The following is a 57525-nucleotide window of genomic DNA, read 5'->3' on the forward strand; positions in this document are numbered from 1 at the left end:
AGCAGCACCACAAAATACCTGAATGCCCCTTTGAAGGCTTTTGGGTTACGCTTTCTGAAATAGGCTATTTTCCTTGCGGACGGCCTTAGTCCCTTCAGGAGCCATATGACCTCGAGGTTTACCTTGCAGGCATGTTCCAATTGGCGGGAGGAGCGCAGTTTGTTCTTGTAGCCGTAGAGATAGAGTTTGAGCATGTCCGAGGAACGATATGGTGGCCTGCCCTCGTTGTTCAGCACGTCCCTGAACCCCAGGTCGCCCATTGGGAGGATATCCACGAACATATCGACGATCCTTGCCCACGAATCGGGACCCAGGCAGGATTCGAAATCCATCATTACGAGTTGGTCCCTGTCAAAACCTGTTATAAAATCCATACCATTAAGATAATCAATATCAATACGTTATGGTATTGGCCGTGCTAAAGGAAATCAACAAAGTTATTAAGAAAGGGTAGGTTTTTGCGCAGTCTGACGGTTCGGCTATGATTAGTGCGGTGCAGAAATCCGACGGATTTCCAGCTACGCGCTAAGCAAAAGCTTTTGGTTTTGTTTTTTCTTTTTTTGTCGAAAGCAAAATCCCAAAGATTTTGCGACCTCATAAATATACACAGACCTTGGCGTAAAGACCGAAGTCCGTATTAATTATAGGCATTGTTGTCATTAGTAGCGATCCACAAGAGTAATCACGCTCGATAACGCATCGATTGAGTTCCGCCGCAAACTTTTTACGTCCTAAATTTCACCGGAGTAAAGTCCATTTACACAAACTTATTAGAAAGTTTACCTGTATAATAGTTGAGATAGAGTAAAGTCTATTCGTATAAAAATACGGTTTTAAATAAGTAGCGAATCCATTTGATGAGCTATTTTTACTAAAAACTAGATAGCTTAATTTATTATATCCCTATATAAGTTTCTAAATTAATTATCGCTTGAATTGCCTTTAGTTTTTATATTTTGCAGGGGCGTATTCATCCAATAATCGTTAAAATTATCAGGATTAATCATGGGTTGGTCTTTAAAAATAGGCTTTCGCTTTTCCATTAATAGACTATCCACTGGCCTTTTTACATTCGTTTTTACTTCTTGCACAAAAAATTCCCGAAATTGATCGTAGTCTCTAGAAGTCCATTCGTTAATTAAATTGCCGTCCATATCCCTTATATTGGATACTTTCACGCTTAACAATAAAGAATCGACAGGTCCTTTCCTGGCAGCCACAGATATTGACCTAAACATTTCCTCCGCCTTATAGGGGTACATCTTGGGGTATAAGAACACAGTTTTTCTGTTTTCATCACTATTATCAAGTACAATTTTTGTAAGATCTATTTGTTTTTCCTTGTATTTAAAGATATAGTTATCCTTGTCCAAAGCAGCTTCCAAATCGGGCGTTAGATTAAAAGAAATTATAAAACGCTGTTGATTAATGTCTACAGTTGTGTATTCCAAAACGAACTTTGGTGGATCCCAAAGTTGAAAAGTATTATGAAAAGAAATATAATTGAGGAACAACTTGTCATTTTCAGGGCGATATTCAGTGATAATCTCAAAAATCAGTTGGTTATTTGTTTTATGCTTGTTGATAATACCATTTGGCAGCTTTTTCGTGCGGTCATATACAATATACTCCATCTTATGGATGGCGAAATTTCTTTTTGAAATGTACATTGTGCCGTACGCACTATAGTCCAAAAGTAGTTTCTCGAACTTAACAGTATAAAGGGGTTCGTCAGCTAGATAAGTATCGGACTCTTTTTTGAACTTGTGTTCAGAAAGCAGGTCGGATTTAAGGCGATGTACGAAAGAGTAAGAATCGATTTTATAATTACGCAAAGCATCATGAACCCTTAAAATTGTAAATTCATTACCGCCATAGGACGCTAAAAAAGCCTTATCGATAACCTTTCGACCTTCTTTGAATTGATATTCGTACGACCGCAATGCCAGAGTATCCCGTTTAAAATCGGTATTTTCTAGATAGTCGAAAATCTTAACTTTGGTCGTAACGGAATCTATGGCATCAAAGCCTTCATCAAATACTTCCAATATGGCCTCATTGAGATTTACATATCGTAAACTGTCCAATTGGTAATCACGATAATAACCGATGGTAGAAAAAGATTCGACCGGGTAATTTTCAGGTATCGAACTTATGGCCCTACGTACTATTTGTCTTGCCGTAAGTTTCTTTTTCTTTTTCTTTCGGGCGGTTACTACGGCTTCTTCCAATTCTAATGTTGCCGGTTTCAGTCTCACATCGTTTAACTCGTAGACAGAAAAAGATTGAATCGAGATTTCTTTCGTCTGATATCCCATAGAGGATATCTCAATAATATCACCGTACTCCTTATACTTTAAAGGAATTTTGAAACTTCCATCCGTGTTTGAAATAATACCTAAAGCTCGATCCTTTATTCGAATACTGGCAAAGGCGATAGGCTCTTGTGTTTTGGAATCCATTAGCTTACCAATAATATATTCAGGCTGTTGGGATAAAACTGAATTTGATACTAGAAGTAGCAAAAGAAAAAACAAAAGAGTTGGCAATCTTTTTCGCATGGTTAGAAAGATGTAGGTTGTGGTGTTCTTCTCTTATTTAAATCAACCCTGTAACATCGGGGCCAAAAATTGTTTGGTATCATAAAAATACGCAGACCTTGGGATCTAAAATTTTATTTCGCTTCGAGTAAAGTCCATTTGCGCAAACCTGCCCAGAAATCTCAATATTTTTTAAGTACAATTTTCAATTCCTGCGGAAACTTTAAATTGAACACCAAAAAAATTACCGCTTTTAGCCCGTTCTACTCGATTTATATTTTTTTTCGAGCTATTAATGACAACGCCTGAGCTAAGCGTAGTGCGGAGGCAAGGAAATTTTTCGTTTCCGTCTGCGCACGAAGCTAAAGCTTATTGTTTAGTTTTATTTTTTCTTGTCCAAAGCTAAATCCATAAGATTTAGCGACTTCATAAATATACACAGACCTTTCGTTTATGCCCTAAAGTCCGCATTACGTTTAGGTTGTGTTGGCAACAGTTATTCTCCGTTCGAGTAAGACGTTTCCAATACGTTTCTTTATTCCGACCGAGTTGGAAGTCCATCTGCACTCAGATTGCGTTTGAGTAAGAAGTCCATTCGCATTTTCTATTCCGATACAGGTTTCAAAGAATCTAATATTGGTAATTCCGTAACTTCCGATTCTCCATTTACTGTATAAAATTCAAGTTCCGTCGGCATTTTTTCGTTTCCGAATAAAGAAACTCCGATTAAGTCTCCATTCTTACCTTTCCCAAAATAATCAATTATTAATTTACCTTTTTCAGTTTTAGATTCAAGAGTTTTTCCGAACATAATCGTCGGACATTTTCCGCAACCGCATCTAGCAATTACTTTTAAATCCGCAATCAAATTATTCCAGTTCGCTTTTTCCTTTGCGAACAAATATTCGAGCAATTCCTTTTCGGGTTTTGTCAATTCTCTCTTGTCTGGAATACTGTATTTCATAATTGTTGCCAACGGGAGTTTGCGCAGCAACTCCATTTCGAATAAAAATAAATGATTTGTTTTGATTTATAGGACCCTAAGCGAAGGTTTTATAGCCGGTTCTTTTGTGGTAAACTAAATTTCCAAGAAAAGGAAAGTCGCCCAAAATGGCTGAAATGGCTCCGAATAGGGCAAAAAATATGTCGACAAGCCTTTTGAGCCTGTCCTTCAACACTTTTGGGTCAAGAATGGACACAAGTCTGCTAAGGTTGTAGCATATCATGATCAGGTTTACCTCGGAGAGCACGTTCTGTTTTCCTTTCATCAATGTATGGGTGAAGCCCCATTGTCTTTTGATGGTCCCGAACTGGTGCTCGGTGATCTGTTGCCTGAGCCTATAATATTCCGGATTTTCCTCCACTCTTTTCTGGTTTTCCTCCAAGGCCTCCTGATAAATGGAGCGCTCTATGAAGCGTCCGTTCTTGTTCGTGGTACAAAGGTGCCTTACGGGGCAGACCTTGCAGGCCTGTCGGTTCTTGTAATGCTTGACCTTGTGGCCCGCCTTATTGTAAACGGTTCCATTGGTCACCAATATCTGTCCGTCGGGACAGGTATAGGTATCCATTTCCCTGTCGTATTTAAAATCGACCATGGGATAAAGGCCGTTGTGTTGGGAAGAATGCTCCTTTGGGGATGAGTAAGTTGTTATCCCGTTCTTGGTGCAGATGTCCAGGTGTTTGCCCGTGGTGTACCCTTTATCGGTAAGTGTCCTCATTTTTTCCACGCCCAAAAGTTGCTTTGCATCGAGTGCCATGGGCGAAAGTGCGTGTGTATCGTTTACGGTGCCCGTGTCGTTGTTGACGAAGAGTTTGTATTTTGCATCACACCCTGCCTGCACGTTATAGCCCACATTGATTATGTTGCGGTGCAGTACTACCGATCTGGCATCGGGATCGGTAAGGCTGATCTGTCGTTCCCCACTGGTGCGCAGCTCTTCCCCGATGTTGCGGTATCTTTCCTTCTTCGATTCCTGGTAGGCAATTTTGTCCTGTATTTTTTCGGTATCCGAATCTCCGTCCTCGGCATCAAGTTGTTGTTGGTATTCCAGTATCTTGTTGTCTATGTACTCGATATGGCGGTCGATCTTGTTCTGGTTGAAGTTGTTCTTCAGGGCGTTCTGGGCCCTTATCTTGAAGGAGTCGATGGCAATGGTCTCGCCTTCGATTAGTTCCCAATCCTTGAGCAGCACCACAAAATACCTGAATGCCCCTTTGAAGGCTTTTGGGTTACGCTTTCTGAAATAGGCTATTTTCCTTGCGGACGGCCTTAGTCCCTTCAGGAGCCATATGACCTCGAGGTTTACCTTGCAGGCATGTTCCAATTGGCGGGAGGAGCGCAGTTTGTTCTTGTAGCCGTAGAGATAGAGTTTGAGCATGTCCGAGGAACGATATGGTGGCCTGCCCTCGTTGTTCAGCACGTCCCTGAACCCCAGGTCGCCCATTGGGAGGATATCCACGAACATATCGACGATCCTTGCCCACGAATCGGGACCCAGGCAGGATTCGAAATCCATCATTACGAGTTGGTCCCTGTCAAAACCTGTTATAAAATCCATACCATTAAGATAATCAATATCAATACGTTATGGTATTGGCCGTGCTAAAGGAAATCAACAAAGTTATTAAGAAAGGGTAGGTTTTTGCGCAGTCTGACGGCTCGTATATGAAAAGTAGGGCGGTTTATAAACGCCTAACTTTCAGACTAACACGAAGCCATATTTTTAATTTTCTTTTTAACTTTTCTATTGTCAAAAATACAAATTAAAAATATGGCGACCTCGCAAATAAGCCCAAGCCATTGGTCAAGAAATATTTGCCCTATTTTTTATATACATTGTTATGCCTTGTTATTTTTCGCACGCAATCTTTAAAAGTTCCATTCCTCTAGCATTCATTTTTTCCATATCTTTTTTTGCTCCAAAAAGCCACATAAAAAAGGAATCAACCAATCCAGATTTTAAATTGAAATCTTGTGTTACTTTAATCAAGTTGCCTGTTTTTTGAAAAGAGTATTCAAAAGTAGGGTTTGCTTTAAATGGTTTTTGAATATCACAATCCATTTTTATATACTCTAAAGGTCGAATTTCCGTAATTTCTTGATAGCCCAAATCCTTTCCGTTGTTACCGTCCCAATGAAACTGTGCGCCAACTTGTCCATCCGCTCCTTTAATACTTGTTTTTTGGTTAGGGTCGGCTTCATAGAATGGTGACCATTTTGTAAAGTTTTTCAAATAAAGAACGTTATCAAACGTGGTCTGTATTTCTGATTGGATATTCACGGTTTTTTGAATGTGAATATGTTGTAATTTATTTGCATTATAAAACCCAATTCCTAAAAACAGGATTAATGCTACTGCGATTATTATTAAAATCATTTTTTTCATTTTTAAGAGTATATATTAATTTTCCATTGGTATAATATTCCGAACTTCAACAGAGCCTCCCATTTTTAAAATAGGGCTGTCTTTAGCCATTTCAACAGCTTCATCTAATGAATTTGCTTTTACTATCATATTCCCACTAACTGTTTTGTTCTCAGAAATTAGAATTCCGTCCGCAATTGATAAATCGGCAGCTATTTGTTTTCCGTCAAAACCCAGTTGATGCGTGCTATCTAGTTTTTCTTTAATAGCAATGTTGCCAATGAAACTGCCCCATTCTTGTTTCATTAGTTCCATTTCTTTTTTTGTAGGTTGGTATTCAGTATTAGGACTAAAACTGAAAATCATCATAAATTTTTGTTCTGCTTTCATTTCTATTAGTTTTTAATGTTAAACAATACACCAAAAGTAAAAGAGGGAAAAAACAAAAAACTTTGCCTATGACAAGAAATGACAATTAGGTTTTTTTGAGCCAAGATAATTTGCGGAAAACCAATAGATGAAGAAAAATAATTGTTGGTGGTGCAAAAGCTGGAATAAAGCAAAACGGAAATTCTGCCAAAAACTCTACACCTTGAATACTATTGTCGATACTGATTTTAGTGAAAATAATAGCCATAGCGGAAGTAATTAAAATATCGACAAGTCCAAAAGTGTTCCAAATGTAAGTCAGTTTTCTAGTATAGTTTTTTTTGTTACGGATAGCTTTTGCCACAAAAATACTTGATATGGCAGTAAGTAAATCTCCTATACCAGCGAAAAGAGCAAAAATTGGTGGCAATAAATCATAAAGGAATAGAATGATAAAAGTGCTACCAATAAGTCGAAATAGATGAATCTTAACTAAATCTTCAAGTTTTAAAATAGCATTTGCCTTTTTACAGATTTTAGTACTATATATTATGGTTACAAATATTGCCAAAGGAAGCGTTGTTGTCAAAACAATTTTGGGCGGTAACATTACGTCATCAAAAAAGTCATTAAAACTTGCTATTGCAACTATAATTAGGTAGGGAATGTAAAAACCAAGAACCAACCAAAATCCGTTTTTTATTTTTCCTTTTTTTGCCAAACGGGCTACCATTACTACAGGAAACATAAACGCTAATAGAAAAAGGATAGAAAATATTTCAGGTATTTGATTTGAAAACATAGGTTGATATTATAAAGTGATTTCTTTTCTAATCCTGCTTAAAGATGTGTCTGTAATTCCCAAATATGTAGCAATATGTTTTAGAGGAACATTTTGAATTATTGAAGGTTTTTCTTTTAATAAATTTAAATATCGGTCTTTCGCTTGGTCGGCAATCATAGATATTGAATGATTCTTTAATTCAAAGTAGTTATTTACAAGCCTTGTTCTGCCTACTTCTCTAAAAGCTTCAATGTTAAATAATTTCATAAAGTTGGCAAAACTAATTTTCCAACATTTTCCTTTTGTTAATGCTTGAATAGATTCTTTACAAGGTTTTTTTAAAAAATAGGAATGCCAATCTATCACAATATCATTTTCTGCAAAGAATTTAGTCGTAATATCATTTCCTTCCGTGTCAATACTGTACGAACGTAAAAAACCTGTCTCCAAAAAGTAATAGTAACCCGCTACTTTTCCTTTTTCGATTAGATATTCGTTCTTGTTAAATTCAATTTCTTCAAATTGCATTAAAATCAATTCTAATTCCTCCGAATTAAAGTTTTCTTGTTTAAAAATGCTATTTAAAAAATGAGTCTGTTTCATTGTTGTTCCAAGGTTTTTTATAATAAGGCATAACGGATGGCGGTATGAAACGTTGCGCATTTTGAAACACAAACTTATCAGCCCGCTAAGCCGTTGATTAAATGTTATTTCGTTCAAATATAGCACTATCCGCGCAATGTTTTATGACCGCGTGTTAGCGGTTCGGGCTTTTTTCTGTCCACCGATGTCATTTTGTTTCTAATGATTTCTCGGTTAAATATTTCATCAAGTAAGTCGCTGATGTTAATGCTGGACTTGCCATTGGGTCGTTAAACAAAACATCAATTGGTCCTTCGCCAAAATACAATCCGTCCGAAACAAGGAATGTAATTCTAACATTTCCCTTTGTCGGTGCTGGTCGTCTTGGTTTATCCCAAGCACCAATTTGATTAACAATATTTTGGCTTTTTAAAAATAAATCTTGGGTCAGCTCATTAGATTTTTCATCTGTCGTTTCCCAAACTAAAATTTTCCCAGTCTGGTTTATGTAACGAGCCGTTCCGTCATTGAATGAAGCTAAAGCGTCAAGTCCTGTGTCAAGTCCAACTTCAACAATTACAGCAAGAAGTTCTTTTTTAATCGGTTTATGTCCACTTGCAATTTGTCTGTTATATGAAAGAACTTTCAGTCTTGCGTCAGTAGAACTATCGTCAATAATTTTTTGCAAGTCAGAAATTGCGCTTGTCTCTGAAAACAAGATGTCAAATGGATATGTGTAAGGCGGTTTTGTATTGTTTTTATACAAGTCAAGGTTGTCGCAAAACAATAGGTTGTATATAAGATTCGTCGAACTGTCCTTGTAAGGGTCAGTCGAACTTGTAATCTGCTCTGGTGTTTTTTTGAAAAAGCTAAATAGCCCCATAATCAATATTGTTGTTAATGAAATTATCAGTCCAAATAATATTATCTTTTTACTCTTTGTCATTTTGTGCAGTGTCGTTTTTTAGCCTGACCGCTAACGGGAGTTTGCGCAGCAACTCCATTTCGAATAAAAATAAATGATTTGTTTTGATTTATAGGACCCTAAGCGAAGGTTTTATAGCCGGTTCTTTTGTGGTAAACTAAATTTCCAAGAAAAGCAAAGTCGCCCAAAATGGCTGAAATGGCTCCGAATAGGGCAAAAAATATGTCGACAAGCCTTTTGAGCCTGTCCTTCAACACTTTTGGGTCAAGAATGGACACAAGTCTGCTAAGGTTGTAGCATATCATGATCAGGTTTACCTCGGAGAGCACGTTCTGTTTTCCTTTCATCAATGTATGGGTGAAGCCCCATTGTCTTTTGATGGTCCCGAACTGGTGCTCGGTGATCTGTTGCCTGAGCCTATAATATTCCGGATTTTCCTCCACTCTTTTCTGGTTTTCCTCCAAGGCCTCCTGATAAATGGAGCGCTCTATGAAGCGTCCGTTCTTGTTCGTGGTACAAAGGTGCCTTACGGGGCAGACCTTGCAGGCCTGTCGGTTCTTGTAATGCTTGACCTTGTGGCCCGCCTTATTGTAAACGGTTCCATTGGTCACCAATATCTGTCCGTCGGGACAGGTATAGGTATCCATTTCCCTGTCGTATTTAAAATCGACCATGGGATAAAGGCCGTTGTGTTGGGAAGAATGCTCCTTTGGGGATGAGTAAGTTGTTATCCCGTTCTTGGTGCAGATGTCCAGGTGTTTGCCCGTGGTGTACCCTTTATCGGTAAGTGTCCTCATTTTTTCCACGCCCAAAAGTTGCTTTGCATCGAGTGCCATGGGCGAAAGTGCGTGTGTATCGTTTACGGTGCCCGTGTCGTTGTTGACGAAGAGTTTGTATTTTGCATCACACCCTGCCTGCACGTTATAGCCCACATTGATTATGTTGCGGTGCAGTACTACCGATCTGGCATCGGGATCGGTAAGGCTGATCTGTCGTTCCCCACTGGTGCGCAGCTCTTCCCCGATGTTGCGGTATCTTTCCTTCTTCGATTCCTGGTAGGCAATTTTGTCCTGTATTTTTTCGGTATCCGAATCTCCGTCCTCGGCATCAAGTTGTTGTTGGTATTCCAGTATCTTGTTGTCTATGTACTCGATATGGCGGTCGATCTTGTTCTGGTTGAAGTTGTTCTTCAGGGCGTTCTGGGCCCTTATCTTGAAGGAGTCGATGGCAATGGTCTCGCCTTCGATTAGTTCCCAATCCTTGAGCAGCACCACAAAATACCTGAATGCCCCTTTGAAGGCTTTTGGGTTACGCTTTCTGAAATAGGCTATTTTCCTTGCGGACGGCCTTAGTCCCTTCAGGAGCCATATGACCTCGAGGTTTACCTTGCAGGCATGTTCCAATTGGCGGGAGGAGCGCAGTTTGTTCTTGTAGCCGTAGAGATAGAGTTTGAGCATGTCCGAGGAACGATATGGTGGCCTGCCCTCGTTGTTCAGCACGTCCCTGAACCCCAGGTCGCCCATTGGGAGGATATCCACGAACATATCGACGATCCTTGCCCACGAATCGGGACCCAGGCAGGATTCGAAATCCATCATTACGAGTTGGTCCCTGTCAAAACCTGTTATAAAATCCATACCATTAAGATAATCAATATCAATACGTTATGGTATTGGCCGTGCTAAAGGAAATCAACAAAGTTATTAAGAAAGGGTAGGTTTTTGCGCAGTCTGACGGTTGGTATAAGAAACGTAGGGCAATTAAAAAGCATTTTCGTTTCAGTTTATTACTGAGCTAAATATAAATATTTTGCTTTTATCTTTTCTATTATAAACGCCAAATTTTATATTTAGCGGACTTAGTTAATATTCACAGAACTTTCGGTTTAGCACAAACGCCCTATGTTTTTTATACATTGTTGTGCGTAGGCTTTTTTTCGTCCATTATTTTATTCGCTTGTACAATATGTCGGTCATTATGATATATGACAACTCTGAATGTATCTCCAAGCTTTAATTTAATCCATTTCGATATGCTAATCGCTGTTTTTGTTTTGTTCAAATCTATTTTTTTTGACTTGTCCAAAAGATTTAATAATTGCTCTTGTTGATTAATAAAACGCACAATAGTCCTTTTATCCAACCCACTACCAATAGGGTTTTTATCCTTAAACGTTTTCATTTTGTTCAGTTTTTCCTTCGGCAACATACTTTTTGCAAAATAATTACCTAAAAATCCAGATTTGAAGCTTTCTATCGGAAGTGTTTTTGAACTTTCTATTCTGTTCTTGATTTCTGGAATATAAAAATCTCCGTACAAATTCAAATGCTCGAAACATTCTAAAATACTCCAGCTTTCTTGTTTAATTCTCCAATTGAGCTTTTCGGTTGAAAGGGAATTGAATTTTTCGGCTTGGTTTATATTTATTCGAGTTCTTTCTATCAAGTCCTGTATTAATTGTTCTGATTTTATTGTCATTGTTTTTTTTACAAAAATCGGTAATGTTCTTTCCAAAAAGATTGATTTGGATTAAGACTTTTTTATTCTCGATAATGTTTCTGGTGTCATTCTTAAGTAAGATGCAATATACTTATTTGGGATTTCTTGAAATAACTGTGGACTTCTTGCCAAAACTCTTTTGTACCTTTCTATTGGCGAAGAAGTTAGAATATCTCGTTCTCTTTCCATTTGTTGGAATATCAAATCTCCGAGCATTATATGCCAGATTTTGGTGTTTTCTTCTGAACTTTCTATCAAGTTCATAAATGTCGTTTTTTTGATAACTTTTAATTCCGTTTTTTTTATTGCTTGAATGTATAAATCTGACGGTTTTTCAGTTATAAAAGAATCCAAAGACGCTATGAAATTATTTTTATAGCCAAACCTTATTATATTCTCTTCAAATTCGTCCAACACATAGATTCTCAAACTTCCCCTAATCACGAAGTAAAGATTTGTGTCAATGCTCCCTTTAACCTTTAAATGTTCTTTTCGGCTTAATTCTAGCTTATTGTCCCATAAATTCTGCTGGTCAATTTTCTCTATAAAGTTTGTTATCGGGTTCATTTTTTTAGCTTACGCACAACGCTTGAGCTAAGCGTAGTGCGGAAGTAAGGAAACTTTTCGTTTCCGTATACGCACGAAGCTAAAGCTTATTGTTTAGTTTTATTTTTTTTTTGTTCAAAGCTAAATCCATAAGATTTAGCGACATTATAAATATACACAGACCTTTAGATTTAGCCCAAAAGTCCGCATTACGTTTAGGTATTGTTACCACACGTTTTTTATTCTCCAATCTCCTTTTTGGCTATTTCTCTATTTAATTGAAGAGACTTAATTACGTTTATTTTTGTTTCTATTTGCTCAATTCGCACATCTTCTTCATCCAAACTAGTTTTAATTGATTCGTAAAAATGTAAACTTCTAGAATAGTTTTTTTCGTGCTTGTAATTCTCCGCTAATATAAATTTATCATCAATCGAAATTCCACTTTTAGATGAAAATATATTATGAAAATTAAAAATCACAGAAGCTACAATAAAACCTCCAATTGTAGATAACCAGCCAGTTAGTGTGCTGACTTTATCTTTATCCTCAAGTTGAATCATAAAGATTAAGATTGTTAAGAAAATCACACCTAATAAGCCATAATAGAAATACGGAAAAAAATCGCGTAATGAAAATTCTTTTAATTCAACTTCGTCTTTTGTAAAGCGTGAAATCACGATTCCAATAACAACTCCAAAAAAGATTAAACTAACAATTTTGAGTATTTCTTTGTACTCGGGAAAGACGTCAACTAATTTCAGGACGAACGAACTTACACTTATGATTAAAGATATTACACCTATTTTTTTCACGGTTATTTCTGGTTATTAGTTAATTTTTGGTCAAATGTGTGGTAACGGTCTTGTATAAGAATAGTGGCGGTTTTACGACCACCACTTTTTCAGTTTAGACCAAAAATTATTGTTATTAATATCTTTTATTTTGGCAGAATTTCCGCCATTATTTTTATACGTTGTTGTAAGCAGTTTTTCTTTAATCCGCTTATGAATAGAATCAAATTTCTCAGCTATTTTTAAGTATTCATCACTCCAACCATTTGACATTGCTAATTCTTGATAAGTACTGGTCGGTAAAAATTCCACCATTATTTTCTCAAGAGTATCAAAGTCCAAAAGTTCTATTTGTTTTTGGTCAGTGTCAAGTTCTTTTGTCAAAATTTCGACATTATCAAATCCTGCCCATACAGTATCAGTTTCATCATTAATTCTTGATTTGATATTAGCCACTATTTCCGAAACTTCTTTAAAATCCGAATAAAATGGAATTTTGGATTTGAAGTAGTCTTTGGTTTCCAAATCGCAATTTTCATTCATTTTAATTAAAGCGTTTTCTCTATATTCTTTTGATACAAGTCTATCGGAAATCAATTTTACATCCTGTTCAAATTCGTCAATCTGCGACCAATCATTGTCAGAAATCAATTCTTTTTCAGTCGATTTTCCAACACGAGCCAAATGGTCAATGTCTCCGCCAAATTTGTTATATATTTTTATTTTTTCAATGGTCAACATTGGTTTGTCTTAATTGCTTACAACGGTTTTGTATATGGTTTGTTGCGTGTTTTAAGCACCTAATTTAGCAAATACAAACCGAATAGAAAATCCGCGAGGATTTTCGTAAGTAGGCTAAAACTAGCAATAAATTATATACGGTGTTACCCAACGTTTTTTATTTTCAGATTAATTCAATTCCAGCTTTCTCAAAAATATTCTGCAATTCTTTTTCAATCGGAAATGGTTTTAATGGTGGAACATTTGACCCTCCAGGATTTCCAACTGGAATTTTTCCAACAAAGGATTTCACACCTCCAAAAATCAGACGTGGAATTTGTCCAATAATTTCTTTTCCGTTTTTGATTTTAATTCCGAATTGTAACATTTTCCAATGTACAAAAGTATGAGCATAAGGATATTTCTGTCCAATTATATGAGCTCTTTCCAAATGATTCCACGCACTTTCTAAATTTCCGTTTGCATATTCAGTTCGGTATTTATTCAATTCCGCTTTATAATATGGTTTCAGACTTTCAGGTATTGAAGTGTAAAATTTCATGTCTGTTTTTTTTTAGTTTTCTATTCGGTTTAAATTCTAACGTTCTGTTTTTGTTAATGTTGGGTAACAATTGTATATAGTAACAAGTTACTATATTTCTATTTTAGAAACACTAATCTAATGGATTTTTAATTTTCTTAAAAGTATTGGTCGCCACATGGGTGTATATTTCGGTCGTCTTGCTGGAGCCATGACCTAAAAGCACTTGAATCTGTCTAAGATCTGTACCTGATTCCAAAAGATGTGTTGCAAAACTGTGCCGTAATACATGTGGGGTAACGGTATCTCTTATACCTGCTTTTGCTGCTGATTTTTTAACGATGTTCAATACACTTTCTGCGGTATATTTTGATGCCTTTCTTCCCTCGAATAAATAATCTTGCGGCTTCCACTCTCTGTAATAAAGACGGAGATCATCCAAAGCGGATTTTGATAATAAGGTATACCTGTCCTTATTGCCCTTGCCGTCCTTTACCCTTACAAGCATTCGCTTACTATCAACATCCGAAATTTTAAGGTTCAAAAGTTCACTCCTTCTTAGACCTGAACTGTACAAAAGCTTTACAATGCACCTATGCTTGATATTATTGGTGTTCTCGATAATTGAAATGATCTCCTCCTTTGATATTACCTTGGGTAGCTTGGACTCCTTTCTTGGACGTTCTATTTCATAAAATCGGTTCGGCATGCCCAATACCACCTCATAATAGAATTTAATTGAATTAATTGCCTGGTTTAGATAAGAATTGGATACGTTACGATGAATAAGCTTTTGAAGAAACGCTCTAATATCACTTTCGTCAATAGCGTTCAGTTCCTTATGCTTATAATGATTTATAAACATTTCAAAGAACGAAACATAGGTGCGCACGGTGCTATTGGCATATTTTTTTAGTTCAAGTTTTAGAAGGTACTCTTCGGGACAACATCTAAATTGGGGTATGGGTTTTCTCTTGCGGTACCATTCCACATCTATTGACTCATTAGTCGTCTTTAATGGTTTGTTGGTCAAGAATCGGTTATAGTTTATCCAAACTTCACCTTTAAATGTGTTAAAGATAATGCCAAGGTTAGCTTTAGTATTCTCAATATAGGCCATATTGTACCGTTTACTCCACCTGGGGTTAGGTAGCCCTTTGATTAAATTTTGTATTAACCTATCCGGAGAAAATTTGATGCCTATCATCTGTTGCTCCTTGATCATCAGATGATATAAGGTTATGGATTTTATATGCGGTGTATAAGAGGAAGCCATACTATTGAATTAATGGATAAAAGGGCAATTTATAGGATAGAATTGATTTAATCGTACCTTAAGCGAATAATGTTCGCATAGACATTCACTTAAATTTAATAGGGATGAGATTACAGCATGAATGTATACATTGCAAAAAGCAACTTACAGGTAGAACGGATAAAAAGTATTGCAACTTACACTGTAAGAGCGCCTACCAATACCAAAAGGAAAAACAGAACCCGGAACGGTTCTATAATAAAGTGGACAATCAACTAAAACTCAATAGGAAGATTTTAAAGGAATACAACAAGGGAGGAAAGGTAACGATACGATCTGCAGTGTTGTTGGAATTAGGATTTAACCCCAAATTTTTTACCCACTATTGGAAAAATCAAAAAGGGGAGGTTTATCTATTTGTGTACGAATATGGGTTTTTAAAAAAGCAAGAAAAAGAGAAGGAAAAATACGTTTTGGTCACCTGGAAGGACTATATGAATTAGAACGATAATTTGATAAATGGGCAACACGCTTAGCACATTACCCCTACATTTCGCGATAAGCTTCATTTAAGGTAAAGAGCTTCACTAAAAAAGGTCTTGGACACAATGTCAAAGATTACGATTTCCACTACACTAAACCCGCAAAAAGTGCGGGAAACGCTTCATTCCCAATCTACATCTTTGAAATTAAGTCCGCTTACCATACTACTAAACGAGAATAATCCGTTTTCATAAACCGGGCAGCACATTCCCCTGCATTCCGCTGAAAAAGCTCCATTCCGAGAGAAAGCGCTACCCTACTAAGGTCTTGGACACAATCCCCAATTTTAGCTTTCCATTCCGTTAACTCTTTCCGTCCCGATAGCTATCGAGACCGGAAAGGAACACTTCATTCCAGACCCAAAATTGTGAATCAAGTCCGCCAAACCGGAATTCCATTATTCATTTGGTGTCGCTTCCTATGGTTTTGTACTTCACAAAGGCCTTTAAATTCTCCTTCTGTACCATCACTGTTATTCCCTTTTTATGCCAGCAAAATACCAACATTGGGAAGTTGAACGGACTGCATAAACCGTTCTCGCTGCGCTCCACTTTTTATAAGTCCTTATCAATTCCAAATATTGAAAACGTATCAGCAACAAAAAAAGGGAACAGCGACGGCACTATGGGAAGTAAATCTAAAATAAAGGATATGAAATCTTACAAAAACATCAAAAAGGAAGCGACACCAAAAAAAACAAAAAAGGAAAACGCTCTAGATATAATAAGTAAATCACTTTAAAAAAAATAAAGACAAACTATCTGAATGGTTCGGATAGCATTTTAATTAATTCTTAAATATTTTATTATGGGTACTTTAAAAAATCATGTACAGTTAATCGGAAACGTTGGACAAGAGCCAACCATTACAAACCTTGAAAGCGGTAAAAAAGTTGCCCGTTTTTCATTGGCAACAAATGAGTATTACAAAGACGCTAAAGGTGAAAAACAAACTGAAACGAATTGGCATACCGTTGTTGCTTGGGGCAAGACCGCTGAAATTATTGAGAAATTTGTTGCTAAAGGTAAAGAGGTTGGGGTAACCGGAAAACTAAAGACTAGAGCCTATACAACCGATGATGGTAACCAACGCTACGTAACGGAAGTTGTAGCAAACGAAATTTTGCTTTTAGGCAGTAAATAAATCAAAAAAATAAAGAGGGCATCTCTCGGAAAAGTTCTGCCCTCTTTTTCATTATTAATCTCTTAAGAAAAAAACAATGAAAGACAAAGTTAACGAAATACAGATAAGTTACAAAGAGCGGGTACCGGCTACTTTTTGGAAAAAGATAAATTCATCACAAGATGCTAGTGAACTTTTATATGAGCACTGGAACAAAAATACTATTGAATTACAAGAATCATTTAAAGTTGTGTTATTGAACAATAGCAATAAAGTAAAAGGCATATACCAATTATCTCAAGGTGGTATTACTGGAACTATGATTGACCTACGAATTTTATTTGCGGTCGTATTAAAAACCTTATCGGTTGCAATAATTCTTACCCATAATCACCCATCAGGAAAATTAATTCCTAGTGAAGCTGATAAAAAAATCACAGAGAAAATTAAAAAAGCAGCAGCTTTATTTGATGTAAAAGTACTTGATCATTTGATTATTATTCCGAATGGAGAGTACTATAGTTTCGCTGACAATTCAATACTATAACCATAAAAATTTTGGCTATGATATATCTGAATTTTACAGACCTAAGCGAAGAGGCTCAAAACCGACTTTTAGAGAATTCTAAAAAAGACGTTGAAAGAAAATTTGGCGATAGTATTCGGAAATATGTAAAAGAAAATTACACCTGTTTTGAAACTATGGTTGAGGAAGAAGCGATACGAAATTTGTATTCTTATACCTTTGTTTTTAATCCTTAAATTTTGAAATAATCAAATTAACACCTCTGAAAATTCAGGGGTGTTTTTATATATAATTAATACTAAGTCAACAAAAAAACGTATCTTTAGTTTGCTGATATATAGCATTCAATTTTAAGTAAGGTTATCCATTTTTCGACTTTCGCCGATAACCGTACACATCGAAATAATAACATATCGGAAATTCATTTCCTTGAAATGGCAATTGGCTTTTAGCCAGATTGTATGAAATTTTTGTCACGCTTCGGCGTGACGAAAAGGAATAGCAAGAGGGTAACACGCTATGCGATGTTAATCATTCCTTTTCGTTTTCAAAACGCTGATATTCAGCTACTTGAAAATTATTTAATTTCTTGACCTTCAGCAATTTGCGACAAATGCCTTGGAAATACCTGTTTTTAGGGAAGATTTTGCGACAAATTGGCGAAATATGGACTCATTTATTGGAATTAGATTTAAGAAGGAGACGGCTAAACGTTTCCAAACATTCTCCCGGACTTACTTTAAATCGCACACCGAAGCAATGGCGACGATGCTCGATTTTTTCTTCTATAACGAAATTTCGCCAAAGGAAAAATTAGGTCCTACAGGGCGAACTATTGAAGCTAAACTCTTAAAAAGAATCAACGCAGTTATTGCTATTATGAGGGATGTAGAAAAGACACAGACCAAACCTACGGTAGCTATGATTCAATCACTTTTTGAAACAGAAGAGCCACGGAAAAAACCGATGATGGTAGAAAAGAAATACGCCAAAGAAAACAAAGAAGTGCGTTTTGTAGAGAAGCCTGCCTCGTCGGCAGACAGGCAAAATCCGAGTAATCAATTATAAATATTTGAGCTATGTACATTACAATTACACCTCAAAAAATGGGTGCTAACTATAGTCAAAGTTCAGGGGATTTTGTAGGCTATTTAGAGAAAGAAAATCAAGGTTTAGAACAACAGGACCTGCCAGCCGGCGAGGCAGGTATGGAACACTTTTTTAATCAATTTGGTGACGAAATTTCTGCGGAGGAGGTGGTTAAAGAAATTGACGGAAACACCGCAAAATTAAAAAAGAAAGAACCCAAGTTTTATTCGATTACGGTAAGTCCATCAAAGTATGAATTACGAAAACTTCAGAACAATAGCCAAGATTTAAAAACCTACACGCGTGAGCTGATGAAGGATTATGTGTCGAGTTTCAATCGGGAAATAAATGGGCGACCTATAACTATTGATAACATAAAATACTATGCGAAAATTGAACATCAAAGAACTTTTAAAGGCACAGATTTTCAGATTAAAGAGAATCAACCTTATGCTACAAAAATACTTCAGCTCAAAACTGAAATCCGAAATGTGAAAGAAGGAAGAACATCAGGGAATATTAAAAATATGGAAAAGGAAATTGCCAAACTGGAACGTCAAGCGCCACATCAATCCCGAGGTGTCGGGAGAAAACGGATTGTCCAAGGAATGGCAAAAGATGGCAACCAAAGTCACATTCATATCATCGTAAGTAGAAAGGATGCTTCAAATTCTATAAGTCTTTCTCCTGGGAGTAAACACAAAGCTTCGGAAGTAGAAATGCACGGTAAGAACGTAAAACGCGGTTTTGACCGAGACAATTTTTTTGAGAAGGCAGAAAAGACTTTTGACAATACCTTCGGCTATAAACGAAACTATGCGGAAACCTATAAGGCTAAAAAGACATTTGTTAAAAACCCAAACCTATATTTTTCTGCTTTGCTAAAATTGCCAGCTAACGAAAAGGCGCTTGCATTTAAAATAATAAGTAAATCAGGTTTACCTGTAATACCGAACATTCCAATAAGTCAAGCACAAATAGCACTCCGGGTTTTTAAACGATTAAGAAGAGGGGTAGAAATGGCCATAAAATCAAGTTCAATAGGAATCTAATTCGAATGCAGGTAGAAAATTTTATAACGATATTTTCAATTATTGGTTTGGCCAGTATGGTTTTCTATGCAATGTTTCGGATATCAAAATATGCGTTTCTTTTAAATAGTATACTGCTTTTAGTTCTCGTGTTCTATTTATCCGAAGGAAATGAATTGATATCTATATTGCTCTATTTGGTTTGTCCGCTAATGCTAATTAATACAGGGCTTTATGTTTTTTTACACAAAACCGAAAACCCAAAAAATATCGACAGTAAATATCAAGTCAACTTTAAAACGACCAAAGGGATTTTTAAATTGGATAATATCAAACGTGGGGCATCAGTAATCGGTTCTGCAGGAAGTGGTAAGACCGAAAGTGTAGTTTATGGATTTCTGCAACACTTCCAAAAAGAAGGTTTTTGTGGAATCATTCACGATTATAAAGATTTTGAATTGACCGAAATGGCTTATCCACTTTTTAAGGATGGCGATATCCCTTTTAAGGTCATTTCCTTTGATAAAATCATCCATAGGGTAAATCCTATCGCACCTCGGTATTTAGAGAACGAGGAAAGCGTAAACGAAGTTTCTCGGGTGTTGATTGAAAACCTTTTGGAGCAACGGGAATCTGGAGCTACAGGAACTACGAAATTCTTTACTGATGCTGCCGAAGGATTGATAGGCGGTTTGATATGGAAACTAAAAATTGACTATCCCGAATATTGCACCTTACCACATTTGATAGCGATTTATCAATTATTGGAAACGGATGGTCTTATCCAGTTTTTAGAAACCAACACGACTTCACGAGCAATGGCGGATGCCTTTATTAGTGGCAAGGATTCCGAACGACAGACCGCTGGGGTAAAAAGCACCTTGGCCAATGTGCTCAAACGAATTAGTACACAACGTATTTTTATGGCATTGTCAGCAGATGAAGTGCCACTCGATATAAATAGCGAAGATAGTCCTGCAGTAATTTCGATAGTAAATAATCCAAAATTTGAAACTTCTTATTCGCCAGTAATAGCCACAATTATACACACCATTACGAAGCAAATGAGCGTTCGGAATTCTAAACCGTCGTTTTTGTTGATGGAAGAAGCGCCTACCATACGCCTTTTAAATATGCACCGTATTCCTGCAACGTTGCGTAGCTATAATATCTCTACAATTTACGTGATGCAGGATAAGATTCAGAACGATATGATGTATGGAGATAAGGCAAGCAAAGCCATTTTAAGCAATCTGTCCTACCAGTTTTTCGGAAAGGTAAATGACCCGGACACCGCAAAATATTACGAACGCTTTTTTGAGATTATCAAAGACCCAACCAAGAGTATCAGTCGTGGGCATAACTTAGATTTTGATACTCGCATTACCACAGGGGAAAAAGAAATCCCAAAGATTCGGGCAGACGTTTTCTTCCGTTTGAAGCAGGGCGAGTTTATTACTTATGCAGACGGTAAAGATAAAAAAGTGCAGTTTAAATTAGCCGACATTAAAAGGGAACTTCCCAAAGAAACGAAGCAGTTTTTTCAGGCGGATTTAGCAGCGAATTTTGGGCGAGTTTATGAAGAAGTTAGGTCTATTTTTAGTTAGTTTATATTTCATTTCTTCAATGAAATTTTTTCAAAAACACATCCTTCCTTCTTGTAGCTATCGGTACTTGATTACCATTTTCCATTTGAACATAAGCCTGCTTTCCTTTATTAAATGTCTTAATCATTTCCATATTGATGAGATGAGATTTATGGCACTTAAAGAACAGCTTTTCGTCTAAAAGGTTTTCATAGAATTTTATTGGTTTACTAACAATTTGTTTTTTATGCTTAGTGTGAATATAGGTATAGTTACCATTCGCTTCCAAATGCACAATATCCGCTACCAAGACAGTTTCAAACCCTTCAACAGATGGAATTGTTAGCAGTTTCGGTTGTTCCTGTTCTATATTTTTAAGTAATGATTCTACGCTATTGTTGTGCCCTTTTGATTGTAGTTCTTCGTTTAAACGAGCAATAGTTTCATTGAATTCGTCAAAATCTATGGGCTTCATTAAATAATCAAAAGCACTGAACTTAAAAGCCTTAATTGCATAATTGTCAAAAGCTGTGGTGAATATGGTCTTAAAGGAAATATGGTTAAGCTGTCGCAAAAAGTCAAACCCAGTTTTGTCATCGATTTCAATATCCAAAAAGACCAAATCCAAGGAGGTATCTTGGGCTATCTTTAATGCATCATCTACCGTTTTAGAGGTGGCAATAACATTAAATATTCCTGGCTTTCTATCGATTAAATGCAATAAGCGTTTAATGCAGTGAGATTCGTCATCAACAATTAGGGTGTTTAGCATAGCAATTTTTGTTCAAGTAGGTCAAATTTAGGACTTCAAGATACTAAAATCCAATTAGCTCAATACCAAAGGAAGTGATACGATTACTTTGGTGCCTACTTTTTTATCTATGATTTTGACCGACCCATTGGTGCCTTTGGTTTTGTTCAGCACCTCGATTCTATTTTGAGTGATGGAAACACCCATAGAACTCTTTTTGCGATGTTCGATTTTCATCTTGCTCATAGTCCGTCCTACACCGTTATCCTCTACGATACCTATTAGTTTGTGCTGTTCAGAATGGAAATTAATAACGATTTTACCACCTTTTTCCGATTTGGATAAACCGTGAACAATGCTATTTTCTACAAAAGGTTGCAGCAACATTGGTGGTAATAATACTTCATCTATATTGAGGTCATCAGAAACCTTAATTTCAAACTCAAAGGCTGTATCAAAACGTTTTTGCTCGATGGCCAAATAGGTGTTAAGCAACTGAATATCCTCTTCCAAAGTAATGAGCTGCTTATCCGAGTTTTCAAGGGTCATTCGCATCAATCGTGCGAATTTGCTGAGATAATCGCTTGCCGCTTGAGTATCATTATTCAAAATATAATCACCGATGGAATTCAGGCTGTTAAAGATGAAATGTGGATTCATTTGCGCTCGAAGTGCCTTCAGTTCAACTTCCGCCACAGTGGCATTGAACTCAGCTTCTTTTTTGACCGTATCCGATTTCTGCTTTCGTCTATAGAATACAAACGCTAATAACGACGCCAAAACGATACCGCTTCCACTCACCAACGATATGTTTTTGATGGTACGTTGGCGTTCCGCTTCCGCGAAAGCGAGTGCTTCCTTTTTATCAGCCTCGTACTGTATTTCCTTTCTGGAAATTTCCACTTTTCGGTCTGCACTTACCAAACTGTCATTAAGAATATTGGCAGCTTTAAAATTTTTCAAAGCATTTTCATAGTCACCCTTTTTTTCTTGAATAGTTGCCAAGGTCTGTAAAGACTTGGTTTCCGTGTAAAGATTATTCAAGGATTTTACAGCATTAAGGCTTTCAGTAGCGTAATATTCAGCTTTATTCAAATCGTTACTGAGCATATAGACTTCTGCGGCATTGACATAAGCAGGGACTCTAATCATTTCAAGACCTAGAGAATCAATCATTTTAAGACCTGAAACTGTGTTTGTTAATCCTTTATCCAACCGTCCAGCCTGCGACTGTACAAGTCCTAAGTTACTGTATACGTTTGCCAGTTGCATCATATCATCAGTTCGCTTCGCCTCGTTAATGGAAGCTTTAAAGTAATACACAGCGGAGTCAGTTTGTTGTTGGAGGCCATAGATATTGCCAATGTTAGACAACGTATTGCTCTTTCTTTGTGGGTATTTTAGTAACTTTCTAAAAGTGGGCATAGCTTTGCCATAATCTTCCTGTTCATAATGTATTAACCCAATATTGGTCAACATTGAGAATTGATAGCGTTCCAAGGAAGGATTTTGTTCAGATATGTTGTATGCTGTTTGATAGTAATCCAAAGCTGTCAAAGGGTCTGAACGAAAGTAATGATAGATAACACCGATATTATTGTTGGCTAACAGTATGCCTTTGGTGTAATTCAATTCCTCGGCCATAGACAATGTTTTCTTATTGAAGGACAGCCAAGTGGTATCGGAAGGTGTCAACATTGATTTTTTAGCAGAATAGCTATGTCTCAGATTGATTAGTGTAGTATCTATACCCTCATAATTTTCAATACGTTTCTGAATCGAATCTGCTTCTTTAAGTTGTGAATAACCAAGATGGTAGAAACATAGTAAGGCAAGGATTAATCGTATTTTCATTAACAGTTTGGTTTGGCTTAACAAAATACTCATTAAAAACGGTAATACAATTAAAACCTGACGATGCGCTAAAAAATACTAGCGATAATACATTTTCTATGGCTAATACAAAATGAATTAAGCATCTTTAATTCTTAAAATCTAAAGTATATGAAACGTTTTTTAGTAATTCTATTCGCAATGATATTGACCGCTTGTAGTAGCGACGATGATTCTGGCTTAACCGATGATGACAATGGTAATTTGTCAGATTCGTTCATTACAGCGAAAATAAATGGAAATGATTTTGGGGCGGTACCTGTAGATAGAGGTGTATCTACGATTTCGGCACAACTTGTTCAAAATGAAGCTTTTTTTACGTTTACCATTGCCGGTATTGACCTAGGTGTAGAAATCACCCAAGGTGAAGCTATTGCTTTTTCCTTGGCGGGAACAAGTTTTGACCTTGTCACGGAAGGCCTTCAGATTAACAATCCGATAACCAACCCATTGGCGCTACAATTCGCAGGTGGATATTCATCCAATGGAACTGGGGGTGAAAATTTTGATTTTGATACGGACGGTAGCTCGGGATTTTTAAGAATAGATATGATTGATAAACAGGAACAGATAATTTCCGGGGCGTTTGAATTTGAAGTGGAAAATTCAGACACTGGTGAAGTATTTCAAATTACCGATGGCACTTTCAATAATATTAATTATGTTATTGACTAATTGTTCTGTGTCTAGTACACTTAATTTAAATTTCAACCCATACCAATAAATTTATTTCATCTATGCTGGTCAAAAGAGTTTTATGCATATTCATTTTTACCTTTAGTACCTTTTTATTGACTGCACAGAATTGTAAAGATTTGGTAGAATGGATGGATTTGATAAAACAAGAATATCCAGAAACCACTTCCCTTCGGTATATGAACCGTGGCAAGATGCAAAAACTCGCTGCAAATTATTTCTCAAAGAACTATTTTGAATCTTACCGAGGAAAGCCTTACGCACAACTTTCCCATAAAACATTGGCCAAGGATTTTAGAAAAATTCAGCTCTGTTTCGTTAAAGGCAACTATAGAAATGACCCACATTACAATTGGGTATTCCAAAATATCATTTACAACAATTATCTAGCTTACGGTAATCCAAATTTCATCAATCAAATAGCTACAGTCGATACTAAACGTAGTAAGTTGAAAAAAGAACTAGTAAATATTTCTGGAAACACTACATCCAGAGATGAACTTTTACAATTAAAGCAGCGTTTATCCGTTGAGTATGCTGTACTTTTAGACAGCGAATTACGGCAGGCTATTACAGAGATTGATGCTATCATTGCCAAAAAATCAGATGCCCAGCTTGATGAACTTCTTACGTATATTGAAAAATTAAACAGAGACAAAGAGTCCTTAGTCAAAATATCTAAGCTAAATCAAAAAGCTACTCAATTATTGCCTGAAGCTTCTCAAGCAAAGCAAACCGAATTTCAATCAAGACTGGACGCTAAAACAGTAGCCTTATTACAAAATGCGATAGACATAGACCTGGGTCCGCTCAATCAAAACTTGGATATTGCTCAAATCAATCAGAAACTTAAAGCCTTTAAACAGGATTATGGTTCCTTCTCAAGACATAGCCAAGTGAAGAAGGGTGAGCAAAAGCTGATTGCACAAAAAGAGAAGTTGGTCAATACTCAAATCAAAACCATCGAAGCTCAAATAGTTCAAGCCGATAATACTAGTTTCCCACGTTTGGAAAATAAATATATGAGCTATCTGCCACAACAATCCAGTCAATATCAAAAACTGAATGCACTATTTGCTTCAAGAAAAAAGCAACTGGTAGAACAGCAACGATTGGCACAACAGCAGAAGAAATTGGAAGGAAGCAATGAGCGCATCGCCTTTTTAGAAGCCAACGGCAAGGACGAGGGCTCGATGCAATTTAAAACGGTGGGATTAAATAATGCTGCCTTTTTTGACTACATCTATCGTGGCCATTTTGAGAACATTGAGCTAGATGTGTTCAGTAGTCATTTCTTGATGATTTTAAATGGATATTTAAACACCTTTGGTAGTCTTTGCCCAGATGAGCTTCCAGAAAACAAGGTAGAGATAATGACCGACGTTTGCTCTCGGGAAAGCGTCACGACAGACGGCTATGGTGTGGAAGTCAGCAGATACTGTACTGCTTGGAAGACTATAGGTACAGGTATCTTTGCAGACCCAAAGTTGTATGCTGCAAAAATGCGTTTGGTTGCACAGCAAAATCAAGATGCGTTTCGTATTGCAGTCGATATGTATACCAATCCCGATGCTATGGGTAATTCCATAGACCAAGTCCACAAAGCAAAAGCACTGCTGAGTGATTGGTCCAATTTTTTTAGATTTAACGCGTGCGACTCAAAAAGTGTTAAGCAGTTTGAAACTAATTTATTGGCATTTGCCAATCAGCAAAAACCAGAACGCTTAAAAGGAATGAGCGTCTATGAAAAAATCAAAATTTTAGGTGGTCCAGCTGGTGACCAGAACCACGCTAAACTGCTCAATGACATAGTCAGTAATCAATCCAAAACTTGGGCATTGAACAAGTATACTGGTAATAGTATCAGTAACGTTCGCGAGTTAAAGTCGGCAGACCAAACACAAATGGTCACGCTAAAAGCTGATTATAACTTTAGTGGTTTGTTAGGAAAACAGACGGGTGGTGTAACTGTTAAGTTTAAAGATGGACTGCCAGATTGCATCTATTTTTCCGACTATCCTAATAACTGTAAAAAACCAAATAGCGCACTGGTCGCTAAATATGGATTGGGCGAATACGCCAAGTGATATCAATGAAAAGAGTGGTTTTTCAAAAAGGCCCTTTTTCCCTAGGTCCTTTATTAGTGACTTTCCATTGGTTATCCTCTTTGACAAGTTTAAAGACACCTGATTTTCCATCAAAAGAGGTTTTATATTTCACCCAAGCAATCTCACCATCAACAGCTTCATCTAAAATTTCCACTTCGATGTTTTTATCAGAATCTGGTATCATATTCTGTACAGTAATCAAACTGGCATAGCCTTCTGTAGTAGTATGCTTTTTTAAAGCTGATTCATCTTTTGAGAAAAAACTTTCCGCAACTGCCTTGGCAGTTTCAGAAGGGGATTTTGTTGTGCTTTCTGAACAAGAAAGGAACAACAGTACAAGCGAGCAAATGACTATTCTTTTCATAATATTCTAATTTGGGTTATTGATATATCTGTGTGATAGTTTCATTTCTATGTTCCGTTCGCCATCCTTCTCGTTCAATTCCAAAATTGCCCTGCGGTCTTCTGATAACGAAAATTTGGGCATTACATAAATAAACTTAACTGTTTTACCTTCTGCAATTTTTGAAGGTAGACGATGCTTGTAAATTGGCTCTTGATGTAAACGCTGTAAAGATTTTCTTTTCCCTTTTTGTCGAGTCTCGATGGATAGGTTTAAGAAATTCAAATCGTAATCCAAAGTAGAATTATTCTCAATCTGGATAACGAAGTAGAGTTCTTCTTTATCAAAAACAACATTTTCAACAGTCAAGACAATGCCTTGCGTTCGCTTCTTAATTCGACCGATACGCTGGTTTCTGTTAAGAAGATACGAGCAGAATTTTTGATAATAGTAGGTTCTGTTATCTATATTTTTTTCAGAAGTTACAACCTGAATCGAATCGGTTACTAATGGTTTTTCATTACCAATACTATTTGATAATGGAATGAAATAATTGAGCTTTGACAGCTGCTTTTTATATCTTACAATATACGAAAAAATTGCACCATTTCTATTGACTACCAGTAGATTACTTTCTTTCCCAGGCTTTGCCTGAAGTAATCCGAAATACTGTTCTTTTTCACGATTGTAGGTAAAGACAAAATTATCCGATCCCGTTATGCCCTGTCTTATGGGTTCTGGAAAAAATAGGGCTACATTTTTGGTATCGTTTGCGTAAATAGTGTCGAGCGACTGTTGCGCCATAATATGGGTTGCACAAAAAACCATCATAATTATCATATAAGTTTTCATAATAGTATCTTTTTATTATTGCCGATTATCGGCTTTGAGGATTAATCTGTAATTGTTTAGGACGGTTACTTTTACCCTTCGGTTGGAACGCCGAAATACTTGTGTAAGTCCACCCACTTGTGGAACGGTTGGGATATTGATATCGCCAATGACATCATCCAATACTTCCCTTGTTGCTTCCGCTCTAAAGTTATTCTCGACATAAATGCCCTCGCTTCCATCTTGCAAGTCAAAAGCTTTGAGCTTTGTTGGATGATGCTTGATATTTTCAATTTCAATAAGCGCGCGATTGGGCTGAAAACTGATAAACCCAAAAACTGATGTGTTTTTTGGCATAAGCTTACCGTTAACAGTTGCGGATTTCGTAAGCCGCATTCTTAATCTAGTATTTGCCGTTACGATTTGGTCGCCATCCACAACCACATAAATAGTTTCATCCGTATTGACTAACGTTGAAAAATCAATAGGTTTCGGCGATGCAGCAAAGAACAGTTGATGTTCTAGTCCTAACTCTTTGGCTTCAATTTTTTGTTCTCGTTTTAGTTCAGTAGAATCAATTTGACGGGTATTATTTTGAGCAACTTTCTTTTGCCCAAAGTTCTGATACTTCTTTTCAGAGTATTGAATCTTACCGGCATCATAAATACTATCTACAATGCGTTCTTTTTCACGTTCTGGAAGGTCAGGGTCATAGAACCCTAACGAGTCAATTAGCTTTTCGTCATAAATACTTGGCGCATTGGTTTCCCTTGCTTCCTTTAAATCGTTGATGGCATCCAGTTTGGAATCATACTCTTTTTGGTTTTCATCCAAATCGGGTACTAAGGTCTGTTCTAGATTATCATTTTCGCTTTCATCATCGCCCATAACCATCATAGAATAGGAAATCAGGAATATGAAAATCACAGCCAATACAGCTGCAAATACTATTTTGTTCTTTTCTATTTTCATAAGAGTTGTTTTTAAATGCCAATTACCCGCCCGACGGCAGGCGGTTCGGCTCAATTTTCATAGTTTATTTTTTTTAAGGTGTTCTCGAAGTAATCGGTAATCAACAATCCGTGGGGATTATTTGGGAAATTACGGTCAACCATTATCAGATTTCCCGTAGAAACCAACTCGTATCTATCGATAATAGTCCCTCTATTGATTTCAAAAATGGTGGTTGTTGTAAAGCTATACGAGCCTTTGTTTTCGGATATTTCGGAATCGATACTAACTACCTTTTCTACCAAAGAATACTGTAACAATCGGTTGTAGACACCATCCGCCTTTTTTTGTCGGTATAGATTATCCACAGAACTATTGCCGAGCCAAAGTGCCTTTTCTAGATTGCGTTCGTAATTACTGGCATCGATATTATAAAAGTAGTTGTGGAACAGGTCTAAATGTGCCAAAGCTTCAACCCTAAAATTTTCTTTTTGTGTAACAAGCTTCAGCGGAATAATACTGCCATCGGTATTGATGGCAAAAGCGCTATTAAGTGCTTCTTTATTTGTCTTGAATGCCATCCATAGGGAAATGGTGCTCGACAGCATTGCAAAAATGACAACTGCCAACACGATAAATCGGTTCAATTTTAGGACGGCATAGATGTTTTTATAGGGTGTTTTCATAGTTCTATCTTTAATCTGTCTTAGGCAGTAAATAATCTGAGCGTAAACGATGTGGCGCGTTTGTATAATTTGAATTTTAGAAAAACAATGAAACCTACCGACCCAAGCTGAACCACAGGTGCAAAAAAGCCCTGGCCAACATCTGTCCCAAAAAGGCTTGTCCAGAAGTTCGTATTGATTTCAGTATAGAGTGCGTTTACAAATACGTTGACCAAAAAGAAGGCTGGTACCAACATATAAACGGCAGCGTACAATTTGAAAAATGTGTAGGCAAGCGAGCGGAACTTTTCAAAAACGGCCAAACTTATAACCAACGGAAAGAAAGCTTGCATTATGCCCAATAAAAAGTAGCGTTCTGCAAGGAATAATGGGTAGATGAACAAATCCAGAATCCAAAGGAAAAGACTAATGATAAATGCAAATATTTTAAACCCGTAGAGTGGAGTAACCAGAGCTTCGTACAATAATGCCATTGCCGCCTGAGCGGCCTCTAAAAAATTAATTTCCTCTTCGATAGGAATATCCTGCATCTGTAAAGGCAATAAAGCGGGTGCTGTACCACGATATTGAGCTTCAATGGAAACCAAGATGCTATCAAAGAAGCCAAGTACTTGTGTCGAGAATATGACCAGAATAACTATTGCAAAATTCTTCATCAATTCCCCAGGACTCAATCCCCAAGTGTAGCCGTCCTTATCCGCAATACCTTCATTATATTTCTTTAGGATATTGACCAGAAAGAACAATACAGCAAGCGTTTTCATTCCTGCAATGGTATATTGCGAAAAGCTGCTGTTCTGTATGGTTTGAAATACCGCATCAACGTATTCCAGTCCAATCCCTAAAAGTATGGCTGCGGTCATTATTAGTATTCTGTTTCTCGGTTATTAATTTTATCCTGCATTTTTCTAAAAGAAATAATATCCTTGTAGCGTTTCGTTTTTGTTTGAATGTTTGAAACCATTTCTCTGGATTCCTTTTCTTTCTGTTTTAACACTTCGGCGCGTTCGGCATCGGACATTTTTAGATTATTACTGGATAATATTTCTCCCATAAAATCAACGGTGTCCAAAGAGTTTTGCACTATGGCGTCAAAGGATTGTGCAACCCGAGTAACTTCTTCTGGTTTGATGTAAGGCGAGTTCAGGATGTCTTGTAAATCGTTTTGCATTACATTGATAAGACGTTGATTGTTTTGTGCAATTTCCTCAACTGCTCTAAGTTGTTGAACAACACTAGATACTTTCTCTATGCTTTCTTTAGCATCTTTTAAAAACTGTACAGACTTAATCATTTGAGCCGTTTGTTTACCTGATTCTAAAAGCTGTTTTACCAAACTGATAAAGTTGGTATTGTCATAAGTGGGCATTCCCTGAGCTTTCATATTAAAGCTTAACAGTAATACCATTGCGAGTACTAAGATTTTTGTTTTCATAGTATTATGTTTTAGATGTGAATTCATTAATAGCCAATTCCATATCGTTAGTCTTTTCATAAATGGCCATTATGGCCTCGTTTTCTTGTCCATCGGTTAGGTAGGCTGCATACACTTCTTTTGGAACTTCAAGCCTAAAAATGTTACTTTCCTTTCCGATTTTGATAAACATTTCGGTGTACTTGCGTGGACCGGAAAGATTGTTCTTGATGGATTTTAATTGGTTTAAATCATGGCTAGAAAGATTGAGACGTTTGACCAATTCATCATATCCCTTTTCGTTATTAAGACTATAAATGACTTGGGTGTTTTCAAGAATACTCGCTGAAGTCGAATTGTTAGGCAGCTGATTGATGGACTGCAGAATAATCCCAATAGCGCCATTTTGTTTGCGAATGGCTTGATAGTAGAACTCTACGCTTTCGAGTACGTTATCAAACTTCAATTGCTTTGCAAACTCATCGAAAAGTATGATACCTTTTTCAGCTCTGTTTTTCCAAATCGTTCTTTGAATAGCTGACTTAATCAGCTTTAACATTACGGACAGAATTTCCTTATTGTCTTTGACTTCATCCAGTTCAAAAACAATCAATCGTTTGTCTTCGATTTTATAGGTTTGGTCTTCGCTGACTTCAAAAAGGAAACTATATAGACCATCGCCAACATATTCTGACATTACATGCAAAAAGCTTGTTACATTGAAATAGTCGGGGTGGATTTTCAAGGTGCTCAGAAGGTCTTTCTGATTCCTTTCTATAAAGTTATAGAAACCATCTAGGGAATGATTCTCAGAAGTACTGTTGTAATAATGACGCAATATTTTCTTTACGGAAACCGATTGTGCCTTGGTTACTTTTAAATCCGAAGCAAACAGTTCAAAAAGAAAGACTGATAAATCTTCTAACCGTTCTGGTGTGAGGTCATTTACATCACTAATATAAAATGGATTGATGCCTAGATTCTTTCCGCTTTCGTAGCGAAGCACTGTATATTTTTCAGGATATAACTTTGCGAATTTGGTGTAAGAACCACCTAAATCGATAATGACTAGGCGGACACCACTTTCAAAATACTGGCGTAGGATGTTATTCGCCAAAAAAGATTTCCCTTCCCCTGTTGGTGCAAAAATGGCAAAGTTCCGAGCTTTAATTCGTTTCTTCTTTTCGTCCCAAACATCTTTGAGAATGGGAATGTTATGTTCACGGTCGTTAAAGATGATTCCAGTATCATCGCTTTTGTAATTGGTGTTATTGATGAACAGGCAGAGTGCGTGTTTTAAATCGGTTACGTATAAATCGTTATTAGAGAAGTTGGATGAAAAGCAGCAGTAACTGTTCAGGATATAATTCTTTCGTTCTTCGCCTCTAGGGTAATAGGGAATAATATCTAGTTCCTTAAATTCAGTTTTGATTTTGGAACCGATTCGAGTTAGGTTTTCAGGATTTTTATCCCAATAGAGGATGTTTAAATGACCACGAATAATTCGGGCATTGTCATCAGCATTGATTTGGTCAAGGATATGCTGAATTTTTCCAAGTACTACTTTATTCTGAGAGCCGAAGTTGGAACTTTTATTGAGCTCTTCAATCTTTTTATCGAGCAGCTTGCGCCACTTCTGTTTATCATCCAAATACAAAATTTGATTGACGATATGGTTTTCATTAAGCGTAAGCCCTAGGCCATCAATAAACCCTTGATGAAACACAAAATCGTCAGAAGTGAATTTCTCGTTGGTCTTGCTACTCTGTACACTTTCGCCAAAGCACAGTTCGCTATTGATGGCAAGGGCATCAAAATGGTTTTCGCCAATATTGACGCTTTTTTTATCCAGTAAAATATCGGTGTCAAAGCCTTCGTTAAAGCCATTGAAATAGCCTTTGGTTAGATGTTGAATTTCCCTTTCATCAATCGGAAGGAATTCCATTTTACGACTGTTATTGATGAAGGAAACCGAATCGCTTACCGAGTTAACGAACCGTTGTACGTTATCATCTAGTTCCTGTACTATTCCTTTTGAAATGTTACGGAACGGATTCACATATTTTGAATTATTGAGTGCCTTGTTTTTGGTCAAAGTGAAGAACAGGTAACACTTATGTTCTATGTGTCCTCGACCTTTGAAATGCTCGTGGGTCGCTTTTTCTAAAAAGGTTGTATTCGGAAGCTTTTCTGAAGTGTATGTTTTCTTTAGGTAGATATCCTGTTTTTGAACCACCGTACCAACTGGTAAAGACTTCAGAGCTTGAAACCAAACACCTTGCATATCCTCAAAATCAGTTGACGAAAGCGAATAGATTTCCGGTAGATTCCCTTTGTAGCACAAAACCACGTTGCCATTATTGGCAAACACGATATTGTCTTGAATATCTGCGATAGGTTGATACGCCGAAAGGTTAATCTTGTTCATAATCAAAGCCAGAGTTTTGTTTATTACTAATAATTATTGGAAAGACTTTCGCCACCTGAAACAGTTGTGGATTATTTGTAATTCTTGTGAGGGTGATGTATAAAGCAGCATTGAAAATGGCGACACCTATAATCATCCCAAAGCTGAAAGAGAAGATGATGACCATTAATGATGCAAGTACTGATATCATCATTAGAGCAAACAAGGAAATGGGCAGCCCAAAAATGACCGCCTTTTTCCTGATGTTTTTATAGGTTTCGAACTTTTTCATAGTGCTTGGAAATTAAATCCCTCTTAGAGGGTTAGACTACGATTGAAATCAGATATGTAAATATGCCGACAACTGCACCTGCAATAAGGACGAACACAAGAACCCTTGTTATCCCTTTTTTAAGGTCTGCGTTTTCTCCAAAGAAGTGTCCTGCATTAAAAAGGAAACCTACAAGGAATATGACCCCTAAAATGATGGGGAAAATTGTTCGAATGGTATCAGAAACATCATTTACAGAATCTTCGATGCCACCAATTTGAGCAAAAAGCGAAGTGGATAGAAGCGAAAGAAATGATGCTAAATAGAGTGATTTTTTCATAATAAAATTGTTTAGATTTTGATGTTGTTTTCGTTAGTAGAAATTTACATATATTTGAACATAAAATACTGTAAATCAGTAATTTGTGAATAAAATATTATTTGATTCTATTTGAATTCGGTTGTTATTATTTAGCATCAAATCCTATGGATTTTTAAAGGGAAGTTGTTGGTAACCTGAAAATTGAAAATGAAAAAAGTGCTCAAAAACGTCAGTTTTATGATTTTGCTTCTGCAACTATGCATCATCTTTGGTCAAGACAGGAGTGCTCAAAAACGAATAATTATAGACGTTGGACACGGCGGAAAAGATTCTGGTGCAATTGGAATAAATAGCATCCAAGAAAAGGATGTTGTACTCAATATTGCAAATGCGATTTTGAAGCTAAATAAAGAATTAGATAAGCCTCTGGATATTTATTTGACTAGGTATACCGATACACTTATTTCTTTATCAGATAGAACCAAGCTGGCCGAATCACTAAAAGCTGATTTGTTTGTGTCGTTGCATTGCAATCATTCTGATAACCAAGAAGCGAGAGGGGTAGAGGTTTATGCTTCAAAGAAGCAAGGGGGATATTCTAAAGAATCTGTTTGGCTAGCATTTCAAATACAAGAAAAATTCAAAACCAAATTGGGTTTTGAAAGCAGGGGAGTGAAGTTTGCAAATTTTCAGGTGCTGCGGGAAACTATTGATAGTTGTGCAGCTGTGCTTTTGGAATTGGGTTTCTTATCTAATAAAGATGAAGGTAGTTATCTTTCAGAGGCTACGAATATTCAATTCATTGCCAGCATTATTTTACTATCAATACAAAACTAATAAACCTACTATTATGAAAGATATATTTTTAGAGTTAACCAAAAGTTTAAAAACGATTATAGTACAATTTATTTCAGAAGTGATTTTGTTATATAAATCCTTCAAAAGTTAGATTACTTCCGCTTGTCCCCAGCCTTAGTATCAAAAGCAATTAAGTTAAATAGTTCTCGCATCCTGCTACGAACCCGGTTTCCGTAGCGTTCTTCCAATTCTTCAGCATTGAGGTTAGTGGTAATATGGGTTTTGATGCTGTGTTTGGTATCAAGATAAAGTTCATAGCGTGAGAGTAATACTTCGCCCATTACGTTCAAATCTTTTCCATAAAATCGACCAGGTGGTTCAACGCCAAGATCATCGAAACAGAAAAACTTAGTGTTTCCGTATTCTTCGATAGTTTTAAACCCTAAATGGTTAAAACTGAAAGCTACATTTCTACACGGCATCATTTCGTAAGGTCGTTGCATTGGAACTATGTGTCTCAATAATTTCATTAACGTAGTTTTTCCACAGCCTACGGGACCGGAAAGTAGAATGCCTTTATCGATATCTATTCCATGCTTTTCACAATTGTCTTTGTCTTTGATGAAATAGTGGCAGAGCTTGCGAATTATTTCGAGGTCTTCATCGTAGATTTTAAATTTATCTCCAGAAAGTTGTTTCCCTTTAACGTTTAGATAAATCAGTATTTTCGGAAAATCGTATAAGACGCTTTTGCCATCAAATTTTCCTAGCGAATATTCTACACCACCTTCTGTGATTTTAGAGGGGTTGTGCATAGTCTTTATTTTTAGTGGTTCGCAAGTTGTCCTTGATTTGGGACGCTTGTTTTTTATTTGATTTGTTTTCCTCATGGAAAAGTTCGCTTCTATTCATCCAGTTGAGGGCTAAGGAACGCCAATCTCGAATTTCTTTTCCATCGCTAGTTTGCCAATTACGAGTTTCATAATGCTTGAAGAATTTTTTTCCTTCATCAGCATTAAAACTTTTTTCAATAAAAAAATCAATAACGGCCTGCCAGTCCTTTTCTTTTTTATTGTTTACTTGTTTGGTATTGTTTATAGTAGATACCAATACTTGTCCATCTATGGGACGGTGCGAGTCCACAGCTTGTCCGTATATGGGATGGTGCTGTCCCACAAGCGGTACCCCGTTGGGACGGTACTGTTCCGCAACCCGTTCTAATATGGGACTGTACCGTCCCATATCCGGTTCATCACTTGTCCCGATAATGGACATCTTGATTTTACTGCCCTTGTATGGATTGTTAGAAGGAAAGTAGCTTAGGTAGCCCCAAGCATCTAAATCGGTCACACATCTATGGTATGTGGATTTTGAGCCTATTTTAGACGCAAGCATCAAATCCCTGCGGTTCACGTAAAACTCATCCGCAAATCTAGAGCTGTTCCATTCTTGGAACAGCGCCATATACAAACTGATATGGGTAGGATTGAGCCGGTCATCAAAAAAGAATTTTTCAAAAGCCGCATTGAGTAGCTTTATATAGTTCATCGCCTAAGAATTAAGACCGTGCTGCACACGGTTGGCGGTCATTATCGTTTGAATTTCTTCGGAATCATAGTAAATGATTCCCCCAACTTTGGTATAGGGCAACGTACCATTGATACGAAGGTTTTGTAAGGTGCCTGGACTTACTTGCAATAAATCCATAACTTCAGAAGATTTAAGGTATTTCTTGAACTTTCCCTTGGCTTGATTGGTCAATAGTTTTTTAATGTCATCGAGCAATTCTAATTTGAATTCTCGGAGGTCGTCTGTTGTAATAATACTTGTTGGCATAATAGAACGGGTTTTAAAGAAAGGGACTATCTATGATTCAACTTTTAAATGATAGCCCCTGACCTGATTTGACTTTCGTTCTGCAAATTTGAATAGGTTTATCGGATTTTATTCCCCAGTACGACCGTACTACGGTTAAAATTTAACATTTTGAAATTTGGTATGTTCTGTAGTGTTTTGGAGTGTCATAAATTAGAAATCACACCCCAAATCATACTAAATTAACGAAGACAGGACCCAAAATTAAAAGACCGTAGGTCAACCGTACTACGGTCTTAGTTTAACATTTTTAAATTGAGGTTAAGGAAGTCATTAAAGGCTTATTCTTCGCTCTTTTTTATTTCGATTTGAAGTGCTATCGAAAGGTCGTCAAGAAAAAGAGTTCTACTATTTTTCCGATTTTTAATGTCCTGAAATGTTTTGTAAATGTCTTTTGGTTCAAAATCGAATACCTGCTGCAATCGCTTAGAAACCTGCATAATACCTTGCTTATCCCGTTTTCCTAAACCTTTTGCACAAAGCGCATAGACCAATTCAACCCAATCCGTATTAGAAAATGCCCAACGTATTTTTTTTAAGGATGTAGTTGAAGTTAAAAGACCGTTTGAACCATTCTGAATTCGAGTTTTTTTTTCATCCAGATAAATTATCAAAGAATTGAACGCCTTGAACTTTCCTAAAAGCATATCCCTAGGCGTACAAAATTCTGGGTCTTGAAAATAGAATTTCGAGGTAATAATGCGAAAAGTGTTTATGTGGTCTCTTGTATAATACTCTTTATCAAAATGAACGGCGTCTGAATTAATATAACGTCCAAAATCAATATTATATAAGAAGAAACGATTGAGCTTGTTGATTTTCTTTTTGATATACTTTAACTGATAATCTTTACCCGCCTTCGGGAACTGTGTTTCGAAAGAATGTATCTCTGAAAAATAAATTAGTGCTGTTAGCGGAATTTGTTTAGTTTCCTTGAAGAATATTATTTCGTCCTTGATGGTGTTAAATCCTTCTCTAAGAATTTCTTTCTTAAAGGTGCTAAGTAAACTGCTGCATAATGCGATGGATTGATATGCCCTTTCCAAGATGTCATCATTTTGAATTCTAATGTCATCCAAATCTTTTATTAGCTTTTTTGATAATAATTGTAAATTCATAAGTAGGCGTATTAAAATTGCAAAACATATAAACGTATTTTAATTGAAGGTTTTAAAAGGGTGTTTTCGAGATTTAAACTAGATTAAATCGCACCCATATTCTAAAAGAATCGAGTTTGGCAAGGGCTGTAATGGAATTCTTGATAATTTACTTTTTTAATAAAATAAAGGCAAGAAAATGTGCCGTACTTAATTACGGAATATACCGTATTTTTCTACGGAACTACAGTCCTTCATTGTAAATACTAGGATTGAAGTCTTTGATAGCTATGACGTTTTCTTCCGGAAACGTTTTAAAAATTCAGTTCTATTTTTTACATCAGTCTTTTTAAAGATATTGGAAGCGTGTTTTGATACGGTACTTTCTGCGATGAATAAGTCTTTAGCTATATTTTTGTAGCTCAAGTTACTTAGAATAGAAACTGCAACCTCGATTTCACGTCGGGTCAAATCTTCATAGATAATCTTATTCTTTATCAATTCGGTTCTTTGTTTTTTCTTTAGCACAAAAATTTGGTACATCCTGTTCTTGTTTTCGATAAAATAGAGATACCTGTCAATTTCTATTGTAGTTATGGCGTAAAATGCAATATTCATTACGCTGAATGTAAGCCATTGATAATCGCCAATCAGCGTGCAAGCAGGAAGCAGAGCAATACTTGATGCACCAATTAAGGAAAGTTTGTTCCTTCTTAAAATAACGGGCTTAGGGTTATTTGGGATTGAGATTCGACGATAGAAAATGACTAGAAAAATAAAGGCAATTATCGAAATAGGAATTGTAAAAAGAAGTCTTGCAGAGTTAAGATTATCCGTTATCAAATAGGGAATTATAAACAATACCAAAAAGCAACTGCTTACCATTATGCCAACATTCCGAACGGACGATTTGAAGGATAGAACAACTATATCATATTCTTTGTACAAGTGATAGATAATGTAAACGCAAAGGGCAATGGCCACGCTGTAGGTAACGATATATTGAAGAAAAATTGGACATGGTAAGCTATCAACTGGAAGAAAACCGCCTGTAATATTGTAGGCAATAAACAGAAAACCAAGAATGACAAAACGTTTTAGGCTACTACAAATTTGTTTTCTGGATGCGTAAAGTGCAAACAATACAATGAACGTATCTAGCAATAGATAGAAGAACGTTGTCCAATGTATCGATGTTCCAAACATTTATGATGTTACTAGTCATTACGCTCAAACTTGTTAGTTTCTAAGTTTTTTACAACATTGTTCCAATGAAATATTTTTCCGTTCATAGCAATATAAACATCTGGCTTTAGAAATTGTAGTGAGCTGATTGCATACCCTAAATTAAATGGGGCGTCTGTATTAGCAGACGACCCTAAAATGAAAGACCCAACTAAAATAATGGTTTTACCAAGATTGAGCTTTCCTATATATTTTGCGGTAACTTCCATTGTGAAAGTACCGTGTGTAATCAATACTTTGGTCGCATTAGTTCCAATTATCTTACTGATAAGCAATTCAAGGTCTTTCTCTACAATAGCGCGACTATCCTTTTTGAAGACATTTTCGATTGTGTATTCAAAGTCAACATTAGCATTTATTAAAAACTCTTTAATCGTAACGCTAGATTCAGTTAGTCCTTTATCATCAATATAATCCAACCCTTCAATGGTGCCGCCAGTTGTTAAAATCTGAATCATAATTGATTGCCTTTGTAATACTTATAAAGATAACCGAAATATTTTATAGTGGTTTTGATGGGGATTTAATGTGGTTATGTTTCAAGATTCAACATACACTATAATTAAAAATTAATAACACTATCCAAAGCATTATCGGCATCTTTGTGGATAAAGTTGGCTTGGTAGCTTATTGTTGTTTTCAGGTCGCTATGTCGGTAGAGTTTTTGAAGCATTTTAATTGGGATTTTGTCTTCGGATAGATTTCCAAAGCTGTGACGTGCAATGTGCATCGTTACTTTCTTTTTAACTTTTGCTTTCTTAGCAACTTCAACTAAGTATTTATTGAATTTTTTTGTAGCTGTTTTTGTCTTGGCATAAACATCCTTGGCATCGCTAAGGTCAGCCTTTTTCAATTCCGGAAAAACAAAATCGTTGTCGCTACGTTTTGTACTCTTATAATATTCTAAGATGGATAATGCCTTTTCAGGAATCTTAAGAGAAAGTAATTTTGAATTCTTATTCATTCTATAGTGCAATCTTTCGTCATAAATATCGGACCATCTTATTTCAAGAACGTCTGCGGCTCTAATACCGGCAAAATAAAAGCTGAATAACCAAATATTGCGAGCGTGGGTTTCATTATCTGTTAAATTTTTTACAGTTTCAAAAGCCACTACATCTTTTTTATTGAGTCCGATTTTTTCAGTTTCTGGAAACTTAATCCTAATCTTATCCGAACCGAATGGATAAAGTTTTCTATCCACTAAGTTCATTTTAATAGCCCTGTTGTAGATAGTTCTTATAACGACTAAGTTGTTTACTATTGACCTGTCAGAGAGCTTAAACTCTTTCTTTAAATAGATTTTGAATTTTCTTAAGAACTGCTCATCAATTTCGGGAAAAGTTAGTTGCTTACTTTTATTGAAGTTTATGACGTGATTCACACGAACTTTGTCTGCGGATAGTTGGGCAAGCTTATTATTTTCTTCAAGTTCAAAAAGAAAATCATTCGCTACATCATAAAAAGTACTTGATTTGGATTTGGAATAAAGAGACTCTTTAATCTGATTTGCTGAATAATCCTTTTTCTCAGACTGTAAATCCACAAGTGCTTTATTGACCTCTAATAATTTTGTTGCTAATAAATTATTCAATCTTACTGAATTAGTATTGGACTTTCTAACTCGCGATTTATTTTCATCCCAATCTTGCAAATCAACATAATGACCTATATAATGGTATGTAGATTTACGATTTTTTGTAATTCTTATTGCCAATGGGTACAGCCCTTCTTTATTTACCTTTTTTCTTACTACAATTTTTGCGTTCGATGCCATACCCTTGTAATTTAGATTATAAAGATAATCATTTTTGGTACAACATAGGTACAACAAATATTGATTTTAGATGATATTAAATGAAATCAATTAAAATTAAAATATTGTTAATCAATTGATTATAAGAGTAGTTAGTGAATTTTGGTGTTAAAATCGCTGGATTCAAAATCCAGTTCTTCGGAGTGCGGGTTCGATTCCCGCCTCGAGTACTAATTAACTATCAAATTGAATCAAAACCCTATAAATCGCAGTATTTATAGGGTTTTTCATTTTCTGACATATCATTTGACACCATCTAAACACATCTAAAAGGTGTCTAATTCGGTTGCACTAACGAGATATAATTTAGTGCAACCGAATTTATGTTAATAATCTTGTTTTCAGTATGTTACGTTGATGTGTTTTGATATTTATTTCCTATATTTAAGTATCAAAAATTTAAAAATAATGCAAGATTTGGTATCCGTATTGTTTTATATTCGAAAAAAAGGTACCAGTGACCCTACTATGGGCACTATTTACCTTAGAATTACGGTCAATGGGAAAAGAGCAGAAGTGAGTACTATGAGGAAGGTAGCTATATCTAGATGGAATGCAAAGGCTAATAAGGTGAAAGGATACTCCATAGAAGCTAGGCAAACCAATCGTCATCTAGACGTTATTAAAAATAGGATCTATGAGATTTATCAAAATCTATTACATGAAGATATGGACATTGTATCCGCAGCCAGTATAAGAGACGAATATGTAGGTATAAATAAAAATCAGAAACTAATTTTAGAACTGTTCGAAGAACATAATCTAAGAATGGAAAGGTTGGTGGGGAAAGATTTTTCTTTTAGGACGTTACAGCGATATAAGACTACTAAGAAGCATCTTGGTAGGTTTATGAGGACTAACTATGATTCTAATGATTATCCTGTGAAGAAGATAGATGTCAAATACGTCAACGGGTTCATCTATTTTTTAAAATCAGAACAAAATCTTTCGCATAATTCAGCACTGAAGTATGTTGCTTATTTTAAAAAAATCGTTCGGGTTGCTTATGCAAATGGATGGTTAGACAAAGATCCATTTTACAATTTTAAACTTCGACCACAAACTATCGATAAAGAATTTTTAAGCAATAATGAGCTTGATAAACTAATACAGAGTGATTTTTCTATCCCAAGATTAGAACATGTAAGGGATGTTTTCATTTTTAGCTGCTATACAGGTCTAGCTTATGTTGATGTTGCAAAACTTAAGGAAGATGACATTGTACTTGGTATGGATGGTAGACTTTGGATAAAAGTGAACAGGACTAAGACAAAAACATTAAGCAGTATTCCAATTTTACCCATTGCCGAGCAAATTATAAATAAGTACGCCAGCCTACCAAAGATTGATAATAAATTACTACCAGTATATAGTAATCAAAGAACTAACGGGTACTTAAAAGAGATAGCAGATCTTAGTGGAATAAATAAGAAGTTAACTTTCCATATGGCTAGACATACTTTTGCAACTACAGTAACTTTATCCAATGGCGTTCCCATTGAGTCGGTAAGTAAAATGTTAGGTCATAAATCTTTGAAAACTACGCAGCATTACGCGAAAATTTTGGACACTAAACTTTCTGAGGATATGAAAAATCTTAGAATTAGGTTTGAAAATGAAAATATACTATCAAATATAAACGGGTCTTAGAAAAAAAGAAGACTATTGTATTATTGAAACTTACTTAAAAGTACCACTAAGAGGTTTTGATATCGTATTATTAACTTGCAGCTATTAGTTGAAAAACAAAATGAAAGAATTTAAAGGCCGAAAACTAGAAATCGTAAAAACAGCCTCCTCACTTTTTAACACTATGGGGTACAAAAATGTAACCATGCGGGTACTTGCTGAGGAAATAGGAATAAAAGCGGCCAGTTTATATAATCATATCTCGTCAAAACAAGAAATACTCTCTGCGATTATAATTTCATTGGCAGAACAATTTACCAATAGTATGGATACTGTTATGGCCGATGATTCTACCCCTGTTGAAAAAATTAAAAGCATAATTATTCATCATATAGAAATTACATTGAACAATCCGAATGGCACCGCTTCCTTACAGAATGATTGGATGTACCTCGAGGGAGATGACCTTATTTACTTCAAAAAAATGCGAAAGCAATATGAAGAAAATTTCAGGCAGATTATAAAAAGTGGAATAGCTTCTGGTGAAATTAGAAAGATAGATTCTGAAACGATGCTTTTTTCAATACTTACCACACTTAGGTCTTTGTATATATGGTATTCTCGGCAAAAAGAGAAGGATAAAGACAAATTAAAAGCGGATATGATAAGTGTCTTGTTAGACGGTATCCGAGCATAATAACATCGAATTATTTCATTGAATTTTAAGGTCTATCAACAAATATATTTGGTAAACTAACAAATGTTAGTTATTTTTGTGTAAATGATTTGTTCTTATGGCTGACTTTCAAGAATTGACAATTTCCCATATTGAAAAAACTACCAAAGATTGTTCGGTACTTTCTTTTCAGGTTCCCGATGAGAAAAAGGAACATTTTAAGTTCAAGCAAGGGCAGTACCTCACCTTAGAATCACTCATTGAAAATGAAAATGTAAGACGTTCCTATTCCCTTTGTTCTAGTCCTTTTGATGATGAATGGAAAGTTGCCGTTAAGCAAATTCACAATGGCGTTTTTTCCACCTTCGTGAATACAAAGTTAAAATCTGGAGATACTTTAAAGGTGATGCCTCCCAAGGGGGATTTTTATGTACACATTGACCCAACAGCTACTAAAAATTATATTGCTTTTGCTGCAGGTAGCGGTATTACTCCAATTTTATCCATTATAAAAACGCATTTAAAGGCAGAACCCAATGGTACCTTTAAATTGTTCTATGTCAACCGAACAGCAAAATCCATTATACTAAAAGAGGAAATAGAAGAATTGAAAAACCTGTTTTTCAATAGGTTTCAGGTGTTCTACTTTCTTACCAAAGAGCAGCGCGATATTCCATTTTTAAACGGTCGTTTCGACAAGGAGAAGTTGCAAATATTAACGAATTCTTTTATTCAAATAGAAAACACCGATAATTGTTTTATTTGCGGACCTCAAGACATGGTTTTCTTGATTCGTGATGAACTACAAGCGGCTGGATTATCAAAAGATAAAATACACTATGAACTTTTCTTTTCAGGAAGTTCAGAAGAGAATCAACAGCGCATAACCAAAGTTTTAGAACAAAAGGTGGAAGGCACCGAGGTGACCATTATCGATGGTAGTAAAGAGTTCCACTTTGTGATGACTGCAGACCATGACAACATTCTTGATGGTGCATTGGCAGCTGGGGCAGATTTGCCGTTCGCCTGCAAAGGTGGTGTTTGCAGTACCTGTAAATGTCGTGTACTAGAAGGCTCTGTAGAAATGAAAATAAACTATGCTTTAGACGAGAGTGAAGTAGCTCAAAATCTGGTCTTGAGCTGTCAATCAGTACCCACTTCAGAAAAGGTAGTGGTTGATTTTGACGTTTAAACATAAATCGTATAGCTATGAGTAAAGAAAAAATCAAAAATTTAGAAGAGCAATTTGATGCACGAATTGCCCGCGATGAAAAAATAGAAGCAAAAGACTGGATGCCAGAAAAATATCGCAAAACGCATATTCGGCAAATGTCTCAACATGCACATTCTGAAATTGTAGGAATGCTGCCAGAAGGAAACTGGATAAGCAGAGCGCCAAGTTTAAGAAGAAAAGTAGCTTTATTGGCAAAAGTGCAAGATGAAGCGGGGCATGGTTTATACCTCTATAGCGCTTGCGAGACCTTAGGTATTTCTAGAAACGAATTATATGAGCAATTGCATTCTGGTAAGGCTAAATACTCCAGTATTTTCAATTACCCTACCCTTACATGGGCAGACATGGGTGCTATTGGCTGGTTGGTAGATGGTGCTGCAATTATCAACCAGGTGCCATTGTGTAACACTTCTTATGGGCCTTATGCCAGAGCTATGGTCCGTGTTTGTAAAGAAGAGAGTTTTCATCAACGCCAAGGCTATGAAATCATGATAAAATTGGCGAATGGCAGTCAGGAACAAAAAGAATTGGCGCAAGATGCTTTAAATCGCTGGTGGTGGCCATCGCTAATGATGTTGGGACCTACGGATGGGGAATCAGTTCATACGGCGCAATCCATGAAATGGAAATTAAAGCGAAAGACCAATGATGAATTACGTCAACAATTTATAGACCAAACGGTGCCACAGGCAGATTTAATAGGCTTGACTATTCCTGATGCGGATTTAAAATGGAACGAGGAGCGTAAGAGTTATGACTTTGGAGAAATAAACTGGGACGAGTTTTGGCAAGTGGTCAAAGGACACGGACCATGTAATAAGGAACGCATGAATGCTCGTGTAAGTGCTTGGGAAAATGGTGGATGGGTTCGGGATGCCGCTATGGCGCATGCGGAAAAAAAAGAAAATAGAAAACTGGATAAAGCTGTTTAATATGGATAAGAATTGGCCCCTTTGGGAAGTCTTCATTAGAAGTAAAAACGGATTAGAGCATCGTCATGTGGGAAGTCTACATGCCTCAGATTCTGAAATGGCTTTAGATAACGCACGTGATGTCTATACTAGGCGTAATGAAGGTATTAGTATTTGGGTAACAGAGTCTAAGCATATTACTGCTTCTAACCCTGAGCATAGTGGGGAGCTTTTTGAACCTGCAAAAGACAAGATTTACCGTCACCCTACTTTTTATGAGCTGCCAGACGAAGTAAAACACATGTAATGAAAGAAAACTTATATAAGTATATTTTAGCCATTGCCGATAACTGTCTTATTCTAGGGCAACGTTTGGGCGAACTCTGTGGCCATGGTCCCAGTTTAGAAACTGATATAGCTTGTACCAATATTTCTCTTGATTTGTTGGGGCAAGTTCGCAGCTACTATCAATATGCCGCTAAAATCGCTGGTGATGGCAGAAAGGAAGATGATATTGCCATGCTACGAAAAGAACGTGAGTACGTAAATGTTCTATTGGTAGAGCAGCCCAATACAGATTTCGCACATACCATATGCAGGCAATTTCTATTTGATGTGTACCACCTTCTATTTTTAGACCAATTGCAGAACAGCACCGATATGACCTTATCGGCTATTGCAAAAAAATCGATTAAAGAAGTAAGCTACCACGAACGTTTTTCTTCCGATTGGGTAAAAAGACTAGGTGACGGTACTACAGAAAGCAAAGAAAAAACGCAAAACGCAATAGATTTTTTATGGACCTATACCGACGAGTTTTTTCATCAAACGGAAGCTGACAAGGCTATGCTTGAAGAAGGCGTTGGTGTTGATGTCACTCAATTAAAAGATAGCTACTATCAAAAAGTTACTGAAATACTAGATGCGGCAACGCTCTTCGTTCCAGAATCAAAGTGGTTTCAAAAAGGTGGTAAAGAGGGCATCCATACAGAACACATGGGATACATATTGAGTGATTTACAGTATATGCAGCGCACATACCCTAATATGGAATGGTAATAGAAATGCAACATATAGACAAACAATTAATTCCAATTTTAGAAAAGGTGTCCGACCCCGAGATTCCGGTACTTTCTATTATGGATATGGGAGTTGTTCGTTCTGCGGTCATTTCTGATACTGACACAGTACATGTTTTAATTACGCCAACCTATAGTGGTTGTCCTGCTATGGATGTGATTGGAGATGATATTACAGCCGCACTTAAAATTGCAGGGTATACTGCTACAATAGAATTAGTGTTGTCACCTGCATGGACAACAGATTGGATTACCATAAAAGGACGTAAAGCTCTAAAAGAATATGGTATTGCAGCACCCTTAGATGCACATGCCGATAAAGAAGCATTATTAGAAAATAAAAAAATTGTGAAATGTACCAATTGTGGTTCTACAGAAACCCAATTGGTAAGTCAATTTGGCTCAACCGCTTGTAAGGCATTGTTTAAATGTGAAAGTTGCCAAGAACCTTTTGACTATTTCAAATGCCTTAAATAACAATAATGGGAACCATACAAAAAGACATAGAAAACAACATTGCTTTTTTAAGACTGAATCGACCTGATGTCTATAATAGTTTTAATAGGGAAATGGCACTTCAATTGCAAAAAGAGCTGGACTTCTGTGCAAGTAGTGATTTGGTCAGATCGGTGGTTATTTCTGGAAACGGAAAAGCGTTTTGTGCTGGTCAAGACCTTAAAGAGGTGACCGATAAAGAATTAAACCCAGGGTTTCGTACGATTCTAGAAGAGCACTACGCTCCGATAATAGAAAAAATCAGGAACCTTAAAAAACCCGTGATTGCTGCCGTAGATGGAGTAGCTGCAGGGGCAGGCGCGAATATAGCATTAGCCTGTGATGTTGTAGTTGCTAGTGAAAGAACAAGCTTTATACAAGCGTTCAGCGGCATTGGCTTAGTGCCTGATAGTGGCGGCACCTTCTTTTTGCCAAGACTTATTGGTTTTCAAAAAGCATCGGCCTTGGCCATGTTGGGTGACAAAATCAAGGCAAAAGAAGCGGAACGTATGGGAATGATTTATAAAGTTTTTACTGTTGAAGCTTTTGATGAAGAAGTACAAAAAATAGCTGAGAAAATGGCACAAATGCCAACGATGGCACTAGGGCTAATTAAGCAAGCATTAAACAGTTCGATGACAAATTCGCTCGAAGACCAATTGAAACTAGAAACAGAGCTGCAATTGAAGGCATCAGAAAGTAATGATTACGAGGAGGGCGTGACGGCATTTCTTCAAAAAAGAAAACCAGAATTCAAAGGTAACTAGTATGAATGTAGGCGTTATAGGTTCAGGAACAATGGGCAGCGGTATTGCACAAGTAGCGGCAACTTCAGGTTGCACCGTAAACTTGTACGATACCAATCAAGAGGCATTGGACAGGGCTAAAGCAGCTCTAGAAAAGATATTATTGCGTTTAATTGAAAAAGGCCGCATAGATACCGCTGAGAAAAATAGAATTCAAAGCAACATTTCGTATGTAAATCATTTAAAAGATTTAAGCGGTTCGGACCTTACTATCGAGGCGATTATTGAAAATCTTGATATCAAGAAAAAAGTATTTTCAGAATTGGAAAGCTACGTTTCTGATGATTGCATTATCGCATCCAATACATCTAGTTTGTCAATTGCTTCCATTGCAGCTTCTTTGAAAAAGCCAGACCGTTGTATTGGAATTCACTTTTTCAATCCTGCGCCCTTAATGAAATTGGTAGAGGTGATTCCTGCTATTCAAACTTCAAAAGGGGTAGTGCAAAAATCCGTAGCGATTATTTCCGATTGGAAAAAAGTGGTAGCCGTAGCCAAAGACACTCCAGGTTTTATAGTGAACAAAGTGGCACGACCATTTTACAGTGAATCACTTCGAATATATGATGAAGGAATGGCATCTTTTGAAACCATTGATAGCAGTTTAAAAACTTTGGGAGGCTTCCGTATGGGACCATTTGAGCTAATGGATTTTATAGGAAACGATGTCAATTATGCGGTAACCGAATCCGTTTTTGCCTCTTTTTATTATGATGATCGATACAAACCTTCCTTTACACAAAAAAGACTTTCAGAAGCAGGATACCTAGGTAGAAAATCGGATAGAGGATATTACGATTATACCAGCATCTCTGATTTAGAAAAGCATCAGGATAAATATACAAGCAGCGATGTATTTTTGAAGCAACAAATATTGGAGCGTGTTCTGGCAATGCTTATCAATGAAGCGGCAGATACCTTATTTATGGGAATTGCTACTGCAGAGGATATTGATAATGCAATGACCAAAGGCGTAAACTACCCTAAAGGATTGTTAGCATGGGCCGATGAAAAAGGAACGGATTGGTGTGTAACAATGATGGATAAGTTATATGATGAATATCATGAAGATAGATATCGATGTAGCCCATTATTGCGAAGTATGAACAAGGAAAATAAAAATTTTTTTAATGGAAGGAAAAGATATTCCCTTTAGAATGCTAGATGCGGATCCATTCAGTAATTGGTTGGGTATAGCGATACTGGAATCTAGGGTAGGTTATTGCAGGGTAGGTATGACCATCCGCAGAGAAATGTTGAACAGCATGGGAAAAGCTCACGATGGCATAACATTCTCTTTGGCGGATACTGCTTTTGGGTTTACCAGCAATACCCACGGAAAATATGCAGTATCTATTGAAACATCTATCAATCATATTGAAGCATTAGAGGAAGGCGATTTTATTACTGCGGAATGTAGTTTAGAAAAAGTAAAGAATAAAGTAGGGTTTAATGTCATCGAAGTAAAAAAAGGTGATGATTTGGTAGCACTATTCAAAGGTGTCGTATACAGAACACAAAAAGATTGGGAATAAAATGAAAGAAGCATATATCATAGATGGCGTTAGAACACCAATCGGAAGTTATCAAGGTACATTATCGGCTATAAGAACAGATGATTTAGGGGCTTTGGTGATTAAGGAAATTGTATCTAGAAATCCAGCTATCCCAAAAGAAGCCTATGACGATGTTATCATGGGTTGCGCAAACCAAGCAGGAGAAGATAACCGTAATGTAGCGCGAATGTCTTCCTTATTAGCAGGATTGCCTTTTAGTGTTCCTGGTGAAACGGTAAATCGTTTATGTAGTTCTGGCCTATCCGCAATCATTCATGCAAATAGAGCTATCAAAGCCGGGGACGGTGATGTATTTATTGCTGGTGGTGTGGAGAATATGACACGTGGGCCATATGTCATTTCAAAACCCTCAACAGGTTTTGGTGGTGATTCTAGAATGTATGATTCTACATTCGGGTGGCGATTTATCAATCCGCAAATGCAAAGAATGTACGGTACGGACGGCATGGGAATTACAGCTGAAAACTTAGTGGATAAATACAATATTTCAAGGGAAGACCAAGACACCTTTGCCTATGGTAGCCAGATGAAGGCAACCAAAGCTCAAGAAAATGGTCGTTTGGCAAAAGAAATTGTTACCGTAGAAATTCCTCAGCGTAAAAAAGACCCTATTCAATTTTCAAAAGACGAGTTTGTAAAGCCAACAACAACTCCTGAGATTTTGGCAAAACTAAGACCAGCATTTAAAAAAGAAGGCGGTAGTGTAACCGCTGGAAATTCCTCTGGATTAAATGATGGTGCTGCGGCAACTATAATCGCTTCTGAAGATGCGGTTAAAAAATATAATCTTAAGCCAATCGCTAGAATTGTAAGTTCTGCGGTGGTTGGTGTAGAACCTAGAATAATGGGTATTGGACCCGTAGAAGCATCAAATAAAGCTTTGAAAAAAGCGGGTTTGACCATGGCAGATATGGATGTTATCGAATTGAACGAGGCTTTTGCATCGCAGGCACTTGCCTGTATAAGAGCTTGGGGGTTAGCTGATGATGATGCCAGAATAAACCCAAATGGAGGTTCTATTGCCATCGGACATCCACTTGGGGTGACAGGTACAAGAATTGCCTATTCCGCAGCTTTAGAACTACAAGAACAAAACAAGAGGTATGCTTTGATTACCATGTGTATTGGTGTGGGGCAGGGGTATGCCGCAATTATTGAAAGAGTCTAAGTAAAGGAAAAGAGGTATGAAGAAGTCACAAAATTTTGTTTTAGATAATTGGGTCGAGGGTAAAGGTGAAGGAGTACCCATGTTCGATGCCGTAACGGGCGAAGTAGTTTCCCTTTCCGATACCGAAGGGTTAAACTTTGAAGAAATACTACATCACGGCAGAACGGTTGGCGGAGAAATACTTCGGAAAATGACCTTTCAAGAGCGGGGTAATATGCTTAAATCCTTAGCACTACATCTCACTAAGAAGAAAGAAGCCTTTTACGAACTTAGTTATAGAACGGGTGCCACAAGAATTGATAGTTGGATTGATATTGAAGGTGGTTTTGGTAACCTATTTGCCAATGCATCCCTTCGTAAATTGTTTCCCAATCAATCGTATCATGTAGAAGGTGAACCTATAGACTTATCTAAAGGAGGCCGTTTTATGGGACATCATATTATGGTGCCTAAAAGAGGGGTTGCTATTCATATTAATGCTTTTAACTTCCCTATTTGGGGCATGTTAGAAAAATGCGCTTGTAATTGGATGGCAGGAGTGCCTGCTGTGGTAAAACCAGCAACCAATACATCATACTTAACCGAAGCCGTAGTTAAAGAAATTGTAGCTTCGGGTATCTTACCCAAAGGAGCTTTGCAATTAATTACGGGTTCTGCAAGAACGATATTAGAAACTGTAGATTCTCAAGACGTGGTAACATTTACAGGCTCTGCTAGCACAGGTAGACTTTTAAAGTCTAATCCTAGAATTATAAATGAATCGGTTCCTTTTACTATGGAAGCAGATTCTTTAAACTCCTGTATTTTAGGAGAAGATGCGATTCCTGGCACACCAGAATTTTCTTTGTTTATAAAAGAAGTGAGAAAAGAGATGACCGTGAAGTGCGGACAAAAATGTACTGCAATACGGAGGGTAATTGTTCCTGAAAAATTGGTAGAAGATGTTCAGATAGCCTTAGGAAAAGAACTAGCTAAAATTACCATAGGAGACCCACGACTTAAGGAAGTAAGAATGGGAGCTTTGGTTAGTAAAGACCAAGTAATCGAGGTAAAAGAACGTGTTGCTGAATTGGCAAAAACTGCTGAAATCGTATATGGCGATTTTGAGAAAAATGATATTATTGGCGGCAACTACAAAGACGGTGCATTTTTAAGTCCCATAGTCTTAAGAGAGGATAATCCTTTTGAAAACTTAAGGGTTCATGATACTGAGGCCTTTGGGCCTGTAAGTACCATAATGCCCTATAAGAATTTAGAAGAGGCAATAACCTTGGCGCAAATGGGCAAAGGTTCTTTGGTCTCCTCTATAGTAACTAATGATGATAAAATAGCCAAGGAATATACCATTAACGCTGCGGCATATCACGGTAGAATTCTAATTTTAAATAGAGATAGTGCTAAAGAAAGTACAGGTCATGGTTCGCCATTACCAACCTTGGTCCATGGTGGTCCTGGTCGCGCAGGTGGCGGTGAAGAAATGGGCGGTTTACGTGGCATAAAGCATTATTTGCAACGTACGGCAATTCAAGGCTCTCCCACTACGCTTACCGAAGTAACTGGTATTTATCAGCCGAATGCCAAATACAAAGAGGCAGCACAACATCCCTTTAAATACCACTGGGAAGATATTCAACCGGGCATGTCTTTAAAGACCCATAAGCGGACTTTTACAGATACAGATATAATCAATTTTGCCAATGTTACTTGGGATCATTTTTATGCCCATACCGACATTACGTCTTTAGAGGGCAGTATTTTTGAGAAAAGAACGGCACATGGTTATTTCATTATTTCCGCTGCCGCGGGATTATTTGTTTACCCGAATAAGGGCCCTGTTTCTGCCAATTATGGATTAGAGGAATGTAGGTTCCTTCGTCCATTATATCACAACGATACAGTTTATGTGCGCCTGACTTGCAAACAAAAAGTAGACAGAGATGTAGCGAGTGCAGAGCACCCAAGTGGCATCGTAAAATGGTTTGTTGAGGTTTTTGATGCCGAAGATGAATTGGTGGCCATTGCTACTATTTTGACCATGGTGCAAAAGAGGCAAGAATCCTTAGTTGAAATAACTGAAGATAAGATTACGGAGTCTTTAGCGAAGTTGACAGAAACTTCAAAACCAAAATGGGGTATCATGACTGCCCAGCATATGATTGAACATCTAGATTTCACTTATAAAATAGCTGCTGGAGAAGTACAGGATTTTGATATTGCAACTCCAGAAAAGATATTAGAAAAAGTACACAATAGTCTCTATGATTATGAGCCATTTCCAAAAAATAGTCAGTTTCCGCTATTGGAAAAAGACACGCTTGCTCCTTTACAATATCCCGATTTACAGACTGCTATTGAGAATCTTATTAGGTCTCGATCTAGCTATTTATCCTATTTTAAAGAAAATCCAGAAGCCAAGTTAAAGAATTTAGTCTTTGGGGAGCTGAATAAATACGAATGGTATTTGCTGGAACGAAAGCATTTGAACCACCATTTTGAACAATTCGGATTGATATAATATGACAGAACCGTACGTAAAACAAACGATAGAAAGCGAAGTAGGATATATTGAATTTTTTCATCCTTCCCAAAATTCGCTTCCAGGAGATATCTTGGACAAGCTTGCTGAAACTATTACTGAAACAGGAGCAAACGATGCTATAAAAGTTATTGTTCTAAAAAGTGGAGGTGACCGTACCTTCTGTGCAGGGGCAAGTTTTAAAGAGTTAATCAATATTAATGACGCAGCAACCGGTAAAGTATTCTTTTCAGGCTTTGCCAATGTGATTAATGCAATGCGAAAATGCCCCAAATTTATAATTGGTCGTATTCAAGGTAAGACTGTTGGGGGTGGAGTAGGCTTGGCAGCAGCTACCGATTATTGTATGGCATCAAAATATGCCGCAATTAAGTTGAGTGAACTGAATATAGGTATAGGACCATTTGTAGTAGGTCCGGCAATAGAACGCAAGATTGGTTTAAGCGGCATGTCGCAGATTGCAATCGATGCCAATACCTTTTATCCCGCAGAATGGGCGAAGGAAAAAGGCTTATTTACCCATGTATTTGAAAGTAATGAAGCACTGGATGAGGCTGTAAAAAAAACAGTAGAACATTTGTGCACCTACAATACGGAAGCCATGAAAAATATGAAAAGTGTATTCTGGAAAGGCACCGATGACTGGGATGAACTATTAATGGAACGGGCGGAGACCAGTGGAAATTTAGTGCTATCTAATTTTACAAAAGAGAAATTAAAAGGATTTAAATAAAATAGTTCTATGAACTTTTATACCAGAAAATGGATAAAACCTGAAGACTTAAACCCAAATCACACTCTTTTCGGAGGAAGGTTATTGCAATGGATTGATGAGGAAGCGGCACTTTTTTCTATAATACAATTAGATAATGATAGAGTAGTAACCAAATATATAACAGAAATCAATTTTAAAGCTTCTGCTCGTTCAGGAGATATTGTTGAAATTGTTTTATGTATTCTGAAGTTTGGAAAAACATCTGTTACTTTAAAATGTGAAGTCCGTAATATTCAGAGCCAAGAAATCATCATAACGATAGATAACATTGTTATGGTAAATCTAGATAAGTATGGTAATAGTTTACCACATGGAAAAACAGAAACAACAGTAAAATTAAAATAATGATTTACAGTTTTAAGGGTTACATACCGGTAGTACATGAAAGTAGTTTTGTACATCCTTTGGCCGCCGTAACTGGTAATGTCATCATTGGCAAAAACTGTTATATAGGGCCAGGTGCTGCTATTCGCGGTGATTGGGGACAAATTATTTTGGAAGACGGTGTGAACGTTCAAGAGAATTGCACCGTGCATATGTTTCCGGGTAAATCTATAGTTTTAAAAGAAAGTGCACATGTCGGCCATGGGGCTATTATCCATGGGGCAAATTTAGGAAAGAATTGCCTTATCGGTATGAACTCGGTCATTATGGATGATGTGGAAATTGGAGACGAATCCATAATTGGGGCAATGGCATTTGTGCCTGCTGAAACTAATATTCCTGCAAGAAGTTTGGTCGTTGGAAACCCAGCAAAAGTGGTGAAGCAAGTTAGTGATGAGATGATAGCTTGGAAAACTAATGGCACCAAACTGTATCAAGAACTGCCGAAAGAATGTCATGAAAGTCTAAAGGAGGTTGCTCCATTACGTGAAGTTCCAAAAGACCTTCCTAAACAAGATAATGCATATCGAACACTTCGAGAAAGTTTTAAAAAGAAGTGATTTGAAGACAATAGAGTCACTACCAACTCAAAAAAATGCCCTGTGGAGTTTAGCTCTTTACCAACATCAAAAATAAATCAACCCAATAAAATATAAATGACCAATTCTTTGAAAGACATCGGAATTACCCATAGTAATATCAATACCCAAACTTCTCCAGAAGTGCTACAATCAATTAGCATTAAGAAAAATATGGGCCAGGAAAATTCGGATGGTGTATTATGTATCAATACAGGTGAGTTTACCGGGCGTTCTCCAAATGACCGTTTTATTGTAAAAGATGATATTACTAAAGACAAAATTTGGTGGGGGGCTATTAATATCCCTTTTAAACCAGAAAAATTTGATGATTTATATGATAAGGTAATTTCATATTTGAATCAAAAGGAACTTTATGTTCGTAGTTGTTATGCATGTGCGCATAGTAATTACCAAATGAGTATTCGGGTTGTAAACGAATATCCTTGGTCCAATATGTTCGCTTACAATATGTTTATACGACCAACGGAGGAAGAATTAAAAACCTTTGAGCCAGAATGGACGGTGATAAATGCACCAGGTTTTTTGGCGAATCCAAAAACAGATGGAACACGCCAACATAATTTTGCTATTTTAAATTTTACAAAAAAAATAGCTTTGATTGGTGGTACTGGCTATACAGGTGAAATTAAAAAAGGTATTTTTTCTGCGTTAAACTTCATACTTCCGACGGAGAAAAATACCTTGCCAATGCATTGTTCTGCTAGCATAGGTGAAAAAGGAGATACCGCAATTTTCTTTGGATTATCCGGCACAGGAAAAACAACCTTGTCAACAGATGCCAAACGAAAACTTATTGGTGACGATGAGCATGGGTGGAGTATGGATAACGAGATTTTTAATTTCGAAGGCGGTTGCTATGCAAAAGTGATTAATCTATCTAAAGAAAGTGAGCCTGAAATTTACGGTGCCATTAAAAAGGGCGCTATTTTAGAGAACGTAGTATTGGATGATAAGGGGAATGTAAACTACACAGACACATCCATTACCCAGAATACAAGAGTAAGTTATCCTATTCATCATATCGATAATATTCAATCGCCTTCAATAGGGGGAAATCCAAAGAATATTTTTTTTTTGACTGCTGATGCTTTTGGGGTGTTACCTCCAATTTCGAAGTTAACACCAAACCAAGCTGCTTATCACTTTATCTCAGGTTATACCGCCAAGGTCGCTGGTACCGAAGCGGGAGTTGTTGAGCCTATGCCTTCTTTTTCTGCATGTTTCGGCGCACCGTTCATGCCATTGCATCCAGCTAAATATGCCGAAATGTTAAGTAAGAAAATGAAAGATGCGGGTGTAAATGTGTGGTTGGTGAATACGGGTTGGACAGTCGGTCCTTACGGAATAGGTACTCGAATGAAATTAAAGTATACCCGCGCTATGATAGATGCAGTTCTCAATGGTGAGCTAGGAGCTTACAATTACGATAATTATCATATTCATTCAGTTTTCGGAGTTGCGCAGCCACGTGAATGCCCAGGTGTCCCAACAGACGTTTTAAGTCCGAGAACCACTTGGAACGATGATAAGGCTTATTACGAAACAGCTTTCAAACTAGCGAATGCTTTTCGAGAGAATTTTAAAAAGTTCGAAGCGTACGCAAGTGAAGAAATTCATCGTGGTGGACCACAGCGCTTCGCGTTCTAAAATTAGGTCATAATTCATCTTTTGAATTCTAGCAGCTACAATACGATTAAAGCGACCAGACTAAATTACTTTTTCGGTATGCGGAAGGCGACATCCCCTCTATTTTTTTAAAGGAATTACAAAAATGCTCGTAGGTATTGAAACCACTTTGAAAAGCGACACTCCGCAAATCTTCTGATTTGTCGATAAGCTTTTTCGATAAGTCGATTCGTTCTTTCATTATATAATTTACAGGTGTAACACCGATACTGGTTTTGAATCTATTGAAAAGATTTGTTTTTCCTACCCCGGCAATTGCTGCCAAATCGTCAATAGTGATTTTATTGCTAAGATTGGTTTTGATATAGTGAATGATAGATGCCACTTTTTTGTCTTTAATTCTATTATTAAAATTTTCCTTTAAGAGCTTACCCGCCTCGGTTTGAAAAAGTCTTGATAGAAACTCTTTGAGCATAAGAGCATGTATTACATCGTCTCGTTCTGAAGTTCTACCCTTAACAGATTTAAATAATCGCTGAAAGCACTCGATACTGGCCTCGTCATTTAGACAAATGTGGTTGTTAGTATGTGATATTGAACTATCCTTATTTGGAAAAAAACCGTTAGGTTCGTGCAATAACTCTTCATAAAAAGATTCTAAGAATTCTGGAGCCACATCTAAAACCAAGCACTTGGTGGGATTGGATAAACTCGCATTAGCAATAGCTACTTTCTGTACGACTCCTTTCTCGGGAATAAAAACCATACCTGGATAAAACTCGATATGCACATTTTCAGATTTCACGGTTTTATGCCCAACCATCATCAATGTTATTACGTAACGGTTGAAGTAAAACTCCACATTCTCGCAAGGCGTATTGGTCTCATATACCGAGAGTTTATTGCCAGAAACGAATTCATAGTGCGTTCCTCTTTCAATAAATTTAGTTCCAGAAGTTGTCATAATATTGAATTATTATTCGATTTAAATGAATTATAACATTGAAAATACAATTTAATTAAAACATTTAACAATATATGTACTATAACATAATAATTATGCTTAATAATTCATTATTGTCTAATGAGCGTTCATTAATATTGAGGACTATTCTAAAAAGACATATTTATGAAAACGTATAATGTTAGTATTAATGGAGAGCTAAAAACAAGCACGGACACCTTTGAAGTAAAGAATCCAGCAACCGATGAAGTTATCGGTTTTGCACCGATCTCTAATGAAGAAGAAGTAAAGGAAGCAATCGAAGCAGCCAAAGCTGCGCAAAAAGACTGGGCTGCGCAATCGGATAAATATAGAAAAGGCAAGCTTATGGAAGCTGCCAAGGTTTTAGAAGATAACACCGAATACTTAGCACAATGGATAACCAAAGAACAAGGTAAGGCCATGGCTGGACCAGGTTCTATGTTTGAAATGCAAGCTTGTGTGGGTTGGACACAAGTACCAGCATCATTGGATTTACCGGTTGAAGTAGTCTTTGAAGACGAAGCTAGAAGGGATGAGCTACATAGAAAACCAGTAGGCGTTGTAGGTGCCATTGCACCTTGGAACTGGCCTTTAATGATTGCCATTTGGCAAATTATGCCATCACTTCGTGCAGGGAATACCGTGGTAATCAAACCTTCGGAGTACACCACTATTGGTACTTTAGAAATGGTTCGTTTGCTAAATACGGTCCTTCCAGCAG

The 57525-nt window shown here is 36.8% G+C and carries 63 protein-coding genes (2 of these 63 only partly in view); 28 read left to right on the top strand and 35 right to left on the bottom strand.

Annotated features, from left to right (window positions below):
* The 16 genes from ACPF9A_RS11740 to xerA all read right to left on the bottom strand — a co-directional run.
* Window positions 1-374, bottom strand: the start of a protein-coding gene (locus ACPF9A_RS11740) for an IS1182 family transposase (protein ID WP_423997098.1). Its footprint begins 1144 nt before the window's first position; only the first 374 of its 1518 coding nucleotides appear in the window; it begins with the start codon at window positions 372-374; the stop codon falls past the left edge of the window.
* A 546-nt stretch (window positions 375-920) separates the two neighbouring features.
* Window positions 921-2462, bottom strand: coding sequence for a carboxypeptidase-like regulatory domain-containing protein (locus ACPF9A_RS11745; RefSeq protein ID WP_423997100.1), 1542 nt, complete (start codon window positions 2460-2462; stop codon window positions 921-923).
* Window positions 2463-3144: 682 nt separating this feature from the next.
* A complete protein-coding gene (locus ACPF9A_RS11750; protein ID WP_423997102.1) occupies window positions 3145-3504 on the bottom strand; it encodes a hypothetical protein in 360 nt (119 codons plus the stop codon).
* 76 nt (window positions 3505-3580) lie between these two features.
* Window positions 3581-5098 carry an IS1182 family transposase gene (locus ACPF9A_RS11755; RefSeq protein WP_423997090.1) on the bottom strand — a complete coding sequence of 506 codons (1518 nt, stop codon included), beginning with the start codon at window positions 5096-5098 and terminating at the stop codon, window positions 3581-3583.
* A 291-nt stretch (window positions 5099-5389) separates the two neighbouring features.
* Window positions 5390-5917: a hypothetical protein gene (locus ACPF9A_RS11760; protein ID WP_423997104.1), complete on the bottom strand. Its 528-nt coding sequence runs from the start codon at window positions 5915-5917 to the stop codon at window positions 5390-5392.
* A gap of 24 nt (window positions 5918-5941) precedes the next feature.
* Entirely contained in the window at window positions 5942-6295 is a 354-nt protein-coding gene (locus ACPF9A_RS11765; RefSeq protein ID WP_423997106.1) for a hypothetical protein, read from the bottom strand.
* Between the two features lie 85 nt (window positions 6296-6380).
* On the bottom strand, window positions 6381-7076 hold the full coding sequence (locus tag ACPF9A_RS11770; protein ID WP_423997108.1) for a hypothetical protein: 696 nt from the start codon (window positions 7074-7076) through the stop codon (window positions 6381-6383).
* Window positions 7077-7085: 9 nt separating this feature from the next.
* Window positions 7086-7586 (bottom strand): Crp/Fnr family transcriptional regulator, encoded by a 501-nt coding sequence (locus ACPF9A_RS11775; RefSeq protein WP_423997110.1) that lies wholly within the window; start codon window positions 7584-7586, stop codon window positions 7086-7088.
* Between the two features lie 262 nt (window positions 7587-7848).
* Window positions 7849-8586, bottom strand: coding sequence for a hypothetical protein (locus ACPF9A_RS11780; RefSeq protein WP_423997112.1), 738 nt, complete (start codon window positions 8584-8586; stop codon window positions 7849-7851).
* Between the two features lie 98 nt (window positions 8587-8684).
* Entirely contained in the window at window positions 8685-10202 is a 1518-nt protein-coding gene (locus ACPF9A_RS11785; RefSeq protein ID WP_423997098.1) for an IS1182 family transposase, read from the bottom strand.
* A gap of 271 nt (window positions 10203-10473) precedes the next feature.
* Window positions 10474-11043, bottom strand: a complete 570-nt coding sequence (locus ACPF9A_RS11790) for a DinB family protein (protein WP_423997114.1) — start codon at window positions 11041-11043, stop codon at window positions 10474-10476.
* 51 nt (window positions 11044-11094) lie between these two features.
* Window positions 11095-11631, bottom strand: a complete 537-nt coding sequence (locus ACPF9A_RS11795) for a Crp/Fnr family transcriptional regulator (RefSeq protein WP_423997116.1) — start codon at window positions 11629-11631, stop codon at window positions 11095-11097.
* Between the two features lie 218 nt (window positions 11632-11849).
* Window positions 11850-12425, bottom strand: coding sequence for a hypothetical protein (locus ACPF9A_RS11800; protein WP_423997118.1), 576 nt, complete (start codon window positions 12423-12425; stop codon window positions 11850-11852).
* A gap of 72 nt (window positions 12426-12497) precedes the next feature.
* Complete coding sequence (locus ACPF9A_RS11805) at window positions 12498-13145, bottom strand: hypothetical protein (protein WP_423997120.1); 648 nt, start codon at window positions 13143-13145, stop codon at window positions 12498-12500.
* A gap of 163 nt (window positions 13146-13308) precedes the next feature.
* Window positions 13309-13686: a DUF3703 domain-containing protein gene (locus tag ACPF9A_RS11810; RefSeq protein WP_423997122.1), complete on the bottom strand. Its 378-nt coding sequence runs from the start codon at window positions 13684-13686 to the stop codon at window positions 13309-13311.
* Window positions 13687-13798: 112 nt separating this feature from the next.
* The gene (xerA, locus tag ACPF9A_RS11815; protein WP_424004467.1) at window positions 13799-14890 is read right to left on the bottom strand and encodes a site-specific tyrosine recombinase/integron integrase; all 1092 of its coding nucleotides are present in this window, start codon (window positions 14888-14890) and stop codon (window positions 13799-13801) included.
* Between the two features lie 155 nt (window positions 14891-15045).
* Between xerA and ACPF9A_RS11820 the strand changes: the two genes are divergently transcribed.
* The 8 genes from ACPF9A_RS11820 (at window position 15046) to ACPF9A_RS11855 (ending at window position 20838) form a co-directional block, all read left to right on the top strand.
* Complete coding sequence (locus tag ACPF9A_RS11820) at window positions 15046-15423, top strand: hypothetical protein (RefSeq protein ID WP_423997124.1); 378 nt, start codon at window positions 15046-15048, stop codon at window positions 15421-15423.
* Between the two features lie 553 nt (window positions 15424-15976).
* Entirely contained in the window at window positions 15977-16204 is a 228-nt protein-coding gene (locus ACPF9A_RS11825) for a hypothetical protein (RefSeq protein WP_423997126.1), read from the top strand.
* Window positions 16205-16270: 66 nt separating this feature from the next.
* Window positions 16271-16606, top strand: a complete 336-nt coding sequence (locus tag ACPF9A_RS11830) for a single-stranded DNA-binding protein (protein ID WP_423997128.1) — start codon at window positions 16271-16273, stop codon at window positions 16604-16606.
* Between the two features lie 76 nt (window positions 16607-16682).
* Window positions 16683-17132 (top strand): JAB domain-containing protein, encoded by a 450-nt coding sequence (locus ACPF9A_RS11835; RefSeq protein ID WP_423997130.1) that lies wholly within the window; start codon window positions 16683-16685, stop codon window positions 17130-17132.
* A 17-nt stretch (window positions 17133-17149) separates the two neighbouring features.
* Window positions 17150-17347 (top strand): hypothetical protein, encoded by a 198-nt coding sequence (locus ACPF9A_RS11840; RefSeq protein ID WP_423997132.1) that lies wholly within the window; start codon window positions 17150-17152, stop codon window positions 17345-17347.
* Window positions 17348-17777: 430 nt separating this feature from the next.
* Entirely contained in the window at window positions 17778-18179 is a 402-nt protein-coding gene (locus tag ACPF9A_RS11845) for a BfmA/BtgA family mobilization protein (protein ID WP_423997134.1), read from the top strand.
* 11 nt (window positions 18180-18190) lie between these two features.
* The gene (mobB, locus tag ACPF9A_RS11850; RefSeq protein WP_423997136.1) at window positions 18191-19252 is read left to right on the top strand and encodes a MobB family relaxase; all 1062 of its coding nucleotides are present in this window, start codon (window positions 18191-18193) and stop codon (window positions 19250-19252) included.
* 5 nt (window positions 19253-19257) lie between these two features.
* Window positions 19258-20838, top strand: coding sequence for a type IV secretory system conjugative DNA transfer family protein (locus ACPF9A_RS11855; RefSeq protein WP_423997137.1), 1581 nt, complete (start codon window positions 19258-19260; stop codon window positions 20836-20838).
* 16 nt (window positions 20839-20854) lie between these two features.
* Here the strand turns inward: ACPF9A_RS11855 and ACPF9A_RS11860 are convergent, their stop codons facing one another.
* Window positions 20855-21589, bottom strand: coding sequence for a LytR/AlgR family response regulator transcription factor (locus tag ACPF9A_RS11860; RefSeq protein ID WP_423997139.1), 735 nt, complete (start codon window positions 21587-21589; stop codon window positions 20855-20857).
* Between the two features lie 54 nt (window positions 21590-21643).
* Window positions 21644-23422, bottom strand: coding sequence for a tetratricopeptide repeat-containing sensor histidine kinase (locus tag ACPF9A_RS11865; RefSeq protein ID WP_423997141.1), 1779 nt, complete (start codon window positions 23420-23422; stop codon window positions 21644-21646).
* A gap of 150 nt (window positions 23423-23572) precedes the next feature.
* Here ACPF9A_RS11865 and ACPF9A_RS11870 point away from each other — a divergent pair, with 150 nt between their 5' ends.
* The gene (locus ACPF9A_RS11870) at window positions 23573-24136 is read left to right on the top strand and encodes a hypothetical protein (RefSeq protein WP_423997143.1); all 564 of its coding nucleotides are present in this window, start codon (window positions 23573-23575) and stop codon (window positions 24134-24136) included.
* Window positions 24137-24294: 158 nt separating this feature from the next.
* Window positions 24295-26244 (top strand): hypothetical protein, encoded by a 1950-nt coding sequence (locus tag ACPF9A_RS11875; protein ID WP_423997145.1) that lies wholly within the window; start codon window positions 24295-24297, stop codon window positions 26242-26244.
* Window positions 26245-26266: 22 nt separating this feature from the next.
* Here ACPF9A_RS11875 and ACPF9A_RS11880 read toward each other — a convergent pair whose 3' ends face one another.
* From ACPF9A_RS11880 to ACPF9A_RS11920, 9 genes are read right to left on the bottom strand one after another with little or no spacing between them, the layout of a single operon-like run.
* Window positions 26267-26629 carry a hypothetical protein gene (locus ACPF9A_RS11880; RefSeq protein WP_094996243.1) on the bottom strand — a complete coding sequence of 121 codons (363 nt, stop codon included), beginning with the start codon at window positions 26627-26629 and terminating at the stop codon, window positions 26267-26269.
* Window positions 26630-26635: 6 nt separating this feature from the next.
* Window positions 26636-27460, bottom strand: coding sequence for a DUF4138 domain-containing protein (locus ACPF9A_RS11885; protein WP_423997147.1), 825 nt, complete (start codon window positions 27458-27460; stop codon window positions 26636-26638).
* Between the two features lie 15 nt (window positions 27461-27475).
* The gene (gene traM, locus ACPF9A_RS11890) at window positions 27476-28411 is read right to left on the bottom strand and encodes a conjugative transposon protein TraM (RefSeq protein WP_423997149.1); all 936 of its coding nucleotides are present in this window, start codon (window positions 28409-28411) and stop codon (window positions 27476-27478) included.
* Window positions 28412-28461: 50 nt separating this feature from the next.
* Window positions 28462-29076, bottom strand: a complete 615-nt coding sequence (locus ACPF9A_RS11895; protein ID WP_423997151.1) for a conjugal transfer protein TraK — start codon at window positions 29074-29076, stop codon at window positions 28462-28464.
* Window positions 29077-29096: 20 nt separating this feature from the next.
* Window positions 29097-29939, bottom strand: coding sequence for a hypothetical protein (locus ACPF9A_RS11900; RefSeq protein ID WP_339841511.1), 843 nt, complete (start codon window positions 29937-29939; stop codon window positions 29097-29099).
* Window positions 29940-29941: 2 nt separating this feature from the next.
* Window positions 29942-30511: a conjugal transfer protein gene (locus ACPF9A_RS11905; RefSeq protein ID WP_423997153.1), complete on the bottom strand. Its 570-nt coding sequence runs from the start codon at window positions 30509-30511 to the stop codon at window positions 29942-29944.
* Window positions 30512-30515: 4 nt separating this feature from the next.
* On the bottom strand, window positions 30516-32918 hold the full coding sequence (locus ACPF9A_RS11910) for a TraG family conjugative transposon ATPase (RefSeq protein WP_423997155.1): 2403 nt from the start codon (window positions 32916-32918) through the stop codon (window positions 30516-30518).
* A complete protein-coding gene (locus tag ACPF9A_RS11915; RefSeq protein ID WP_423997157.1) occupies window positions 32905-33189 on the bottom strand; it encodes a hypothetical protein in 285 nt (94 codons plus the stop codon). Before ACPF9A_RS11915 ends, ACPF9A_RS11910 begins: the two co-directional genes overlap by 14 nt.
* Window positions 33190-33220: 31 nt before the next feature.
* Window positions 33221-33508, bottom strand: coding sequence for a hypothetical protein (locus tag ACPF9A_RS11920; RefSeq protein ID WP_423997159.1), 288 nt, complete (start codon window positions 33506-33508; stop codon window positions 33221-33223).
* Between the two features lie 189 nt (window positions 33509-33697).
* On the opposite strand from ACPF9A_RS11920, the gene ACPF9A_RS11925 reads away from it, so the two are divergent.
* Window positions 33698-34327, top strand: a complete 630-nt coding sequence (locus ACPF9A_RS11925) for an N-acetylmuramoyl-L-alanine amidase family protein (protein ID WP_423997161.1) — start codon at window positions 33698-33700, stop codon at window positions 34325-34327.
* A 113-nt stretch (window positions 34328-34440) separates the two neighbouring features.
* Here the strand turns inward: ACPF9A_RS11925 and ACPF9A_RS11930 are convergent, their stop codons facing one another.
* The 7 genes from ACPF9A_RS11930 to ACPF9A_RS11960 all read right to left on the bottom strand — a co-directional run bounded on the left by ACPF9A_RS11930 (window position 34441) and on the right by ACPF9A_RS11960 (window position 40282).
* A complete protein-coding gene (locus ACPF9A_RS11930; RefSeq protein ID WP_423997163.1) occupies window positions 34441-35103 on the bottom strand; it encodes an ATPase in 663 nt (220 codons plus the stop codon).
* Entirely contained in the window at window positions 35087-35836 is a 750-nt protein-coding gene (locus ACPF9A_RS11935) for a hypothetical protein (RefSeq protein ID WP_423997165.1), read from the bottom strand. Before ACPF9A_RS11935 ends, ACPF9A_RS11930 begins: the two co-directional genes overlap by 17 nt.
* A gap of 3 nt (window positions 35837-35839) precedes the next feature.
* Window positions 35840-36124, bottom strand: a complete 285-nt coding sequence (locus tag ACPF9A_RS11940; protein ID WP_423997167.1) for a helix-turn-helix domain-containing protein — start codon at window positions 36122-36124, stop codon at window positions 35840-35842.
* Between the two features lie 320 nt (window positions 36125-36444).
* A complete protein-coding gene (locus ACPF9A_RS11945) occupies window positions 36445-37281 on the bottom strand; it encodes an RteC domain-containing protein (RefSeq protein ID WP_423997168.1) in 837 nt (278 codons plus the stop codon).
* 267 nt (window positions 37282-37548) lie between these two features.
* Entirely contained in the window at window positions 37549-38103 is a 555-nt protein-coding gene (locus tag ACPF9A_RS11950) for a response regulator transcription factor (RefSeq protein ID WP_423997170.1), read from the bottom strand.
* A gap of 374 nt (window positions 38104-38477) precedes the next feature.
* Entirely contained in the window at window positions 38478-38963 is a 486-nt protein-coding gene (locus ACPF9A_RS11955; protein ID WP_423997172.1) for an asparaginase domain-containing protein, read from the bottom strand.
* A 104-nt stretch (window positions 38964-39067) separates the two neighbouring features.
* Window positions 39068-40282 (bottom strand): tyrosine-type recombinase/integrase, encoded by a 1215-nt coding sequence (locus ACPF9A_RS11960; protein WP_423997174.1) that lies wholly within the window; start codon window positions 40280-40282, stop codon window positions 39068-39070.
* 447 nt (window positions 40283-40729) lie between these two features.
* Between ACPF9A_RS11960 and ACPF9A_RS11965 the strand changes: the two genes are divergently transcribed.
* The 16 genes from ACPF9A_RS11965 to pckA all read left to right on the top strand — a co-directional run bounded on the left by ACPF9A_RS11965 (window position 40730) and on the right by pckA (window position 55840).
* On the top strand, window positions 40730-41971 hold the full coding sequence (locus tag ACPF9A_RS11965) for a site-specific integrase (RefSeq protein WP_158975384.1): 1242 nt from the start codon (window positions 40730-40732) through the stop codon (window positions 41969-41971).
* A gap of 100 nt (window positions 41972-42071) precedes the next feature.
* Window positions 42072-42647 carry a TetR/AcrR family transcriptional regulator gene (locus ACPF9A_RS11970; RefSeq protein WP_423997176.1) on the top strand — a complete coding sequence of 192 codons (576 nt, stop codon included), beginning with the start codon at window positions 42072-42074 and terminating at the stop codon, window positions 42645-42647.
* 97 nt (window positions 42648-42744) lie between these two features.
* Complete coding sequence (locus tag ACPF9A_RS11975; RefSeq protein ID WP_423997178.1) at window positions 42745-43818, top strand: 2Fe-2S iron-sulfur cluster-binding protein; 1074 nt, start codon at window positions 42745-42747, stop codon at window positions 43816-43818.
* A gap of 17 nt (window positions 43819-43835) precedes the next feature.
* On the top strand, window positions 43836-44792 hold the full coding sequence (gene paaA, locus ACPF9A_RS11980; RefSeq protein ID WP_158975387.1) for a 1,2-phenylacetyl-CoA epoxidase subunit PaaA: 957 nt from the start codon (window positions 43836-43838) through the stop codon (window positions 44790-44792).
* A 1-nt stretch (window position 44793) separates the two neighbouring features.
* Window positions 44794-45078 carry a 1,2-phenylacetyl-CoA epoxidase subunit PaaB gene (gene paaB / locus ACPF9A_RS11985; RefSeq protein WP_158975388.1) on the top strand — a complete coding sequence of 95 codons (285 nt, stop codon included), beginning with the start codon at window positions 44794-44796 and terminating at the stop codon, window positions 45076-45078.
* Entirely contained in the window at window positions 45078-45830 is a 753-nt protein-coding gene (paaC, locus tag ACPF9A_RS11990; protein WP_158975389.1) for a 1,2-phenylacetyl-CoA epoxidase subunit PaaC, read from the top strand. Before paaB ends, paaC begins: the two co-directional genes overlap by 1 nt.
* Window positions 45824-46327, top strand: coding sequence for a 1,2-phenylacetyl-CoA epoxidase subunit PaaD (gene paaD, locus ACPF9A_RS11995; protein ID WP_423997182.1), 504 nt, complete (start codon window positions 45824-45826; stop codon window positions 46325-46327). Before paaC ends, paaD begins: the two co-directional genes overlap by 7 nt.
* Before the next feature lie 5 nt (window positions 46328-46332).
* Window positions 46333-47112 carry an enoyl-CoA hydratase-related protein gene (locus tag ACPF9A_RS12000; protein ID WP_423997184.1) on the top strand — a complete coding sequence of 260 codons (780 nt, stop codon included), beginning with the start codon at window positions 46333-46335 and terminating at the stop codon, window positions 47110-47112.
* Between the two features lies 1 nt (window position 47113).
* Window positions 47114-48307 (top strand): 3-hydroxyacyl-CoA dehydrogenase NAD-binding domain-containing protein, encoded by a 1194-nt coding sequence (locus ACPF9A_RS12005; RefSeq protein WP_423997186.1) that lies wholly within the window; start codon window positions 47114-47116, stop codon window positions 48305-48307.
* Window positions 48282-48686: a PaaI family thioesterase gene (locus ACPF9A_RS12010; protein WP_423997188.1), complete on the top strand. Its 405-nt coding sequence runs from the start codon at window positions 48282-48284 to the stop codon at window positions 48684-48686. The genes ACPF9A_RS12005 and ACPF9A_RS12010 overlap by 26 nt, the downstream gene beginning before the upstream one ends.
* Window position 48687: 1 nt before the next feature.
* The gene (gene pcaF, locus ACPF9A_RS12015; RefSeq protein ID WP_423997190.1) at window positions 48688-49896 is read left to right on the top strand and encodes a 3-oxoadipyl-CoA thiolase; all 1209 of its coding nucleotides are present in this window, start codon (window positions 48688-48690) and stop codon (window positions 49894-49896) included.
* 16 nt (window positions 49897-49912) lie between these two features.
* Window positions 49913-52411: a phenylacetic acid degradation bifunctional protein PaaZ gene (gene paaZ, locus ACPF9A_RS12020; RefSeq protein ID WP_423997192.1), complete on the top strand. Its 2499-nt coding sequence runs from the start codon at window positions 49913-49915 to the stop codon at window positions 52409-52411.
* 1 nt (window position 52412) lies between these two features.
* Entirely contained in the window at window positions 52413-53165 is a 753-nt protein-coding gene (locus ACPF9A_RS12025; protein ID WP_423997194.1) for an enoyl-CoA hydratase/isomerase family protein, read from the top strand.
* A 9-nt stretch (window positions 53166-53174) separates the two neighbouring features.
* Complete coding sequence (locus tag ACPF9A_RS12030) at window positions 53175-53552, top strand: acyl-CoA thioesterase (RefSeq protein ID WP_423997196.1); 378 nt, start codon at window positions 53175-53177, stop codon at window positions 53550-53552.
* Entirely contained in the window at window positions 53552-54151 is a 600-nt protein-coding gene (locus ACPF9A_RS12035) for a transferase hexapeptide repeat family protein (RefSeq protein WP_423997198.1), read from the top strand. Before ACPF9A_RS12030 ends, ACPF9A_RS12035 begins: the two co-directional genes overlap by 1 nt.
* Before the next feature lie 96 nt (window positions 54152-54247).
* Entirely contained in the window at window positions 54248-55840 is a 1593-nt protein-coding gene (gene pckA, locus ACPF9A_RS12040; RefSeq protein ID WP_423997199.1) for a phosphoenolpyruvate carboxykinase (ATP), read from the top strand.
* A 46-nt stretch (window positions 55841-55886) separates the two neighbouring features.
* On the opposite strand, the gene ACPF9A_RS12045 is transcribed toward pckA, so the two are convergent.
* Window positions 55887-56783: a helix-turn-helix domain-containing protein gene (locus tag ACPF9A_RS12045; RefSeq protein ID WP_423997201.1), complete on the bottom strand. Its 897-nt coding sequence runs from the start codon at window positions 56781-56783 to the stop codon at window positions 55887-55889.
* Between the two features lie 165 nt (window positions 56784-56948).
* Here ACPF9A_RS12045 and ACPF9A_RS12050 point away from each other — a divergent pair, with 165 nt between their 5' ends.
* Window positions 56949-57525, top strand: partial view of an aldehyde dehydrogenase family protein gene (locus ACPF9A_RS12050; protein WP_423997203.1) — the beginning only. 836 nt of this gene lie beyond the right edge of the window; the window shows 577 of its 1413 coding nt (coding positions 1-577); it begins with the start codon at window positions 56949-56951; the stop codon falls past the right edge of the window.

The sequence above is a fragment of the Maribacter sp. IgM3_T14_3 genome, from assembly GCF_049603095.1.
Taxonomy (GTDB): Bacteria; Bacteroidota; Bacteroidia; order Flavobacteriales; family Flavobacteriaceae; genus Maribacter.

Bases quoted from the DNA above. Each gene is read 5' to 3' on its own strand.
- ACPF9A_RS11745 (WP_423997100.1), bottom strand. From the start codon at position 2,462: ATGGATTCCAAAACACAAGAGCCTATCGCCTTTGCCAGTATTCGAATA.
- ACPF9A_RS11750 (WP_423997102.1), bottom strand. From the start codon at position 3,504: ATGAAATACAGTATTCCAGACAAGAGAGAATTGACAAAACCCGAAAAG.
- ACPF9A_RS11755 (WP_423997090.1), bottom strand. From the start codon at position 5,098: ATGGATTTTATAACAGGTTTTGACAGGGACCAACTCGTAATGATGGAT.
- ACPF9A_RS11760 (WP_423997104.1), bottom strand. From the start codon at position 5,917: ATGATTTTAATAATAATCGCAGTAGCATTAATCCTGTTTTTAGGAATT.
- ACPF9A_RS11765 (WP_423997106.1), bottom strand. From the start codon at position 6,295: ATGAAAGCAGAACAAAAATTTATGATGATTTTCAGTTTTAGTCCTAAT.
- ACPF9A_RS11770 (WP_423997108.1), bottom strand. From the start codon at position 7,076: ATGTTTTCAAATCAAATACCTGAAATATTTTCTATCCTTTTTCTATTA.
- ACPF9A_RS11775 (WP_423997110.1), bottom strand. From the start codon at position 7,586: ATGCAATTTGAAGAAATTGAATTTAACAAGAACGAATATCTAATCGAA.
- ACPF9A_RS11780 (WP_423997112.1), bottom strand. From the start codon at position 8,586: ATGACAAAGAGTAAAAAGATAATATTATTTGGACTGATAATTTCATTA.
- ACPF9A_RS11785 (WP_423997098.1), bottom strand. From the start codon at position 10,202: ATGGATTTTATAACAGGTTTTGACAGGGACCAACTCGTAATGATGGAT.
- ACPF9A_RS11790 (WP_423997114.1), bottom strand. From the start codon at position 11,043: ATGACAATAAAATCAGAACAATTAATACAGGACTTGATAGAAAGAACT.
- ACPF9A_RS11795 (WP_423997116.1), bottom strand. From the start codon at position 11,631: ATGAACCCGATAACAAACTTTATAGAGAAAATTGACCAGCAGAATTTA.
- ACPF9A_RS11805 (WP_423997120.1), bottom strand. From the start codon at position 13,145: ATGTTGACCATTGAAAAAATAAAAATATATAACAAATTTGGCGGAGAC.
- ACPF9A_RS11810 (WP_423997122.1), bottom strand. From the start codon at position 13,686: ATGAAATTTTACACTTCAATACCTGAAAGTCTGAAACCATATTATAAA.
- xerA (WP_424004467.1), bottom strand. From the start codon at position 14,890: ATGATCAAGGAGCAACAGATGATAGGCATCAAATTTTCTCCGGATAGG.
- ACPF9A_RS11820 (WP_423997124.1), top strand. From the start codon at position 15,046: ATGAGATTACAGCATGAATGTATACATTGCAAAAAGCAACTTACAGGT.
- ACPF9A_RS11830 (WP_423997128.1), top strand. From the start codon at position 16,271: ATGGGTACTTTAAAAAATCATGTACAGTTAATCGGAAACGTTGGACAA.
- ACPF9A_RS11835 (WP_423997130.1), top strand. From the start codon at position 16,683: ATGAAAGACAAAGTTAACGAAATACAGATAAGTTACAAAGAGCGGGTA.
- ACPF9A_RS11840 (WP_423997132.1), top strand. From the start codon at position 17,150: ATGATATATCTGAATTTTACAGACCTAAGCGAAGAGGCTCAAAACCGA.
- ACPF9A_RS11845 (WP_423997134.1), top strand. From the start codon at position 17,778: ATGGACTCATTTATTGGAATTAGATTTAAGAAGGAGACGGCTAAACGT.
- mobB (WP_423997136.1), top strand. From the start codon at position 18,191: ATGTACATTACAATTACACCTCAAAAAATGGGTGCTAACTATAGTCAA.
- ACPF9A_RS11855 (WP_423997137.1), top strand. From the start codon at position 19,258: ATGCAGGTAGAAAATTTTATAACGATATTTTCAATTATTGGTTTGGCC.
- ACPF9A_RS11860 (WP_423997139.1), bottom strand. From the start codon at position 21,589: ATGCTAAACACCCTAATTGTTGATGACGAATCTCACTGCATTAAACGC.
- ACPF9A_RS11865 (WP_423997141.1), bottom strand. From the start codon at position 23,422: ATGAAAATACGATTAATCCTTGCCTTACTATGTTTCTACCATCTTGGT.
- ACPF9A_RS11870 (WP_423997143.1), top strand. From the start codon at position 23,573: ATGAAACGTTTTTTAGTAATTCTATTCGCAATGATATTGACCGCTTGT.
- ACPF9A_RS11880 (WP_094996243.1), bottom strand. From the start codon at position 26,629: ATGAAAAGAATAGTCATTTGCTCGCTTGTACTGTTGTTCCTTTCTTGT.
- ACPF9A_RS11885 (WP_423997147.1), bottom strand. From the start codon at position 27,460: ATGAAAACTTATATGATAATTATGATGGTTTTTTGTGCAACCCATATT.
- traM (WP_423997149.1), bottom strand. From the start codon at position 28,411: ATGAAAATAGAAAAGAACAAAATAGTATTTGCAGCTGTATTGGCTGTG.
- ACPF9A_RS11895 (WP_423997151.1), bottom strand. From the start codon at position 29,076: ATGAAAACACCCTATAAAAACATCTATGCCGTCCTAAAATTGAACCGA.
- ACPF9A_RS11900 (WP_339841511.1), bottom strand. From the start codon at position 29,939: ATGACCGCAGCCATACTTTTAGGGATTGGACTGGAATACGTTGATGCG.
- ACPF9A_RS11905 (WP_423997153.1), bottom strand. From the start codon at position 30,511: ATGAAAACAAAAATCTTAGTACTCGCAATGGTATTACTGTTAAGCTTT.
- ACPF9A_RS11910 (WP_423997155.1), bottom strand. From the start codon at position 32,918: ATGAACAAGATTAACCTTTCGGCGTATCAACCTATCGCAGATATTCAA.
- ACPF9A_RS11915 (WP_423997157.1), bottom strand. From the start codon at position 33,189: ATGAAAAAGTTCGAAACCTATAAAAACATCAGGAAAAAGGCGGTCATT.
- ACPF9A_RS11920 (WP_423997159.1), bottom strand. From the start codon at position 33,508: ATGAAAAAATCACTCTATTTAGCATCATTTCTTTCGCTTCTATCCACT.
- ACPF9A_RS11925 (WP_423997161.1), top strand. From the start codon at position 33,698: ATGAAAAAAGTGCTCAAAAACGTCAGTTTTATGATTTTGCTTCTGCAA.
- ACPF9A_RS11930 (WP_423997163.1), bottom strand. From the start codon at position 35,103: ATGCACAACCCCTCTAAAATCACAGAAGGTGGTGTAGAATATTCGCTA.
- ACPF9A_RS11935 (WP_423997165.1), bottom strand. From the start codon at position 35,836: ATGAACTATATAAAGCTACTCAATGCGGCTTTTGAAAAATTCTTTTTT.
- ACPF9A_RS11940 (WP_423997167.1), bottom strand. From the start codon at position 36,124: ATGCCAACAAGTATTATTACAACAGACGACCTCCGAGAATTCAAATTA.
- ACPF9A_RS11945 (WP_423997168.1), bottom strand. From the start codon at position 37,281: ATGAATTTACAATTATTATCAAAAAAGCTAATAAAAGATTTGGATGAC.
- ACPF9A_RS11955 (WP_423997172.1), bottom strand. From the start codon at position 38,963: ATGATTCAGATTTTAACAACTGGCGGCACCATTGAAGGGTTGGATTAT.
- ACPF9A_RS11960 (WP_423997174.1), bottom strand. From the start codon at position 40,282: ATGGCATCGAACGCAAAAATTGTAGTAAGAAAAAAGGTAAATAAAGAA.
- ACPF9A_RS11965 (WP_158975384.1), top strand. From the start codon at position 40,730: ATGCAAGATTTGGTATCCGTATTGTTTTATATTCGAAAAAAAGGTACC.
- ACPF9A_RS11970 (WP_423997176.1), top strand. From the start codon at position 42,072: ATGAAAGAATTTAAAGGCCGAAAACTAGAAATCGTAAAAACAGCCTCC.
- ACPF9A_RS11975 (WP_423997178.1), top strand. From the start codon at position 42,745: ATGGCTGACTTTCAAGAATTGACAATTTCCCATATTGAAAAAACTACC.
- paaA (WP_158975387.1), top strand. From the start codon at position 43,836: ATGAGTAAAGAAAAAATCAAAAATTTAGAAGAGCAATTTGATGCACGA.
- paaB (WP_158975388.1), top strand. From the start codon at position 44,794: ATGGATAAGAATTGGCCCCTTTGGGAAGTCTTCATTAGAAGTAAAAAC.
- paaC (WP_158975389.1), top strand. From the start codon at position 45,078: ATGAAAGAAAACTTATATAAGTATATTTTAGCCATTGCCGATAACTGT.
- paaD (WP_423997182.1), top strand. From the start codon at position 45,824: ATGGTAATAGAAATGCAACATATAGACAAACAATTAATTCCAATTTTA.
- ACPF9A_RS12000 (WP_423997184.1), top strand. From the start codon at position 46,333: ATGGGAACCATACAAAAAGACATAGAAAACAACATTGCTTTTTTAAGA.
- ACPF9A_RS12005 (WP_423997186.1), top strand. From the start codon at position 47,114: ATGAATGTAGGCGTTATAGGTTCAGGAACAATGGGCAGCGGTATTGCA.
- ACPF9A_RS12010 (WP_423997188.1), top strand. From the start codon at position 48,282: ATGGAAGGAAAAGATATTCCCTTTAGAATGCTAGATGCGGATCCATTC.
- pcaF (WP_423997190.1), top strand. From the start codon at position 48,688: ATGAAAGAAGCATATATCATAGATGGCGTTAGAACACCAATCGGAAGT.
- paaZ (WP_423997192.1), top strand. From the start codon at position 49,913: ATGAAGAAGTCACAAAATTTTGTTTTAGATAATTGGGTCGAGGGTAAA.
- ACPF9A_RS12025 (WP_423997194.1), top strand. From the start codon at position 52,413: ATGACAGAACCGTACGTAAAACAAACGATAGAAAGCGAAGTAGGATAT.
- ACPF9A_RS12030 (WP_423997196.1), top strand. From the start codon at position 53,175: ATGAACTTTTATACCAGAAAATGGATAAAACCTGAAGACTTAAACCCA.
- ACPF9A_RS12035 (WP_423997198.1), top strand. From the start codon at position 53,552: ATGATTTACAGTTTTAAGGGTTACATACCGGTAGTACATGAAAGTAGT.
- pckA (WP_423997199.1), top strand. From the start codon at position 54,248: ATGACCAATTCTTTGAAAGACATCGGAATTACCCATAGTAATATCAAT.
- ACPF9A_RS12045 (WP_423997201.1), bottom strand. From the start codon at position 56,783: ATGACAACTTCTGGAACTAAATTTATTGAAAGAGGAACGCACTATGAA.